This is a genomic window from Bacteroides fragilis (assembly GCF_019583405.1).
Lineage (GTDB): Bacteria > Bacteroidota > Bacteroidia > Bacteroidales > Bacteroidaceae > Bacteroides > Bacteroides fragilis_B.
In genome coordinates this window covers 115344-173014 of record NZ_SZUU01000009.1, presented here as the reverse complement: position 1 = coordinate 173014, position 57671 = coordinate 115344, and the positions used below count along the sequence as shown (strand labels likewise).

General features: G+C 40.5%; 49 protein-coding genes and 1 tRNA gene (2 of these 50 cut by a window edge). 23 read left to right on the top strand and 27 right to left on the bottom strand.

The genetic code is table 11. From position 1 onward, the window contains the following. Both FDF36_RS17550 and FDF36_RS17545 read right to left on the bottom strand, forming a co-directional pair. A protein-coding gene (locus FDF36_RS17550) for an SLBB domain-containing protein (protein WP_220392229.1) crosses the window boundary here: on the bottom strand, positions 1 to 974 show its start. The gene continues 1576 nt to the left of window position 1, outside the view; 974 of the gene's 2550 nt are visible here — the first part of the coding sequence; it begins with the start codon at positions 972 to 974; its stop codon lies beyond the left edge, outside the window. A 114-nt stretch (positions 975 to 1088) separates the two neighbouring features. Beyond that, positions 1089 to 2993 carry a polysaccharide biosynthesis protein gene (locus FDF36_RS17545; protein WP_220392228.1) on the bottom strand — a complete coding sequence of 635 codons (1905 nt, stop codon included), beginning with the start codon at positions 2991 to 2993 and terminating at the stop codon, positions 1089 to 1091. 198 nt (positions 2994 to 3191) lie between these two features. Between FDF36_RS17545 and FDF36_RS17540 the strand changes: the two genes are divergently transcribed. From FDF36_RS17540 to FDF36_RS17530, 3 genes are all read left to right on the top strand, one after another. Then, positions 3192 to 3264, top strand: a tRNA-Thr gene (locus FDF36_RS17540). Between the two features lie 443 nt (positions 3265 to 3707). Then, the gene (locus tag FDF36_RS17535; protein WP_220392227.1) at positions 3708 to 3857 is read left to right on the top strand and encodes a hypothetical protein; all 150 of its coding nucleotides are present in this window, start codon (positions 3708 to 3710) and stop codon (positions 3855 to 3857) included. Between the two features lie 402 nt (positions 3858 to 4259). Beyond that, a complete protein-coding gene (locus tag FDF36_RS17530) occupies positions 4260 to 5822 on the top strand; it encodes a leucine-rich repeat protein (protein ID WP_220392226.1) in 1563 nt (520 codons plus the stop codon). A gap of 304 nt (positions 5823 to 6126) precedes the next feature. On the opposite strand, the gene FDF36_RS17525 is transcribed toward FDF36_RS17530, so the two are convergent. Then, the gene (locus FDF36_RS17525; RefSeq protein ID WP_220392225.1) at positions 6127 to 6282 is read right to left on the bottom strand and encodes a hypothetical protein; all 156 of its coding nucleotides are present in this window, start codon (positions 6280 to 6282) and stop codon (positions 6127 to 6129) included. Positions 6283 to 6427: 145 nt separating this feature from the next. On the opposite strand from FDF36_RS17525, the gene FDF36_RS17520 reads away from it, so the two are divergent. From FDF36_RS17520 to xpt, 6 genes are all read left to right on the top strand, one after another. After that, positions 6428 to 7306 carry a DNA/RNA non-specific endonuclease gene (locus FDF36_RS17520; RefSeq protein WP_220392224.1) on the top strand — a complete coding sequence of 293 codons (879 nt, stop codon included), beginning with the start codon at positions 6428 to 6430 and terminating at the stop codon, positions 7304 to 7306. A gap of 174 nt (positions 7307 to 7480) precedes the next feature. Next, on the top strand, positions 7481 to 8518 hold the full coding sequence (gene mltG / locus FDF36_RS17515; protein ID WP_220392223.1) for an endolytic transglycosylase MltG: 1038 nt from the start codon (positions 7481 to 7483) through the stop codon (positions 8516 to 8518). An 83-nt stretch (positions 8519 to 8601) separates the two neighbouring features. After that, a complete protein-coding gene (locus FDF36_RS17510; protein ID WP_220392222.1) occupies positions 8602 to 10194 on the top strand; it encodes a thiamine pyrophosphate-dependent enzyme in 1593 nt (530 codons plus the stop codon). Between the two features lie 3 nt (positions 10195 to 10197). Next, a complete protein-coding gene (locus FDF36_RS17505; protein ID WP_220392221.1) occupies positions 10198 to 10782 on the top strand; it encodes an indolepyruvate oxidoreductase subunit beta in 585 nt (194 codons plus the stop codon). A 101-nt stretch (positions 10783 to 10883) separates the two neighbouring features. Next, positions 10884 to 12191, top strand: coding sequence for a phenylacetate--CoA ligase (locus FDF36_RS17500; RefSeq protein WP_220392220.1), 1308 nt, complete (start codon positions 10884 to 10886; stop codon positions 12189 to 12191). Between the two features lie 86 nt (positions 12192 to 12277). Next, complete coding sequence (gene xpt, locus FDF36_RS17495) at positions 12278 to 12847, top strand: xanthine phosphoribosyltransferase (RefSeq protein WP_005776479.1); 570 nt, start codon at positions 12278 to 12280, stop codon at positions 12845 to 12847. 64 nt (positions 12848 to 12911) lie between these two features. On the opposite strand, the gene FDF36_RS17490 is transcribed toward xpt, so the two are convergent. The 6 genes from FDF36_RS17490 to FDF36_RS17465 form a co-directional block, all read right to left on the bottom strand. Beyond that, on the bottom strand, positions 12912 to 13700 hold the full coding sequence (locus FDF36_RS17490; protein WP_220392219.1) for an EFR1 family ferrodoxin: 789 nt from the start codon (positions 13698 to 13700) through the stop codon (positions 12912 to 12914). Positions 13701 to 14125: 425 nt separating this feature from the next. Continuing rightward, positions 14126 to 14476 carry a 50S ribosomal protein L20 gene (rplT, locus tag FDF36_RS17485; protein ID WP_005786577.1) on the bottom strand — a complete coding sequence of 117 codons (351 nt, stop codon included), beginning with the start codon at positions 14474 to 14476 and terminating at the stop codon, positions 14126 to 14128. Between the two features lie 100 nt (positions 14477 to 14576). Continuing rightward, positions 14577 to 14774 (bottom strand): 50S ribosomal protein L35, encoded by a 198-nt coding sequence (gene rpmI / locus FDF36_RS17480; protein WP_005786574.1) that lies wholly within the window; start codon positions 14772 to 14774, stop codon positions 14577 to 14579. Positions 14775 to 14839: 65 nt separating this feature from the next. After that, complete coding sequence (gene infC / locus FDF36_RS17475; RefSeq protein ID WP_220392218.1) at positions 14840 to 15436, bottom strand: translation initiation factor IF-3; 597 nt, start codon at positions 15434 to 15436, stop codon at positions 14840 to 14842. Positions 15437 to 15554: 118 nt separating this feature from the next. Then, entirely contained in the window at positions 15555 to 17495 is a 1941-nt protein-coding gene (thrS, locus tag FDF36_RS17470) for a threonine--tRNA ligase (protein ID WP_220392217.1), read from the bottom strand. A gap of 80 nt (positions 17496 to 17575) precedes the next feature. Continuing rightward, positions 17576 to 19624, bottom strand: coding sequence for a tetratricopeptide repeat protein (locus FDF36_RS17465; protein WP_220392216.1), 2049 nt, complete (start codon positions 19622 to 19624; stop codon positions 17576 to 17578). Positions 19625 to 19933: 309 nt separating this feature from the next. On the opposite strand from FDF36_RS17465, the gene FDF36_RS17460 reads away from it, so the two are divergent. Continuing rightward, positions 19934 to 21151: a 6-bladed beta-propeller gene (locus FDF36_RS17460; protein WP_220392215.1), complete on the top strand. Its 1218-nt coding sequence runs from the start codon at positions 19934 to 19936 to the stop codon at positions 21149 to 21151. Positions 21152 to 21284: 133 nt separating this feature from the next. Here FDF36_RS17460 and def read toward each other — a convergent pair whose 3' ends face one another. The 7 genes from def to FDF36_RS17425 form a co-directional block, all read right to left on the bottom strand. Continuing rightward, positions 21285 to 21839, bottom strand: coding sequence for a peptide deformylase (gene def / locus FDF36_RS17455; protein WP_005786565.1), 555 nt, complete (start codon positions 21837 to 21839; stop codon positions 21285 to 21287). A 35-nt stretch (positions 21840 to 21874) separates the two neighbouring features. After that, complete coding sequence (gene ruvX / locus FDF36_RS17450; protein WP_005786562.1) at positions 21875 to 22291, bottom strand: Holliday junction resolvase RuvX; 417 nt, start codon at positions 22289 to 22291, stop codon at positions 21875 to 21877. A 122-nt stretch (positions 22292 to 22413) separates the two neighbouring features. Next, positions 22414 to 23532, bottom strand: coding sequence for an OmpA family protein (locus FDF36_RS17445; RefSeq protein ID WP_005786560.1), 1119 nt, complete (start codon positions 23530 to 23532; stop codon positions 22414 to 22416). A gap of 61 nt (positions 23533 to 23593) precedes the next feature. Further along, positions 23594 to 24343: a YjbH domain-containing protein gene (locus FDF36_RS17440; protein WP_220392214.1), complete on the bottom strand. Its 750-nt coding sequence runs from the start codon at positions 24341 to 24343 to the stop codon at positions 23594 to 23596. 69 nt (positions 24344 to 24412) lie between these two features. Then, positions 24413 to 25489 (bottom strand): DUF3869 domain-containing protein, encoded by a 1077-nt coding sequence (locus tag FDF36_RS17435; RefSeq protein WP_220392213.1) that lies wholly within the window; start codon positions 25487 to 25489, stop codon positions 24413 to 24415. A 10-nt stretch (positions 25490 to 25499) separates the two neighbouring features. Next, positions 25500 to 26747, bottom strand: coding sequence for a hypothetical protein (locus tag FDF36_RS17430; RefSeq protein WP_220392212.1), 1248 nt, complete (start codon positions 26745 to 26747; stop codon positions 25500 to 25502). Between the two features lie 721 nt (positions 26748 to 27468). Further along, positions 27469 to 28611, bottom strand: coding sequence for a site-specific integrase (locus FDF36_RS17425; protein ID WP_220392211.1), 1143 nt, complete (start codon positions 28609 to 28611; stop codon positions 27469 to 27471). Between the two features lie 381 nt (positions 28612 to 28992). Here FDF36_RS17425 and FDF36_RS17420 point away from each other — a divergent pair, with 381 nt between their 5' ends. The 4 genes from FDF36_RS17420 to FDF36_RS17405 are packed head-to-tail and all read left to right on the top strand — an operon-like array spanning position 28993 to position 34151. Continuing rightward, positions 28993 to 29937, top strand: a complete 945-nt coding sequence (locus FDF36_RS17420) for a hypothetical protein (RefSeq protein ID WP_220392210.1) — start codon at positions 28993 to 28995, stop codon at positions 29935 to 29937. A gap of 10 nt (positions 29938 to 29947) precedes the next feature. After that, positions 29948 to 32164: a carboxypeptidase-like regulatory domain-containing protein gene (locus FDF36_RS17415; RefSeq protein ID WP_220392209.1), complete on the top strand. Its 2217-nt coding sequence runs from the start codon at positions 29948 to 29950 to the stop codon at positions 32162 to 32164. A gap of 48 nt (positions 32165 to 32212) precedes the next feature. After that, entirely contained in the window at positions 32213 to 33028 is an 816-nt protein-coding gene (locus tag FDF36_RS17410; RefSeq protein WP_220392208.1) for a YjbH domain-containing protein, read from the top strand. 1 nt (position 33029) lies between these two features. Beyond that, positions 33030 to 34151, top strand: a complete 1122-nt coding sequence (locus FDF36_RS17405) for an OmpA family protein (protein WP_005776459.1) — start codon at positions 33030 to 33032, stop codon at positions 34149 to 34151. A gap of 203 nt (positions 34152 to 34354) precedes the next feature. Here the strand turns inward: FDF36_RS17405 and FDF36_RS17400 are convergent, their stop codons facing one another. From FDF36_RS17400 to cysQ, 7 genes are all read right to left on the bottom strand, one after another. Continuing rightward, entirely contained in the window at positions 34355 to 35317 is a 963-nt protein-coding gene (locus FDF36_RS17400) for a PCMD domain-containing protein (protein WP_220392207.1), read from the bottom strand. Positions 35318 to 35332: 15 nt separating this feature from the next. Continuing rightward, positions 35333 to 36439, bottom strand: coding sequence for a sulfotransferase family protein (locus FDF36_RS17395; protein WP_220392206.1), 1107 nt, complete (start codon positions 36437 to 36439; stop codon positions 35333 to 35335). A 66-nt stretch (positions 36440 to 36505) separates the two neighbouring features. Continuing rightward, positions 36506 to 37936, bottom strand: a complete 1431-nt coding sequence (cysN, locus tag FDF36_RS17390) for a sulfate adenylyltransferase subunit CysN (protein ID WP_220392205.1) — start codon at positions 37934 to 37936, stop codon at positions 36506 to 36508. 11 nt (positions 37937 to 37947) lie between these two features. Next, positions 37948 to 38859 (bottom strand): sulfate adenylyltransferase subunit CysD, encoded by a 912-nt coding sequence (gene cysD, locus FDF36_RS17385; RefSeq protein ID WP_220392204.1) that lies wholly within the window; start codon positions 38857 to 38859, stop codon positions 37948 to 37950. 27 nt (positions 38860 to 38886) lie between these two features. Next, a complete protein-coding gene (cysC, locus tag FDF36_RS17380) occupies positions 38887 to 39495 on the bottom strand; it encodes an adenylyl-sulfate kinase (RefSeq protein ID WP_220392203.1) in 609 nt (202 codons plus the stop codon). A gap of 28 nt (positions 39496 to 39523) precedes the next feature. Next, the gene (locus tag FDF36_RS17375; protein ID WP_220392202.1) at positions 39524 to 41080 is read right to left on the bottom strand and encodes an SLC13 family permease; all 1557 of its coding nucleotides are present in this window, start codon (positions 41078 to 41080) and stop codon (positions 39524 to 39526) included. A 20-nt stretch (positions 41081 to 41100) separates the two neighbouring features. Further along, positions 41101 to 41916, bottom strand: a complete 816-nt coding sequence (cysQ, locus tag FDF36_RS17370; RefSeq protein ID WP_220392201.1) for a 3'(2'),5'-bisphosphate nucleotidase CysQ — start codon at positions 41914 to 41916, stop codon at positions 41101 to 41103. Positions 41917 to 42752: 836 nt separating this feature from the next. Here cysQ and FDF36_RS17365 point away from each other — a divergent pair. Beyond that, complete coding sequence (locus FDF36_RS17365; RefSeq protein ID WP_220392200.1) at positions 42753 to 45428, top strand: glycoside hydrolase family 2 protein; 2676 nt, start codon at positions 42753 to 42755, stop codon at positions 45426 to 45428. Positions 45429 to 45592: 164 nt separating this feature from the next. On the opposite strand, the gene FDF36_RS17360 is transcribed toward FDF36_RS17365, so the two are convergent. The 3 genes from FDF36_RS17360 to FDF36_RS17350 form a co-directional block, all read right to left on the bottom strand. Beyond that, a complete protein-coding gene (locus tag FDF36_RS17360; RefSeq protein WP_220392199.1) occupies positions 45593 to 46405 on the bottom strand; it encodes a class I SAM-dependent methyltransferase in 813 nt (270 codons plus the stop codon). Positions 46406 to 46720: 315 nt separating this feature from the next. Beyond that, positions 46721 to 47218, bottom strand: a complete 498-nt coding sequence (locus tag FDF36_RS17355; RefSeq protein WP_220392198.1) for an SPOR domain-containing protein — start codon at positions 47216 to 47218, stop codon at positions 46721 to 46723. A 113-nt stretch (positions 47219 to 47331) separates the two neighbouring features. Continuing rightward, on the bottom strand, positions 47332 to 48102 hold the full coding sequence (locus FDF36_RS17350) for an SDR family NAD(P)-dependent oxidoreductase (protein ID WP_220392197.1): 771 nt from the start codon (positions 48100 to 48102) through the stop codon (positions 47332 to 47334). Positions 48103 to 48292: 190 nt separating this feature from the next. On the opposite strand from FDF36_RS17350, the gene FDF36_RS17345 reads away from it, so the two are divergent. The 4 genes from FDF36_RS17345 (at position 48293) to FDF36_RS17330 (ending at position 50886) form a co-directional block, all read left to right on the top strand. After that, positions 48293 to 49576: a DEAD/DEAH box helicase gene (locus tag FDF36_RS17345; RefSeq protein WP_220392196.1), complete on the top strand. Its 1284-nt coding sequence runs from the start codon at positions 48293 to 48295 to the stop codon at positions 49574 to 49576. A 440-nt stretch (positions 49577 to 50016) separates the two neighbouring features. After that, complete coding sequence (locus FDF36_RS17340) at positions 50017 to 50226, top strand: YtxH domain-containing protein (protein WP_005776445.1); 210 nt, start codon at positions 50017 to 50019, stop codon at positions 50224 to 50226. Positions 50227 to 50252: 26 nt separating this feature from the next. Further along, positions 50253 to 50618, top strand: coding sequence for a phage holin family protein (locus tag FDF36_RS17335; RefSeq protein WP_005786515.1), 366 nt, complete (start codon positions 50253 to 50255; stop codon positions 50616 to 50618). Between the two features lie 4 nt (positions 50619 to 50622). Continuing rightward, positions 50623 to 50886, top strand: coding sequence for a hypothetical protein (locus FDF36_RS17330; protein WP_220392195.1), 264 nt, complete (start codon positions 50623 to 50625; stop codon positions 50884 to 50886). Positions 50887 to 50950: 64 nt separating this feature from the next. Here FDF36_RS17330 and FDF36_RS17325 read toward each other — a convergent pair whose 3' ends face one another. Beyond that, complete coding sequence (locus FDF36_RS17325) at positions 50951 to 51922, bottom strand: type I phosphomannose isomerase catalytic subunit (RefSeq protein ID WP_005819303.1); 972 nt, start codon at positions 51920 to 51922, stop codon at positions 50951 to 50953. 263 nt (positions 51923 to 52185) lie between these two features. On the opposite strand from FDF36_RS17325, the gene FDF36_RS17320 reads away from it, so the two are divergent. From FDF36_RS17320 to FDF36_RS17305, 4 genes are all read left to right on the top strand, one after another. Continuing rightward, the gene (locus tag FDF36_RS17320) at positions 52186 to 53283 is read left to right on the top strand and encodes an aldose epimerase family protein (protein ID WP_220392194.1); all 1098 of its coding nucleotides are present in this window, start codon (positions 52186 to 52188) and stop codon (positions 53281 to 53283) included. Between the two features lie 50 nt (positions 53284 to 53333). Beyond that, positions 53334 to 54659, top strand: coding sequence for an MFS transporter (locus tag FDF36_RS17315; RefSeq protein WP_005819301.1), 1326 nt, complete (start codon positions 53334 to 53336; stop codon positions 54657 to 54659). Positions 54660 to 54695: 36 nt separating this feature from the next. Then, a complete protein-coding gene (gene galK, locus FDF36_RS17310) occupies positions 54696 to 55850 on the top strand; it encodes a galactokinase (RefSeq protein ID WP_220392193.1) in 1155 nt (384 codons plus the stop codon). A gap of 154 nt (positions 55851 to 56004) precedes the next feature. Next, positions 56005 to 57671: the 5' portion of a transketolase family protein gene (locus FDF36_RS17305; protein ID WP_220392192.1), read on the top strand. 343 nt of this gene lie beyond the right edge of the window; 1667 of the gene's 2010 nt are visible here — the first part of the coding sequence; the start codon lies at positions 56005 to 56007; its stop codon lies beyond the right edge, outside the window.

Genomic DNA, 57671 nt, shown 5'->3' with positions numbered 1-57671 from the left:
AGATCTGCTATTTTTTTGCCGTTACGCACAACTTTAATACTACGTAAACTACCTATCTTATTAACACCACCGGCACGATAGAGAGCATGGAATACAGAAGAGAATGCCGAGAGCGCATAAGTACCCGGAACAGCAACTTCTCCCATAATACTAATTTGAATAGTACGGATATTGCCTAACGTCAGATCAACTGAAGTATTAGGATTCGGACCGGATATACCTGCGTAGATTTTCGCAAATTCACGACGTACCGCATTATTAGCCTCACGAACAGTCATTCCACTTAGGTAAATAGGACCAAGATTATCGACTAAAATACTACCCTCCGGAGAAATGGTTTGTCTGATTGTAGTCTGAGAAGCTCCCCACACATCTATAATCACCTCGTCTCCAGGTCCCAAACGATAGCTTACAGGAGTTGCTATATTTAGATTGGGTTCAAATGTAAGGTTCTCGTTCGTAAAAATATTATGTCCGAAAATTTGTTGAGTCGGATCCTCTTCCGGCTTCACGGTGTACTCGTCAGACCAGTCTTCGTCATTCATCATGTCTTCATCTGTCATTTCCTGGTTCTCATCCCCCATTCCACGCTTGTTTTTCTGATTGTTCGACTGACGAAGCCCTTTTATATTCTTCTGATTCTTTTGATTTTTCTGATCTTTCAGATTTTTTTGAGAGCGATTTGAGTAACCACTTTCATCATTTTGCTGAGTACGCGTACGCGACTTTGTTGAGTTCTGGTTGCTCTGTGTACCGGTACTGCCACTTCCATTTTCATATTTTTCCTGAATGCGTTCGACTTGTTCTTTCGTAACGCCCCTTCTCATCAACTCTGTTGTAATCTGCTTCTGAGTTTTACCCATCTTTTGAGCATCTTTTACATACTGCACGACCTGATCATCGGACATTTGCTGAGCTACAGCCACTCCGGACAAGGTGAAAATCAAGAAGAATAGTGTAATAAATCTACGCATAAGATATTCTGATTAATCTTTAGTGTTCCTCTAATAAATTATAAATCGGCCACAAAGGTAATATATTATTTTCATAATATACATTTATTTCATTCCTAAGTTTTCGAAAATAGATTAAAAAGAGGCTTTATCTAATATCTCAAACTCCGAATTCTTGCTTACAAATTCAGGAACTATCTTTTTCATAGAAGCGACAATTCCCATGGTGTCAGAAGTATAGCTCAAATCTATTAACTTTTGAATTTCTTGCTTAACCTCTTCATAATCATATTCACGAACTTTGGCTATCATTATTTTTTCATGATAAGTAGGACAAGTAGACTCTTTCACATTCAATAACTCTTCATATAGCTTCTCACCATGCCGCAATCCGGTAAACTCAATTTTTATATTTTTCTGCCCACTCAAATAAATCATTCTTTTAGCTAAATCAACAATCTTCACAGGATTGCCCATATCAAAAATATAGATTTCACCTCCATTTCCCATACTTCCAGCTTCCAATACCAATTGACAAGCTTCCGGAATAGTCATAAAATAACGTATAACCTGAGGATGTGTTACAGTAACAGGTCCTCCTTTCTCTATCTGTTGTTTAAATCTAGGTATCACAGATCCGTTCGAGCCAAGCACATTTCCAAAACGGGTTGTGATAAATTTCACTAATGCCCCATCATTGGCATATTTAGATAATTGATGTGCAAGGGACTGAACATAAATCTCAGCAAGTCTTTTACTACATCCCATAACGTTAGTCGGATTGACAGCCTTATCCGTAGAGACCATCACAAACTTTTCTACACCATATTTTACAGCTAAGTCAGCCATAATGCGAGTACCCAACACATTCACCTGTATGGCTTCAGATACATTATCTTCCATCATGGGCACATGTTTATAGGCAGCAGCATGGAAAACATACTGCGGACGATACTCTTTAAAGATTGATTCCATTCGCGTTTGGTTAGTCACATCGGCAACCAGCATTTTAGCATCAATATCCCGCCAATTATCCAACAGTTCCAATTGTACATTATGCAAAGGTGATTCTGCCTGATCAACCAAAATTAATTTATATGGATTCAATCCGGCTATCTGCCTCACCATTTCACGCCCAATTGAACCGGCAGCTCCCGTAATCATTATTCTCTTTCCTTCTATATGGGAAGATATTTTTCGAATATCTACATGGATAGGGTCTCTCTGTAACAAATCTTCTATCTGAATATCCTTTATTTGCATACCTTCCTTTCCTATATCATTGAATGGAGGAACAGTAAGGATACGAATATCCTCGGCTATCAATCGGTCAATCATACCGGAGGTTTCAAGTCGGTGCACTTTCTCAGAAGAAACAATAATAGCTTCAATTCTCTCTTCTTCTAAAATATCAAACAGAGATTCATTATTCGCATATACCCTACACCCCATCGTTTGTTTCCCTATAAAGCCTGTATCGTCTGAAATAAATCCTTTTAATCTAAAATGATTGCTTCTACTAACTCGTAATGATTTAGCGATATTAATACCAGATCCCTTCGAACCATATACAAACACCCGAATACTATGTCTACGATCGAAGGTCATCAACTCATGGATCATTTTCACCAAAATACGCAAACAGACCATTAAGGAAAAATTAACGATATAAGCTGTAAGAATAACACTAATCGGCAATACTTCTCGTGCACTCCACCCCATCCAAAGCAAATTGCCTACACAGGTAACCGAATATCCCAAAGTTAAGGAAATAAAAATACGAGAAATATCAATAAAGGAAGAATATCGAATGACCCCTACATAAGTACGATTCAGATGAAAGAAGCACACATTGAATATTACACAAAATAGTGTTGTCCACACCCACAACGAAAACTCAAAGACTAATGCTGACAGACCTATTTGCAAAAGGCTTGCCAGAAACATTGAAAAGATCACTAAAAGAACATCGACAGCAAGTATCAGCCATTTTGAAGCAACTCGCGATGAAAGATACTTATAATAAAATCGTATATTCATAGTAATATAAAAGTAGATTTATCAGTAAATATGCAAATATGAGTTTAAATATTTGAATCTACAACTATTTTCTAATTTAATCCCTAACCTTTTTATTTTATAAACATTTCAGAGAAATTATCACGAAAAAAGTATAGATTCATTTTGTTTTTAAAAATAAAGCTGTAATTTTGCACGCCGTAAACGGTAAAGTGTCACGCCGCTATAGCTCAGTCGGTAGAGCAACGCATTCGTAACGCGTAGGTCGCCAGTTCAAGTCTGGCTAGCGGCTCTTTCATAAAAGATATAAAAGAGTCATCATATAGGGCAGTTTACAAACTGCTATAAAAAAGTGAAACCGAACCACATCTAAATCATTGGAAGTGTCCGATGGGGTGTCACAAAAGTATAGCTTATGGTAATATTATCCTTTACTATTCTAAAGGCAAAACCAACAACAGGAAATAATTTCCTGTCTTGTTGTGTATCTCAACAAAAAAGCAAGAAGCATATATCAAAACGGAATATCAACTGAACAATGTCTCAGAATGGTATAACGGAAAAGTCGTTGCCCGTACGGACGCTGCAATGATGAATAAAAGACCAACCTTTAAATTGAACACACAAAAGGTTATTCTACATTGAGAATAACAACTATTACACAGCGTCTTAATAAAAGACAGCACTTATCCAACAAAAAAACGTCCACCCTATGTATTCATTTTTAATAACTTTATGTGCAATCGTATAGAGGAACTTCCAGTAGAAGAATGGAAAAGTTATGCCCAAATGAACAAAGATACATTAAAAGTATTCGAAACAGCCGAAAGCGATTTACCAATGATTATAATGAATCTTATCGCTATAGAGCATTTCGACAAATAGATGAAGGCAAACAACTATAGCGATACAGGGTATCGGATCCGTCTATGGCCTATTTAAGTGGAAATAAATGAAGTTATCAAAAACGGAGTACTTTGATGCGAGACGCAGCCATTTGCTTATACAAAACTTCCGACATCTGGCAGAAAGGAAATAGATATAAGTGTAGAAAGAGTTAGAAAAATAATCAATAACGACGTATTACACTGTAAAAGCCTATCGTCAGCAAAAAGTTCTCCAAAGATTTCCCAAAAGCGCCAATCGAAAAACTCACTGACAGCTAACAAATTAGTAATATTACTATTATATAGAAACATTTTGTGCCGAATAACATCAAGAACATTTCCCCTTTATTCTTGTTCCTTAGTTTAAGGATAATTATGTCCACATTAAAAATAGAAAAAGATGAAGCAAAAGCAGTTTTACCTTATTTATGTTTTCCTTATGTCAATAACTTTCTTGGGTGCATGTTCTAAAGACTCTCCAAACGAATTAATTCCCAATACAATAGTAAAAATCGAGATTGATAAACTACCTGGAAAAAGAATATATTTCGTAGGAGAAGAGTTGGATGTATCCGATATGACATTGAAAGTATTTTATTCAAACGAAACATCTGAAGTAGTTCCTGTAAAAAAAGACGAAGTCACTGGATTCGACAGTACGGTTCCCGAAAACGATCAGATTTTAGAGGTGCACAAAAGTAATTTTACCGTTACTTTTAAAATACAGATACTGGTTAATGATATTCAGGCGATTTCAATTAAAACTTTACCTTCAAAAACGGTATATACATTGGGAGAGCCTCTCTCCCTCAGTAATATGGTACTCGAAATAAACTATGCCGATGGTACGATAAAAGAGAATTCGGGTGCATCTGCTGATTGGGTACAAGGTTTCAATTCTTCCGTACCGGCACAACTTCAAATAGTGACACTTGAACTAGATGGTAAACAAGTATCTTTTGATGTGCAAATATTACCTGTAAAAGTAGACGGAGATAAAGTTGTAAGTGTCATTGATTCCGACTTTACATCAATAACCTTCCCGGATGGTATTCGCACAATAGGATCAAAGGCTTTTGATAATAAGAATATCAAAGCGAGTGAGCTTCTGTTCCCTGCCTCTTTGAGTGCGATTGAGCAGGCAGCATTTGCTTATTGCAGAAATCTGAAAATCGTCGATTTAAGTCACACATCGATTAAGGAATTGCCGGAAGAGGCCTTTTTATTTTCCGGAATAAAAGAAATAGCACTGCCTGCTTCTTTGGAAATTGTTGGAAAGGAAGCATTTTACGGGTGTACTGATCTGAATGTTATCGACATAAGTCATACTTCCGTTAAAGAACTACAGAACGGAGCTTTCGGGAAATCCGGTATATCTTCTATATCTTTGCCTTCCACTTTTAAGATTGTAGGTGCATCGGCTTTCATAGAGACAAAGAACTTGAAAGAATTGACTCTGCCCGAAGGAAGTGAAGTGATTGACCTGGAAGCTTTTTCCGGCAGCTCCATTCAGAAAGTAACCCTTCCGAATACTATTTACCACATTGACCGCTCTTTCTACAGCTGTCCCGAACTTACTACCATCGAAACTTACGGAACCCGGACAACACCTTCGCCTGTTGACAGGACGGCGGCAATAGTGAGCGAATGTTTTAACCATTCTCCTAAACTCACTGTTCTTAAAATTCCCGCAAGCATAGCTAAAATAGGAATAAGTGCTCTGAACAAGTGTCAAGTAAAAACTCTTATTTTACCCGTAAGTGTCAAGGCATTAGACTTCAATGCTTTCGGAAATACTACTTCGCTGGACGAGATTTCACTAATGTCGCCTACGATGGTTACTGCCGACTATTACCCCGTACCGCAAGGAATTCAAAAGATAAAAGTCCCCCAAAACCTTATCGAAACATACAAGCAGGACAAAGCCTGGAAGCCGTTCGCTGAAAAAATCGTTGCCCTTTAAAACCTATTTAAATTTTGCTCAAGACTGTTTTGAGATTTGTTTTCGAGGATATCTTCCCGTTTTTTTGTAAAAAGCACAGCGGATTATGTGACGAATAAAACGAGGGAATAAACCGAAAAGAAACTCAAAACAGACCGATAAAACCTATATAAAAATTTATTCAAAAAAAGTTCAAACAGAGTCTTAATATCCGATAATGTATAAACCGCCTGCGTAAGAGTTTTACAAAGGCGGTATCACTTGCAGACAGATGGCTATATTCTATTAGTTCCTCGTTTTATGCTATGCTTCCATATAATCAAATTCATTCATATATCTTCCCACTCTTTTCATGAGCTTGAATATTCTTATTTAAAATAACTGTCACTGCAATATAACAAAGTATACCATCGAATGTGTTAACCATGATTATGAGGGTTAATTCACTATTTACTTTTTTGTAATCAATGGTCGCTTTCATAATTCTATCTATTTAATTTGTTACTTCTTGATCGATTGATTAACTTTGATGCGACAAAGATTGTCCCAAATAGTTATTCTAAGAGTGTCAACAATAACTCGCTCAATATATTATTCGAAACGCCCGGCTTTAAATTTTCAATATCATGAAAAATAAGCGAAAAAGACCATCTAAAAAACAACACCACAATTCGTTTAAGAGCCTTTGGATAATAGCTCTATTTGCGATTTTACCATTAATCTACGGAATCTATCTCTGTACACCGGAAATTCAAACTGTATTCTTTCAGGCAACCAAAGTATCAAGACCAAACGTTGCACGTCCCAATTACTCTCACGATGAAAATCTAAAGATTCCGGTTTCCCAATTCCCATTAACAGAGCAGCTAATTCATCACAAAGGCTATACTGTGTCTTATAATAAAGATAAAAAAATCCCCAATTGGGTAGCTTACGAACTCACCAAGCAAAAGACACAAGGGAATATAAAAAGAAAAGAAAGATTTATCGCCGATCCTGTCGTGAAAGGAGGTATGGCAAACAATTCTGATTATTCCCGTTCCGGATTTGACAAAGGTCATATGGCACCTGCTGCCGACATGAAATGGAGTAATGAAGCCATGCAAGAATCCTTTTATTTCAGCAATGTATGTCCGCAACATCCCGAACTTAACCGTCAGAAATGGAAAACGCTGGAGGACAAGGTCCGCGAGTGGGCCGTAGCCGATAGTGCAATCCTTATTATTTGCGGTCCGGTCACCAATAAAAGATCTCCGGTAATCGGGAAAAGCCGGGTGACCGTTCCATCAAAGTTCTTTAAGGTCATTCTCTCTCTTCATGGTTCCACTCCCAAAGCTATCGGATTTATTTTTAAGAATGAACGTGCAATAGCACCTTTACGAGATTATGCTGTCTCTATTGACAGCATTGAACAACTCACCGGACTGGATTTCTTTTCTTCACTCCCCGATTCTTTAGAAGATGAGATAGAAAGCCAGATAGATAACGCCTTATGGAACATCTAAACCAAAACACATAAATTGAAAGATAAGAATTGAAAAAGCAAATGATCTCAAAAAGCAAATGATCTCAAAAAGCAAATAATAACTAAACAGATAGAAAACATTTATTATCCAAGAACAATCATCATTGAAATCTTCTTAACTTTGGCACGATTTTATAACCATTAGATATTCTATATGAATAAGAAAAGAAAGAAAATATTTCTCAGCATACTGGCTACTTTTTTCTTCATTTGTATCGCCGGTGCAGGAACAGTCTATTACTACCTATTCTACCCCCAGTTTCATCCAAGTAAGACAACTTATATCTATATAGACCGCGATGATACTACAGACTCCATTTTCAATAAAATAAGAAAGCAAGGAAACCTTCGTAACTTTAATGGCTTCAAATGGATGTCCCATTTCCGTGAATATAGTAAAAACATCCATACCGGACGTTACGCCATCAAACCCGAAGATAACACTTATCAATTATACAGTAGATTATCAAGAGGCTATCAAACTCCTGTCAACCTGACAATTGGAAGTGTACGAACACTTGACAGATTAGTCCGCAACGTAGGGAAACAGTTAATGATAGATTCCACTGAAATTGCCATGGCACTACACGACTCTATTTTTCTGGAAAAAATGGGATACACAGAAGCCACCATTCCCTGCTTATTTATCCCCGAAACATATCAGGTATATTGGGACATCAGTGCAGAAGACTTTTTAGCCCGAATGAAGAAAGAGCATGATAAATTTTGGAATAAAGACCGGCTCTCAAAAGCTCAAGCAATAGGAATGACTCCTGAAGAAGTTTCCACACTGGCCTCCATCGTAGAGGAAGAAACCAACAACAATGCAGAAAAGCCTATGGTTGCGGGATTGTACATCAACCGATTACATGCCGGCATGCCCCTGCAAGCTGACCCGACTATCAAATTCGCACTACAAGATTTCGGCTTACGCAGAATCACCAATCAACACTTAGACATACAGTCTCCCTATAACACTTACCTGAATACGGGACTGCCTCCAGGCCCTATCCGAATACCATCACCCAAGGGATTGGATAGTGTTTTGAATTATGTAAAGCATAACTATATTTATATGTGCGCAAAAGAAGATTTCTCCGGTACGCATAATTTTGCTTCCAACTATGCAGACCACATGGTCAATGCAAGAAAATACTGGAAAGCACTGAATGAAAGAAAGATTTTTAAGTAATCCCGTAATAAAATGATCTTAAAAACGTATCTTTGCCCGATATTATAACAAAATACGTGATTAACACCAAAAGAAAATAAGATATGAGCAAACAACTCTTACTTGGCGATGAAGCCATTGCACAAGCAGCACTGGATGCCGGACTTTCAGGCGTTTACGCTTATCCCGGTACTCCATCCACTGAAATTACCGAATACATCCAGATGGCTCCTATTACAAGAGAACGTAACATACACAACCGCTGGTGTGCCAACGAAAAAACGGCCATGGAAGCTGCCTTGGGTATGTCTTTTGTCGGCAAGCGTGCATTAGTCTGCATGAAACATGTGGGAATGAACGTAGCTGCTGACTGTTTTATCAATTCAGCCATCACAGGCGTAAAAGGGGGACTGATTGTAGTTGCGGCAGACGACCCCAGTATGCACTCTTCACAAAACGAACAAGATAGCCGTTTTTATGGCGACTTCTCATTAATACCCATGTACGAACCAAGCAACCAACAAGAAGCTTATGACATGGTATACAATGGTTTCGAATTTTCCGAAAAAACCGGTGAACCGATACTAATGCGCATGGTAACACGTTTGGCTCACTCTCGTTCAGGTGTAGAAAACAAAGCACAAAAATCACAAAACGAAATCTCATTCAGTGAAGATCCACGCCAGTTTATCCTGCTACCGGGCAACGCACGCAAGCGTTATAAAGCATTACTTACACGTCAGGATGAATTTATCAAAGCATCCGAAGAATCACCTTATAATAAATACGTAGATGGCCCCAATAAAAAAATGGGCATCGTAGCCTGTGGAATCGGCTATAATTACTTGATGGAAAATTATCCTGACGGTTGCGAATATCCCGTTTTGAAAATTGGGCAGTATCCACTTCCCAAAAAGCAATTAATGCAATTAATCAATGATTGTGACGAAATCCTCGTATTAGAGGATGGACAACCATTTGTTGAGAAGCAACTGAAGGGATATCTGGGCATCGGATTAAAAGTAAAAGGTCGTCTCGACGGTACATTATCACAAGACGGAGAATTAAATCCGGACACCGTGGCACACGCTGTCGGCAAAGAGAATCGTTCAGAATTCAGTGTTCCGAATCTTGTAGAGATGCGCCCTCCGGCTTTGTGCGAAGGCTGCGGGCATAGAGATATGTATATAACATTAACTCAAGTATTGAAAGAAGAATATCCTACTCACAAAGTATTCAGCGACATTGGTTGTTATACGCTGGGAGCAAACGCACCATTTAACGCAATCAATTCTTGTGTAGACATGGGGGCATCTATCACTATGGCTAAAGGTGCATCCGATGGCGGGCTCCATCCGGCTGTCGCTGTAATCGGAGACTCTACTTTTACTCACTCCGGAATGACCGGACTTTTGGACTGTGTCAACGAGAATGCCAATGTCACCATTGTCATATCCGATAATGAAACGACAGCAATGACCGGTGGACAAGATTCTGCCGGCACAGGCCGACTTGAAGCTATTTGCGCCGGATTAGGCGTAGATCCGGCTCACATCCGTATAGTTGTTCCTTTAAAGAAAAACTATGAAGAGATGAAACAGATCATCCGTGAGGAAATAGATTATAGAGGAGTATCCGTTATCATTCCACGCAGAGAGTGTATACAAACATTAGCACGTAAAAAAAGAAGTAAGTAAGCCATGAAAAAAGATATCATATTATCAGGTGTGGGTGGACAAGGTATCCTGTCCATCGCTACAGTAATCGGAAAGGCCGCCCTCAAAGACGGTCTGTACATGAAACAGGCAGAAGTACACGGCATGAGCCAGCGTGGCGGAGATGTACAGTCGAATCTCCGAATCAGTGACCAGCCCATTGCATCAGATCTGATTCCCTCAGGTAAATGTGATTTGATCATCTCCCTTGAACCCATGGAAGGGCTTAGATACCTCCCCTACCTCAGCCATGAAGGTTGGTTGGTAACAAACGAAACTCCATTTGTTAATATCCCCAATTATCCCGCTGAAGCAGATGTTATGGCAGAAATCAATAAACTGCCGCATAAGGTTGTTCTGAATGTAGATAAAGTAGCCAAAGAAATAGGCTCTACACGAGTTGCCAATATTGTTTTATTAGGTGCCACTATCCCATTCTTAGGCATCGATTACGAAAAGATACAGGATAGTATTCGTGAAATATTCCAGAAAAAAGGTGATGCAATAGTCGAACTCAATTTAAAAGCCCTGGCTGCCGGAAAAGCGATAGCAGAAAAAACAATGAAATGATCAGGAACAATTGAATATAGAAAAGGTGATAATGTGATCGGGACAACCATTTCATTATCACCTTGATACATTATCACCCCTACTTAAATAATTTATAAGCCATGAATACAAAATATTGGGAAGAAGAGATAGAAACCATGAGTCATAAAAAACTGCAGGAACTACAACTCGAGCGACTCAAGAAAACAATTAATATAGCAGCCAATGCCCCTTATTACAAGAAAGTATTTCAAGAGCATGGCATCACTTCAGAAAGTATCCAGTCACTGGACGACATCCGTAAACTGCCTTTTACCACAAAGGCAGATATGCGGGCCAATTACCCTTTCGGACTTGTTGCCGGAAATATGAAAGAAGACGGAGTACGTATTCACTCTTCAAGCGGAACAACAGGAACGCCAACGGTAATTGTTCATTCACAGCATGACTTAGATTCATGGGCCAATCTGGTTGCACGGTGCTTGTATTGTGTAGGCATACGTAATACAGATGTTTTTCAAAACAGTTCCGGTTACGGTATGTTCACAGGAGGACTCGGATTCCAATATGGAGCTGAACGACTGGGAGCTCTAACCGTACCTGCCGCTGCCGGTAACAGTAAACGCCAGATCAAGTTTATTACCGACTTTAAAACAACTGCCCTTCACGCCATTCCCAGTTATGCCATCCGCTTAGCTGAGGTCTTTCAGGAAGAAGGGATCGATCCATGCAGTACTACTCTCAGAACTCTCGTAATCGGTGCAGAACCACACACAGACGAACAGCGAAAAAAAATAGAACGCATGTTAGGTGTTAAAGCATACAATAGTTTTGGAATGACCGAAATGAATGGCCCAGGGGTAGCATTTGAATGTACCGAGCAGAATGGCATGCATTTTTGGGAAGATTGCTATTATGTAGAAATCATTAATCCAGAGACAGGTGAACCTGTGCCTGAAGGAGAAATCGGTGAACTTGTACTCACTACTCTTGATCGTGAAATGATGCCACTGATACGCTATCGCACACGTGACCTTACCCGCATTCTACCTGGAAACTGTCCTTGTGGGCGCACCCATATCCGGATAGACCGTATAAAAGGCCGTAGCGACGACATGTTCATTATCAAGGGAGTAAATATATTCCCCATGCAAGTAGAAAAGATATTGGTACAATTCCCCGAATTAGGAAGCAATTATCTTATTACACTCGAAACAGTGAACAATCAAGATGAGATGATTGTAGAAGTAGAGTTGAGTGATCTTTCTACCGACAATTACATCGAACTAGAAAAGATACGTAAAGATATTACCCGCCAGCTAAAAGACGAAATACTTGTCACGCCTAAACTCAAACTGGTAAAGAAAGGCTCTTTACCACAAAGTGAAGGCAAAGCTGTCAGAGTAAAAGACCTGAGAAACAATAAATAATCATCCAATGAACCCAATATGCCGATGTACCATCCGAATACATCGGCGCATTGGTATATTGGGCACATTAACTTATTATTATAATCATGCAATTACTTAAAAAAAGAATCCTGCAAGATGGAAAATGCTATGAAGGGGGAATTCTCAAAGTAGATAGTTTTATCAACCACCAGATGGACCCGGTACTAATGAAGTCAATTGGCGTAGAGTTTGTGCGCCTTTTTGCCGGAACAAACGTCAATAAGATCATGACCATTGAAGCCAGCGGAATTGCTCCGGCCATCATGACAGGCTATTTAATGGACTTACCGGTCGTTTTTGCCAAGAAGAAGTCACCAAGAACCATACAGAATGCTCTGAGTACTACAGTACATTCATTCACCAAAGACCGTGATTATGAAGTAGTCATCAGTTCCGACTTTCTTACTCCGAAAGACAATATATTATTTGTTGATGACTTTTTGGCCTATGGAAACGCTGCTTTAGGTGTTATCGACCTCATCAAACAGTCTGGTGCCAATCTGGTAGGAATGGGATTTATTATTGAAAAAGCATTTCAAAACGGACGTAAAACACTTGAAGAAAGAGGGGTAAGAGTAGAGTCTCTTGCCATTATTGAAGATTTATCCAATTGCCAGATTACAATAAAAGATTAACTCTGTAAAAAAGCCTTTGTATTATCCCGGACAGGTTATACAAAGGCTTTTCTTTATACTATTACTACTTAGCTGGTCCGTGTGAAATACTCACGTTAGGGTTTAAATACTGCCCTTTACCTCTGGTTCTTTTCCCATATTGTACTGCATGCTTCGGACAAACGTGGTAACAAGCCAAACAAGATGTACAGTCCATCCCCCACACCGGTCTCCACCCTATTACAACTACATTCCCAACCGGACATATTCTTTCACAACGCTTGCAACCGATACAATCATCAGTGACATAAAATGGTTTTGCAGAAGTCATAAAGCGATTAAAAAGCGGATTAAGCACCTTCGTTTTCAACCACGGAAAACTCCCCTCATTGCAATGAAAACCAGTCTCCCGCTCATTTATTGAGTAATTAACTTCTTCTACCCTACCGACAGCTTTTTCTAATTTCTCTTTCTCCAACTCTTTCTTATCCACATCAAATCCGGGAAGCAACACATAATTATTAGGCATTGTCACCGAAAATCCGGCATTACACTCTATTCCCTTAAGAGATAATGCCCGACGAAACACTTCCTCCGTCAATCCTGTATCATCTCCACAGGAACATACGAAATAGACATATTGAGAGTGATAATTAGTCAAAGTAGCCCAATCCAGAAACTGTAACACGGCCAACGGAGGCCCCCATGAATAAACAGGAAAAACAAAACCTACTTTTTCATTATCCGCCAACACAAACTCTTTTATTCCATCCCTAATGGCATTCGGCATAAAAACAAGTGTTTCGTTTTGTACCTTTGCAATCTGTTCCGCAATCCATTTAGAATTTCCAGTTCCTGAAAAATAGAATATCATAACTATATGTGTATTTAAAAGAAAACAGCATAAAAAAAAGAACGGTAGTCTTTAAATGATTACCGCCCTTTCCTTTATTAAAAAGCCGCACCGATGATGTGATGAAACTCCGAATGACATGATTTGAGCGCCCGTCCTCTTTGTAATCCACCGACTATAAAGTTATCCCGAAGGATGTGGCCCGCCATTGAGAAACGAAGCTTGTCTCGGTTTTCAGTTTAATTGATGAGTTTCCCGATCCAATCAATGCGGCTAATATTTTACTACAACAAATGTAGTTACTTTTGGTGAGATAAACAAGGAAAAATAGGATTTTGTTTCTCTCGTAGACTATTTTTTCCCAATAAAGCCAGCTTTAAAAATGAAAAATGCCGGTTACATTAAATTGTAACCGACATTTTTTTTAATCTTAAAACTGTTGAAACTTAAGCAACTTTAGCCTTAGCAACCACAGCCTTGAAAGCCTCCGGATGGTTAACAGCTAAGTCAGCCAAAACCTTACGGTTAATTTCAATACCGGCTTTGTGCAGACCACCCATCAGTTTAGAATATGACATTCCTTCCAGACGTGCAGCAGCGTTGATACGCTGTATCCAAAGAGCACGGAAGTTTCTCTTCTTGTTTCTACGGTCACGGAACGCATAAGTCAAACCCTTTTCCCAAGTGTTTTTAGCTACGGTCCATACATTCTTTCTTGCACCAAAGTAACCTCTGGTCAATTTCAAAATTTTCTTTCTTCTTGCTTTTGAAGCAACATGATTTACTGATCTTGGCATAGTTTTCTCTTTTTTGAATGTTAGCGCCGTTACTTCACGTAACGAACTTAAAGCTAAAGCATTCGGTTAATAACTTTAATAATACTTTGTACGCTTTTGATTACTTCATAGCTAAGAGTTCCTTAACCTGGCTTACATTTGTTGTATCAACAGTTGTAGAGTAGCACAGGTTTCTTTTTCTTTTCTTAGACTTTTTAGTCAAAATGTGACTGTGAAAAGCGTGCTTTCTTTTGATTTTACCTGTTCCGGTAAGGGCAAACCTTTTTTTAGAACCGGAGTTAGTCTTCATCTTTGGCATCTTAATTGTTTTTAAATTATTAAATGATATGGCAACGCACTATACCTGCGCGTTACGCATTTTTCTTACTCTTCATTATCTCCAGCCGGTTTTTCAGCTTTTACTGTAGCCGGAGTAGCAGGTTTTTTCGTTGCACTTTCTTTCTTTTTCGGAGAAAGTTGAATTGTCATACGTTTACCTTCCAGCACCGGCAACTGATCTACTTTTGCATAATCTTCCAGATCATTGGCAAAGCGTAACAAAAGCACCTCACCCTGTTCTTTAAAAAGAATGGAACGACCTTTAAAGAAAACATAAGCTTTCACCTTGTCACCATCTTCCAAAAATCCTTTGGCATGTTTCAACTTAAAGTTATAGTCATGGTCATCTGTTTGCGGACCAAAACGTATCTCTTTTACGTTTACTTTTACCTGCTTAGCCTTTTGTTCTTTTTGACGCTTCTTTAACTGATACAGAAACTTAGAGTAGTCAATAATACGACAAACAGGTGGTTGGGCATTGGGAGAAATCTCCACGAGATCCAGTTCTTTTTCTTCAGCCAATTTTAGAGCCTGAAAAATGGGATATACTTTAGGTTCTACATCATCACCTACAATGCGGACTTCTTTCGCACGGATCTGCTCATTGATCCGGTATTGCGATTTCATGCTGTCATTCTTCATTAAATAACGTTTACTTCCAGTTTGTTTTTTATTGTCTACCAAATTTAATTATGTATTAAAGTAAAAGCTGTCTTTAGAGCATTACTAAAATGCTGTGCTTTTACAATTGGGCGCAAAGTTACCATTTATTTATCATATTCTGAACTTCTTCGTTCAAAATTTCACCAAATTCTTCAAATTTCATGCTTCCCTTGTCGCCTTCGCCTTGTCGACGAACAGAAACTTCCCCATTTTCGGCTTCTTTCTCACCGACAATCAGCATATACGGAATGCGTTTCATCTCATTGTCACGTATTTTACGCCCGATTTTTTCATTGCGATCATCTACAATAGCACGAATTTCTTTCATCTTCAGATAAGTTTTCACTTTCTCTGCATATTCATTGAACTTCTCACTAATCGGAAGAATAACTACTTGTTCCGGAGTCAGCCATAGCGGGAATTTACCGGCAGTATGCTCAATCAATACAGCGACAAAGCGTTCCATAGATCCAAACGGAGCACGGTGAATCATTACCGGACGATGCTTCTGATTATCCGATCCCATATATTCCAGTTCGAAGCGTTCCGGCAGGTTATAGTCCACTTGAATAGTTCCCAACTGCCAACGGCGACCAATGGCATCTTTCACCATAAAGTCCAATTTAGGACCATAGAAAGCTGCTTCACCATATTCAATCTTCGCTTTCAGCCCCTTTTCTTCGCAGGCCTCAATGATAGCTTGTTCAGCCTTTTCCCAGTTATCATCACTACCAATGTATTTTTCACGGTTCACTTTATCGCGCAAAGAAATCTGTGCTTCGAAGTTAGTGAAATCCATAGAACGGAACACAATTGAAATAATGTCCATCACACGAAGGAACTCTCCCTTCACCTGATCCGGACGACAGAAAATATGTGCATCATCCTGCGTAAAACTACGTACTCGAGTTAATCCATGAAGTTCACCGCTCTGTTCATAACGGCAAACAGTACCAAATTCAGCAATACGCAAAGGCAAATCTTTATACGAACGCGGGAAATTCTTATAAATTTCACAATGATGAGGACAGTTCATCGGTTTCAGGAAGTACTCTTCACCCTCTTCCGGTGTATGAATGGGCTGGAATGCATCTTTACCATATTTTGCATAGTGCCCCGAAGTTACATACAATAACTTGTTGCCAATAGGCGGAGTAATCACTTCCTGATAATCGTAACGGGTCTGTATACGGCGCAAGAAGTCCTGTAAGCGCAAACGCAAAGCAGTACCTTTCGGCAACCACATAGGCAATCCCTTACCCACCGTATCAGAGAACATGAACAACTGCATCTCCTTACCAATTTTGCGATGGTCGCGTTTTTTAGCTTCTTCCATTAAAGCCAGATACTCATCCAGCATCTTCTTTTTCGGGAAAGTGATACCATATATACGTGTCAGCATCTTACGATCTTCATGGCCACGCCAGTAAGCGCCTGCCACAGAAGTCAGCTTTATCGCCTTAATAGGAGCAGTTGTCATCAAGTGAGGACCACGGCAAAGATCCGTAAAATCACCTTGTGTATATGTAGTTATATGTCCGTCTTCCAATTCGGAAATCAGCTCACATTTATATGTTTCTCCACGGTCGCCAAACATCTTTAAAGCATCGCCTTTTGCAATATCCCGACGCACGACAGCCTCTTTCTTTGCAGCCAACTCAGCCATCTTCGCTTCAATAGCAGGCAGATCAGCCTCTTTGATGACAGCCTCTCCCGGATCAACATCATAGTAGAAACCGTTTTCAATTGCCGGACCTATACCGAACTGAATGCCCGGATACAGTTCTTGCAAGGCTTCAGCCAGCAAGTGTGCACTTGTATGCCAGAAAGCATGTTTACCTTGCTCATCTTCCCACTTATAAAGTACTACCGAAGCATCTTCATTGATGGGACGTCCTAAATCATAAATCTCACCGTTCACTCCACACGCCAGTACATCTTGCGCCAGACGCGAACTGATACTTTCTGCAATTTGCAGTCCGTTTACCCCTTCGTTATACTCACGAACAGAGCCATCAGGAAATGTTATTTTTATCATAATGTTATGTTATATTTTTCGTTATTGCACGCAAAAATAAGGATTTCTTTTTGAGTTTACTATTTTTTATCTAAAAAATGTTATTCCGGCACTTCTGTAAATCGTTTCAGAATATTATAGGCCGAAACAATGCCCAACTCACCTGCTTTACTTAAGTCAGCTATTCCATTCTTATTGTTACCCAAGAAAATATGTGTCAATCCACGATTAAAATAAGCCTCTGCAAACTCTTTATTCAGTTCGATAGCTTTGTCATAGTCCGCAATTGCCGCACGATAATCTTTCAACATGGCCAATACATTGGCACGGTTATAATACGCATAAACAAAATCAGGGGCTAAAGAGATCACATGATCCAAGTCACTTTTCACGATATCATAGTCCAAGGCACTGATTTCTGACTTTGGTGGAGCGGATATGCCCGACAGCGTAGCAGGCGTTGCCGAAGCGGCATTAGCTTCTTCCGCCTTTTGATATTCCAGTTGTTTACAACGCACCAAAGAACGCATAAAATAAGCAGGGAAGAAATTATCATCCAGCAAAATGGCCTGAGTCAAGTCCTCAATGGAACTGGCAAAGTCCTGTACCAAATAGAAATCAAGCGCACGTGAGAATCGTATCCGCGCATCCTGAGGATTCTCAACAATAGCCGACGTATGTGTATCGATCAGCGCAAAATGGAACTTAACCTGTTCTTCGGTAAGTGGTGACTCCATATTAGTGATATACAGACGTTTTGGTAAGATACCGGCACGATTCAAATCATCAATGTATTTATAATAATGCACAGTCCGTTTCACATCACTCATCTTTTCGTAATAGGTAAGAGCGTACATCGGTTCCATCTTGATATTAACATTACGATCTTGTACTCTACCCCGAATATCACTCTTATATTTCTGCTCTACCTCAGAATTATCTGCGATGACGATTTTCCGATAATTATTCATATCCTTATCGGACTTCTTACGAGTTTTGCTCTCCTCTTTCTTATTGCCTTTTTTATTATCAGCCACCGTTTTATCGCTATTATTTACTCCATTTTGCTTGTCAAATTGCGCTTTCATTACTTTAAACTCGTCCATTTCAGCACCTTTACGGTCGCCGATCTTTCTCCTTGCCTCTGCACGCTGATAATATCCGGCCAAAAAGTTCGGATACATATCAATCACGGTGGTATAATCCTTAATAGCTCCCCGGTAATCCCCCGTTTGTGCACGAAGTAATCCCCGGTTAAACGTAGCCATCATGTTATCCGGCTCTATTTGCAACACAAAATCAAAATCTTCAATAGCCCGGTTGTCGTCTCCTACCTGTGCCCGAAGCAAGCCACGATTATAATGTCCGATAAAGTTATTCGGATCAATATCAAGCGCCAGATCATAATCACTCATGGCTCCCCGCAGGTTATTCTGATGGAAACGGGCTAAAGCACGATTAATATAATTCCCCGCATTTCTGGCATTCAAATGCGTTGCATGATTTAAGTCCGATTCAGCCTCGGCATACTTCCCTTGCTGCAACCTGACGATGGCCCGGGAAGCCCAGGCATCAGGATCATATTTATCCATCTCAATGGCTGTATTAAAGTCATTCAGGGCACGTAACGTATCCTGCTGCTTCAAAGCCACCTCTCCTCTCATCAGATAGGCTCTTGTATATTTGGGAGCAACTGCCAGTAATTTACCCAAATCATCTTCAGCAGCCTTATAGTCTTCTTTCTGTATATGGCATAAAGTCAGATTATGCCAAAGCGTAATATTTTCAGGGTCAAAATGAAGTGCTTTCTTATAATCTTCAATAGCCCCATCGTACTTGTTCTGTTTAATCCTTGCGAGCCCACGAATCTGATAAGCACCCACTACAAAAGGATTCCTGTCAATGGCCGCATCACAGTCATCTTCAGCTCCCTGATAATCATCCAGGTTGATCTTGGCAAGCCCTCTGAAAAAATAGGGTTCATACAGGTAGGGTTTTGCATTGATCACTTGATTAAAATACTGAATGGAAAGGACATAGTCCTCAAAGTATAACGCGTTTCGGGCAATCATCATTACCCTGTCTGTGTTTATCTGAGCATATATAAATGTAGGAAACAACAATAATGCTGCTAATATCTTTTTAATCATCGGCTTCTGAATACTTTTTAAGTAGAGCAAAAGTAATGCTTTTCATCTATTAAACAGGGATAACGGACAACTTTTTATATTTTTTGATTATTTTATAGGACCCCTCCATGCAGATATTCAGTAGTCTATACACCTTCTTAACACCTATTAACCTCACATTCATTATTAATTTACGATTATTTCGTAGATTTGTAATATGCCTATAAATCAATATATGAAACGGATTACCCGAAAATTAAAAATACAGAAAGAAAGACACCTGTACAATATTGCAAACAGGGACTCTTTTATACACAAAATAGTATCAACATGAAACAAAAATCACTTCTTTTACTACTACCTTTCCTACTGCTTTCTTGCGGCGGAAAGAAGAACAGTGACCAGTCGTCCGAGGCAACGGTCCAAATTACAGAGCCAGAATTCCCTCAAATCGTACCTTTCGAAACAGGTATCGAAACAGAACGGGAAATACTACTGAGTGAAATAGCCGATTCAATACGGTATATCCCGCTGGAGACAAACAATAAATGCCTGATAAGAGGGTTAAAGGGAACCAATATCATCCAGACAAAGGAGTATTTCTTCCTACCATGGCTCGATAAATTATTTCAGTACACAAAAGATGGTAAATTCATACGGACACTGGGCCGCAAAGGCGGTGGACCGGGTGAATTTAACTGGATCATGCAGATTGACGTGGATGAAGAAAAAGGATTGGTCTACATGCTAACAACTACAGGAAAAATCAATATCTACTCTATGGAAACAGGTAAATTCATCCGTGCAATGAAAGTTCCTAATATAGAAGTTAGTGAGTTTGCGATGTTACGTGTTCAGGATACAATTGCCGCAACATTCATGCGCAATAATAACGGAAGACGAAAAGAACGTATTTACCTTTCCAACCTGAAAGGTGATACGTTGCAAATCTTCAATCGTTGGGACCTATTTGAGCTAAACAGCCAATATCGCTGGATGATCAGTAGTGATATAGATCGTTATATGTTCCATTACGAAAACCATACCTGTTATAAAGAATATTATAACGACACTCTATTCACTGTCACTCCAGAAGCTTTAGAACCCCGATATATATTCCAGATGGGCAAATACTCATTACCGATGGAATGCAGGTTTGAATATCTGGATGGAAACGGAAAGCGTTTTCAGGAAATGGCCGCTCCCTACATACAGTACAATACCATAGAGACTGACTCCTACATATTCATGCCTTATTCTAATTGGGCAGGAGAGAAAGCGCGAGAAAGACAAATGGCTATTTACGACAAAAAAGCCAAAAACTGTTTCAAAGTAGCCACGGGCCATATAAAAAATGACTTAACTCCTGGTTTACCATTACGCCCGATAACGGCACTTGACAGCCATACATTGTTATATGTATGGGAAGCTCCTGAACTCTTAGAAAAAGCGGAAGAAACGCCTTCCATCCTTCAAATCGAACAGTTGAAAGGCTTAAAGGAAGACGATAATCCGGTAATGATGCTGGTATATTTAAAGCAACCATAACCGAGTTCTTTTAAGAAAAACATCAAATAGCCGTTACAGGATATTTGAGATACAGCCCTAAAAAAGTAATGGGTAAAATTGATTTATATGATCAACTTTACCCATTGCTTTTTATTCCAAAATCTCAGGTATATCACTTCACCTGCTTCATCTTATAGGAGCTACGTGCCTTCCCTTTCAGCATCGTGTTCAATTTTCCTTTTATCATTTGCTTACGCAAAGGAGAGATATGGTCTATGAACATTTTTCCATCCAAATGATCAAACTCATGTTGCATAACCCGCGCCAGAAATCCTTCCACCACTTCATTATGCTCTACAAAATTCTCATCCATATATCTTACGTGTATCTTGCTACCTCTTTTTACAGACTCGTGGATACCCGGCAAACTAAGACAACCTTCCTCCATAGATACTTCCTCACCCTCTACCACATCAATATGGGCATTTATATAAGCCTTGCGAAAATCTTTATATTCGGGATAATCCTCAGAAAGCACATCCAGATTAATAACAACGACACGAATAGGCAAGCCAATCTGAGGAGCGGCAAGTCCTACCCCGTCAGCATGATCCATCGTTTCAAACATATTTTCAATCAGTTCCTTCAGATTCGGATAGTCCACAGTTATATCTTCCGCTACCTGTCTGAGAACCGGTTGACCATATACATAAATAGGTAAAATCATATCTTAAAATTATTCTTTTTAATTATTCTCTCTTTTTACAAACGCTTAGTTTCCAAATAAGATTGCAAAATAATAGTTGCACTAATTTCATCAACCAATGCCTTGTTTTGCCTGTCTTTTTTCTTCAGCCCGGCTTCAAGCATCGTACGATGTGCGAGGACAGAAGTGAAACGTTCATCTACATATTCCACAGGCATATCGGGCAAACGTTTTTTTAACGAACGCACAAAAGGTTCTATATTCTTCATATTCTCAGAGACCTCATTATTCATCTGCTTGGGCAGACCTATAATAATACGTTCCACTGATTCCTGTTTGACATAATTAGTAATGAAATCCAGAAGCTCGTGTGTAGGCACGGTTGTCAAACCGTTAGCGATGATCTGCATCGTATCACTCACAGCTATCCCTGTACGTTTCCGTCCGTAATCTATTGCTACTATTCTACTCATATTTGGATTGCAAAAATACGATTAAAATTTGGATTATCGCCTATTTAAGCAACAAAAAGGGTATCCGAACAACGGGATACCCTTTCTAAAATTTATCGGACTATCGTCCTTATAAAGTTGTATTATTCCAGAATCACAACGCGGTTCAGGAAGTTCTTGCCAAACATATTGGCAGTACCACCGAAGCCGACGAGTTCAAGCTGATCCTTGCTTACACCTTCTTTGATAAGTGCATCGTAAACAGCCTGTGCACGAGCTTCAGACAGTTTCTGGTTCCACTTAGCGCTACCGGTAGCCTTATCTGCATAACCTGCCACCTTGTATTTCTTATCCGGATTAGCCTTCAAGATCTTGGCAGCTAACTGGATGTTAACCATACCATAGTCATCGATCTTAGATTTACCAATCTGGAAGAAGATAGCGCGAGGTCCGGCTACTTCGATTTCCTTCACCACTTCTTTGGTTACAGGTTTCACGTTAGCCAGTGCGTTCTTAGCATCAGCCAGGTCAGACTGAGCTTTAGCCAACTCACTTCTGTAACGGTTCAACTCTTCATTGATAGCGTTCTGATCTACCTGAGAGCCACAAGAAACAAATCTCTTGCCACCGAAAGTGTAAGTCACACCGGCAGTCAGAGAAACAGCACCGTCGGTATGAGCAGAGCTGATATTACCAAACGGAGACGGAGAAACTTCCCCTCTTGCTTCAATGTTGATGTCCAAGTATTTGTTGATATTGAACTGTCCGGCCAAACCAACAGAACCGTTAATCAATGCATTTACTTTATCCTGATCGCCATAAGCTTTGGCAAATGTCAAACCGGGACCTGCAAAAACAGAAACGGTGAACAAACGATCCGGATTGTAACCGCCAATAGCATTGGACAAGTTAAACATACCGTCTGCACGCATAGTGAAGTAATGTTTATTCTTGCTCTTAATATAAGTATCGGCAGGCTGTCCATAGTTAGAATACAAGGTAGTCCATGCACCGGCCACCTGACCACGGATACCCCAAACCGGATTGAACAGTTTACCAACTGACACATTGATCAGCGGAGTTATGGCTTTACCAAAGCCATAATCAAAGTTGTCCGGGTTTACACAACCCTGAGCGCCAACACCTACACTCACAAAGATATTGTCCTTGAAGCTTTCGCTGTAGAACGTCTCTTTAGTCTGAGCAGTAGCTGCAGTAGCACCGGCCAACAATAAAGATAATATTACTAATTTACTTTTCATTGTTTTTTGTTTTTAAATATTTTCAACTCTTTTAGTTTCTTATTTGCTCCGACCCACCCGCTTACTTCAAATAGATTTTATAAGTAAGTCCGCCGGTAAAATACTTCATTCTTTGCAATTCTACCTGCGCATGCAAATGGTTGAAAAGCAAATAGGTAGCACCAAACGCGAAGTCCTTTGCATCATATTCTGCGATTACTGTCAAATCAGGAGCAAAAGATGGAGCATAAGTGAGCCCTCCGGCTAATCCATTCAAGCGGTAATCCACTCTTCGGTTGTACAGATATGACAGATGTACACCTATCTTCTCCTTTCCAACCGGGATATGCTTGGTGGCTGCGACATAAAAACGGCAAAAATAGCCATTACCATCGGCAGAACCTACTTGCCCATCGCCTGACTCGGTATAAGGATCAGAAGTTCCCACTACAACAGCCGGCATGTACTTCCACAATTGTCCTTCTTTCAAAACTCGCAAACGGGCAGAAAAATACCTGTCCTGATTCGTAAACTTCTTCTTTCCGACCTTCCAATCAATCCCTATCGTCTGCGACTGAAACAACGTACATGTATAAGCTATTTCCAGCCAAGGAAAGATAGTTACGTTCAAAAAGTAATTATACGTATGGTAATCCCATGTAGGAGGAGTTATCTCCTTATTTAAAAAATTTCCACCGATCATTACCGTCTTATCCCGTTGCATCTCTGCTGACGGGGCATGAAGCAGACCGGTAGTTCCGTACGTCAACTGAGCCGAAAGTGCCAAATGACAGCAAAGGAACAAGCCCATAAGAAGTATCTTTTTCATCATTACCTGCAAATTCTATACTTTCGGTTCAACTCGTACTTTTTAATTCTCAACAATTACTTTTACCTCTGATTAGTCGTTAGATCCACCACCGGCATTCGGGTTGAAGCCGTGAGAATCATGAGAATCATGAGAATCGTGGCTGTAATAGTTAGGATAGATCATTACGCCCTTCTGATAAGAAACGATACCTTCATAATATTTGCCAGAGATCAGGAATGTCAGTTTCTTAGAAACCAATTGTCCTTTAATAGTATAACCCAAGATGCTATAACCATTCAATACACTAATCCGAGTATAACCGATCTTCTGAACAAACCCTGCATTCATGTTCAGAGCCTTAGCAGCGTTTGATAAGAATGCTTTCTGAATATCAGCAGAAACAGCACCATCAGCTCTTGTTACAGGAGCAGCAACTTCTTTTACATCACCTGTTAATTCACAACCTTCATTATAGAAATAAGGAACCATAGCCGGAGCATCCTGAATAGGATTCGTAAATTTCACCGGAGTAATAGCAAGAATAGAACCATCAGCAAGAACTTCAGGAGTAGTTTCACCAACTTTCATTTCGCCTGCCATTTCAAGAGTCTCATCCAATGCTTTTTTCTCTTCGGGTGTAGCTGTAGTACCAGCAAGCATATCGGTTACAGTTGATTCAGAAGGTTTAGCTACCTCTACCGCCTTATCCGCAACCTTAGTTGCTTCTCCTTCATTGATATCAGTCTCAGGATCTGTCGGAGGAACTACCGGAGGAATAACTGCGGCTTCAACTGAAACCAATGCAACATTAACAGTAGCAACACTTGTCTGACCATCACTTACCTGATTCAGATAAACTTGTCTTGTAACGGAATAGTATCCGTCTGCTGAAACGACTAAAGCATAACCTTCTGCCTTGTAATCAACTTGCTTGTTAAAAGAGCTAGTAACAGATTCGCCACCCAATGTAACCTTAGCAGTAGTCAAAACCTGACCTGTAGTTGCGTCAGTAATAGTACCGGCAATATAATACTTTGCAGGGGCTGGTTTTGTTGCTTCATCAACTTCTGCTTTCTCGTAGCAGCTTGTAAACAGTGTACCGCAAACTGCCAAAACGGCTAACGCTAACTTAGCGCCATTACCGAAAAATTTACTTTTCATTTTCATCTCAATAAAATTAAAAATTTAATAATTCTGATTTTACAAAATATGGATTAAAACTATTATCATTCATTACATTATCACTTGCCTGCGAGTTATACCCCTTACCATATATGCGCTCATTGCCTGCATTATATTGGAATCCGAAATTATTAGGCATTACTCTTGGGATATACCCCTTTCTCTTATATTTGTATGGAGGCAAAGCTATCTGAAACAAAAAACCTCCATTCAGTCCTTTATTACCTGCATGTTGCACTTTCATTCCATAAAAGCCAATAGAGGCGTAGCGAAAATGGCGAACCATATCAAAACGGACTCCATATTCTTCCTCCAAATATCGCTCTCCTTTTAAACTAAACTGTGTATTGTATTTCGGCCAATAGAAATTTGCTCCGATAGAACCGGTCAGAGTCCATTTGGTACCATGATAAAAGGCCCAATCTTCAAAATACCCTCTTCCGGTATACCCAATACGCGCATCCACCGAGAAGCGCTCGTCTTTAAAGAAGTGTTTTGCTTTTAAATCACCTCCCCAGCGAAACTTGTTAAAAAAACCGACTGAGGCAGTCAGAAATGTACGTTGAGGCAAACGTACTGTCTGTGACAAAGTTACAAATCCGGGACGGATCTGCTTATACCTTTGACCATAATCATTATAGATAGGGAAAATCACTTGTCCGGTCAGTTTCATTCCCTTCCACAAAGAAACCTCTATGGCAGGAGAGACATTAACCACAATTTCATAGACCTTAGACAAAATATAGTTTCTGAATAATAATTCCGGATATACCACTATATCTACCTTAAACAAAGAACTGTTTTGCTTCTTAATACGTCTTGCCTGCCTCCATCCTTCTCCTAAGTCATAACTCACATTCCAGTCAGCCCGACTGGCTTCAGCAATACTATCTCCCTTTATTGGTTGATAATAGAGAGATATCTGAGGTATATTATTGTCCAAAACTATTAACCTACATGGCTTATTTTCTGGTAAACCCATTTCTTGAATCAAATCAACAGCTTTACCTATTCCGACTCCTTCAAGACGATAGGCTGAATTCTGTATCACAAAAACCCGCTCTTCATTGTCTTCTGTCCACCCTACGTTCTCAAATCCCATTTTCACCAGTGCATCAACAGTAGCCTCTCCTGTTTGACATACACCTTTCAAGGGAAGTAAACAGAATGATATGAGTAAAATTCTGAGCAAAGTAGCGTCAATTGTTATGTTTTTCCTCATGTAAGGGCTTTTGTGATTCATTTGTTTGTTTTAAAACTTATGCACCCTAAAAAATATAGATGCAAAATATGGTGCAAAAATAGACACAATTTTAATAACACCAAAGAGTTTTACATGTTTTTTCGCAGATTTGTATCAGTTTTTTTTCATTCAGAATCTTACATACTTAAAAATAGACCCAAAAAACTATTTATAATCTTAAATAATATCCATCGCATATTTTAGAATCACTGATATAACAAGTTATATGGACGAAGAAATGATAAAATAAAATAGAAATATATATTAATGCCAAATTTCGAATAGAATACCGCTATATTACAAATTTACTAAATCCGAGTAAAATCAAGTAGTAGCTAATCTAACCAAATGTACAATTATTAATAACTAAGGCAGAAATGCATAAGAAAGATCACAATATATAATAATGTATTCATATATTAATATAAACCTAACTATATAAAGTGATTGAATTAACAATGTTAACTACAAAACAGCCAATTAGATTCTAAGATTCACAAAGTTAACTTTATGTATTTACGAAGTTAATATCTTGCGTTTACAAAGTTAACTTTAACACTGTGTTAAAGTTAACTTTGTAAACGCAAGATATTAGTATTTAATGTCACTGTTTGTCAATAGCTTATGTTTTATTAGTTGTTTATTGTTATTCCACGACATTCGGGCATAAGATTGAGATTCACTTTTTCGCAACTACATACCCAAACCATTTATCATCCTTTTAGGTAATATCCGGAATCAGATCAATAGCTTTCTCTTTGCTTTCATCCACTATCTTGGCATATATCTGAGTTGTTTGAATGTTGGTATGTCCCAAGAGTTTGGACACAGTATAAAGATCAGCACCAAGGGTAATCATCATTGTGGCATGAGTATGGCGTGCCGAATGAAATGTGATATGCTTTTGAATGCCGGCCCTAGCAGCCCATCTCGGCAATATTTCATTAGTCCTTCCTAAACTGATCAGTTCTTTGAATACTTTCTCTGTATCCAGAGCCTTTCCACGATCCGGGAGTTGTTTTAAAGCTTCATTACTCAAAGGAAGCGAAAGGATTTCTTGAGTTTTTTGTTGTATCATGTGTAGTTCTATTTTCCCCATCTTATTTTTTTTCAGGTTCCCCCATGTAAGTGCCACTATATCACTATGTCTCAACCCACAAAAACAACTAAACAGAAAAGCTTTCTTCAAGATCTTATTATGAAAATCCGTTTGCGATAATGTTTTAACTTCATTGATAGTCAAAAAAGCTCTTTCGGTCCTTTTACGTTTCGGTTTTTCTTCTTTTTTTATCTTATCCATCGGATTAGAAGTTATAATTTCGTCAATTACAGCGCTATTAAGGCAATAATGAAAAACTTTATAATAATATACTTGAGTATTGGCACTTATATACTTTATACTTTTACAATGTTCCTGAGTTGCAGTTTTTAAATACTCAGTAAAACCAAGTATATACTTTTTATCTATCTGCCTAAGCTTTATACCTAATTTATCATAACGCTGGAGATGATATATCAAAGTATACATAGATACTTTCCTTGAAGTCTTTTCTATATCCCTGTCTGCCAAACACTTTATATAATCTATCAGCGTTATATCTCTTTTCTCCTTTTGATGGTTAAAGCCATATATTCCATTCTGCAATTCCACAATTCTTTGGGCTTTCACCGCATTGGCAAGCTTCATGGTGCTCTGATTCAAATCTTTATCTTCCCGTGTATACTCGGGTATTATATATAATTTTAAAAACTCGTATCGTCTCTTTCCATCTATATAAATATCTAAATATATAGATTCACAACCATTCGACAGGCATTTGGTCCTAATTCTAACTGGTTCTTTAATCCTTACTTCTTTTTTCATATTATTTGCTTGCATGTAATTAGTTATAAATATAGACATTATTTCGTTATAAGTAACAAACAGGTAACAAAAGTCTCAGAAAAAAGATTTCTAAAGAAAAATGATTAGACAATATCCGCCTATGCAGCCCAATTAAAGTTCTGTTTTTTAATACATTACAAATTTCACAAAGATTCTTTATGAGTCTTAATTAAAGTAGCAGTTCGGTAACATATATACTTCAAGAAAATAAGGATCAATTAGAATCATAATAAACTATGCAAAACAAATTATTGCATATATCATTACATATCAATAATTTACAATCAAACAACAAGCAAAACCATATGGTACAAACCCATATATCGATTACCAGAAAATAAGCCATGTCGAATTATCGTTTTGAATAACAACGTTCCTCAGATTTCTCTTTATTATCAGCCATCTAAAAAAGACAGTATCATAGATATTAGCAAACAAGACTGGAAAATCAGCTACAACCTTGGGAATAGCTGGAACAAAGTAAAAAGGAATAAAAGAAAGAATAGCTCTTTGTATAAAGTAGATATCACAATATATCCGGAATTATCACTAAAAAATCTGGTAATAACGCAAATCTATCAGGTACTTTTCAATTTATCACCTGCGATAGAAGTCTCGTTATGGAAAGGGATGAAGTTCACCGCTCAAATGGTAATCCCAGTATACAATGACGGATATACCAGTAGATACAATAAAGTGCATCCGGGTTTCCTCGGACTATCACAGACGGTCCGTTTACCTTATAATTTATGGGCAACACTGAACGTAGGTAATTTTAATAATAGCCGATATGGCATTGATTTTAATCTGATTCATCATTTCAACGACGAGCGTTTCAGTGTAGAAGGACGTATCGGATATACCGGAACCGGATATTGGGAAGGTTTCACCATGCACTACGGTACAAAGATGCGTACAATATGGTCATTGGGAGGAAGTTTTTATTGGCCTCGCTATAATGTAGAACTAAATGCAAGAGTAGAGCAATATCTACTGCAAGAAAAGGCGGTCAGGATAGAAGCAATCCGACATTTTCGTTATGCCTCTATCGGCTTTTATGCCATGAAAGCCAAGAATGTGAAAGCCAATGGAGGCTTCCGCTTCCAGATAGCCTTGCCTCCTTACCGATATAAACGTAAAGGATATATTCCCCGGATGACCCCCTCCAACAATATGGGAATGTCCTATAATGCGGGAAATGAACAATATTACTATAAAACCTATCGGCCGACACCCGATGATAACATAATGAAGAACAATAGTTTTAATCCATATTTTGTAAAATCTGAGTTATTAAATTTTTAATTTTATTGAGATGAACATGAAAAGTAAACTTTTCGGTAGTAGCGCTAAGTTAGCGTTAACCCTGTTAGCAATGTGCGGTATGTTCGCAAGTTGCTACGAAAAAGATGAGATTGATGTACCTAAAGTGACCGAGCCTACAGCAACAACGTATCAAGTTGCAGGTATTGTTACAGATGCTGAAAGCAATGCTGTAATGGAAGGCGTCACAGTAACCAATGTCACAAACTCAAAGTCAATGACCACCGCCGCAGATGGTAAGTATGCTTTGGAAGCTAAAGTAGGAGAAACCAACGTAGTAACTTTTGCAAAAAGCGGCTACATGACAGTGACAAGCTCTGTATTTGTTACAAAGCAAGAGAATGGTTCTATCGTAGCTTACACAATCGACGCTAAGATGGAAAAAGGTAGTGAAACTAAACCGACAAAGGATGTAGAGTACCAGATCGAAGGTTCTGTATTCGATGCTGAAAGCGGTGATGCCGTTACTATCCAGACAGCAACGATCCCGGGTGTACTTACAGCTACTATTGATGGTAACAAGTTCACAATGTCAAACGTAAGCTTAGGCCAGCACACTGTATACATTACAGCTGACGGATACAAACCAACTTCTGCAAGTGTTGTTATCAGCGAAGTAGCAGGTCCAGAAGGTGAAGGCGTTTACACTGTAACAACTCCGGTAACTATTGCTATGCAGAAGAAAGAAGTAGAGGTTGCTCCGAAATACTATCTGTCTGGAAACGTTTACAACCAGGATGGTGGTATGGTAACTAAAGCCGAAGTGACACTGAGCATGACAGGTTATGAAACTGTAACTACTGCTTCTAATGGTTTCTACAGATTCGAAATTCCGGCAGACAAAGTGAAAGGCTTGACTAAAGCAAGTGTAACGATCCGTCACAACAGTTATAAGCTTTATGTTTATACTGCATTCATTGCACCGGTAGACAATGGCCAGGTTTCTAATACAACTGTTAATGTTACGCTGATTCTAAAACCGGATACTGAAAAACCGGCTGATGACGATAATGTATTCATCGGTGGAAATGTAGATATTGAACTTCCGACAGAAAATGCTGTTGAAGCTGTCCCTGAGAAAGAAGAAGGTCAGAAAGTACCATCCAAAACCGCTGTAGAAGAATCAATCAATAAGGTATTGGAAGCTGCCGGTTCTGAAATCAAAATCACTCCGGCTCAGGCAGAACAAGTGGTTAACACTATGGAGAAATACATCGCTAACGGAACTTTGACTGAAGTTGACAAGATTGCTGTTCTCCCGATTGAAAAAGAAACTACCTTCAAACTGGAATCTAAAGTGATTGATACGAACAAGGATACAGAAGAAACTGTTATCGACGAAATCGTTCTTCCTGCTAACACGGTAGTGATCTTCACCAGTGGTGTAGCAAGCACTCTGAACATCAGCCGTACTGACGAAGGTAAAGAAGGAGCTGCTATCCGCGAATACGAAGGTACTCCGACAGGAACAATCTTCGTGACTCCGATGGAAGTGAAATTTACACCTACTGTTGTCGTAGCACAGGGAGAAACTCCTGAAGTTGCACTGGCTACTCTTTACTTCAACGAAAAAACGAATGTTTGGGAAGCTGAAGAAAACTACGCCACCTTCCAGAATGGCGCATTCGTTGGTAACGTTCACCACTTCTCTAAGTTCAAATTCGGTTTTGAAGAAGCTACCAGCAAAGCTACAGCAGAAGCTGCATTGGATATAATGTCATTCGATAAAGCATGCTATACTGAAGGCGAAACTGCCAAAGTTCAGATTGAAATCAACTGGAAAGGTGGCATCAAGTGCGTAGGCGGTGCTTCTGTAGAAGAAATCGTTAAGAAAGCCCACTCTACTCTGACATCAACTACTATCAAGATGATTGCCAGCGCTCTGGAAGAAGCTATCAAAGACGACAACGCAAATGTTGTTCCGGGTGCAGAATTCACTGCTAAGAAATTCACTGAAACCATCGAAGTTCCTGCATATACTCAGTTGCTTGGATTTAAGGTAACAAGAAACGAAATCCAGACTACTTATTCACTACCGTTCGCTATCTATAACAAAGCAACTAAGGCTATCGAAAAGAAAACAGCTGAAGTAACAATCAGCAAGGTGTCTTCAGTAGTTGTGAATACTGTAGAAGCTATTGGACATGGTCACGGTCATGGTCACGGTAACGATTTGAATGCCGGTGGCGGTATTATCATTTCTGAATAACCGGAAAAATAAATGTAGTAATTGAAATTTGAATCGAAAGCATAGAGAATGTATACAATAAATTTAAAACGGATCTATATCGTGTCGCTATTTATAGCTATACCCTTTATGCTTTCGGCTCAATTGAGTTATGGTACAACAGGATTGCTGCATGCACCTTCGGCAGAAATGCAAAAAGACAAAACGGTAATGCTGGGTGCCAACTTTTTAAACAAGGAGATAACTCCTCCGACATGGTACTACCATACGTATAATTACTATCTGAATGTAACCATTCTGCCCTGGATGGAAGTGGCATATACTTGCACCTTGTTCAAGGCGGAGGCTCTTGGATTGAAACCTTATGGTTACTCAGGTTTTACGAATCAAGACCGGTATTTTTCTCTTAGGCTACGTGCACTGAAAGAAGGACAATTCTGGAAATACATGCCCGCTGTAGTGCTGGGAACTTCTGATCCTTTTACCTCTTCCGGTGACGGTGTCGTCGCTCCGACCGAAGGTAACGGATATTTCAGCCGTTTCTACATTGCAGTAACCAAACATATCCAACTGGGAACAGAGAATGTGGGAGTACACCTCTCCTATCTCTATAACAAAAGGATAGAATATAAACTGAATGGAATAGCGGCAGGTATCACTTATAATCCGTCTTTCCATCCGCAACTGAGACTGATTGCCGAATATGATTCGAAGGATTTTGCGTTAGGTGCTACCTATTTGCTTTTCAACCATCTGTACGCACAAGTAGAGTTACAAAGAATGAAATACTTCACGGGAGGATTAACATTCCAATTCCGCTTATCCGGCAAAGATGGAATAAAAAAGCAAAAACGAAACAAAGAGTTAAAACAAAAAATGAAATAACATGAAAAGTAGAATAGCAATATTGTCTTTACTGTTGACAGGCGCAGCCATCTCCGCCTCAGCCCAGACTAAAGAGCATTATTATAGCGAGAAAGCTAAAGATAATATCTTTATCAGTGTGGGTGTGGGAGCACAGGGATGTGTAAACCCTGACAACTTTGATTATGGCTTCGGACATGCCATAACTCCGCTGATCCATGCATCAGTCGGTAAACTGTTCAACCCTATCTGGGGTATCCGCGGTCAGGTAGCCGGATGCTGGAGCACATTATACTCCGAATACGGCATGCCGGAAGGAGAATATAACAAAATGAAGAATAAAAAGTACTTCACCTTGCGTGCCGACGGATTGTTCAATTTGTCAAATGCCATCGGAGGCTACAACCCCGACCGTTTGTTCACCGTATCAGTGTTTGCCGGTCCGGGACTTACGTTTGCCAAGGCTTATGGTAACCAGGATAAACTGGATGCACTGATTAATGGTTCTGTTGGTCTGATGGGACAATTCAACATCAACAAATATCTGGACATTAATGTAGAGGCAAGAGGAGAAGTTTCCCCTTCCGTATTCGGACGCTATAGCTCTGCCCATACGGATGGCGCTGTTTCTCTGACAGCAGGTGTTACTTACACATTCGGAGGTAAGAGATTCGTATCTTGTGGTGCCCAGGTAGACCAAAGTGCTATTAACGAAGAGTTGAATCGTTACAGAAGTGAATTGTCAAAAGCTCAGTCTGACTTGGCTGATGCTAAGAACGCACTGGCTAACGTGAAACCTGTAACAAAAGAAGTTGTGAAAGAAGTTGAAGTAGCCGGTCCTCGTGCTGTTTTCTTCCAGATTGGCAAATCTAAAATCGATGACTACGGCATGGTTAACATCCAATTGGCAGCTAAGATCCTGAAGGCTAATCCGGATAAGAAATACAAAGTGGCAGGCTATGCAGATGAAGCTACCGGTAGTGCCAAGTGGAACCAGAAACTATCTGAAGCACGTGCCCAAGCTGTATATGACGCTCTTATCAAAGAAGGCGTAAGCAAAGATCAACTGGAACTCATCGGTTTCGGCGGAACTGCCAACATGTTTGGCAAGAACTTCCTGAACCGTGTTGTAATTTTAGAATAATAGGGTTTCGATTTCCTAATAGAGCGGGAAACAAATTGCTCTATACTTTGAAAAGGTACGTCGCTGAGACGTACCTTTTTTCTTGCCTTGTCAAGTCATGACTCCCCGCTCCGGAATATTTTCTTCCAATGTAAACTAACAAAAAAAGATGTGTCCATTATTCATGAACACATCTTCGCTTATCCTTTTCGTCTGACAGAGTCCTAATATACTAACTTCACATTGTCAATATAGAGCGAGTTTCCGGGCGATCCGATATATGCACCACCATGACTGGACGTAAACTGAAGTACCATATGTGTCGGTACATCGTCAGCTTCTCCCCATGCCACTTCATGGATTGGAACACTCTCCCCCTTACTGTTCACCGTAAAATACTCAGAAGCCTGAAGACGCATCATATGAGCCTTATACGCCGGATTATTGGTGATATCACCATACATAATATTATAGGTAGCACCATTTTTCCAATCAGTCGAATGATAATAATAGTTCACCATTGTCCCGATACGTTTGGCATATACATTCCCTTTGGCATCTTCCCAACGTTTCTGCAACAACAAAATAACAGCAGGGAAATCCTTGCCCGGTACGTCTGTTATCTTACTGAATCCCGTCGCCCGTATGCGGTTTTCACGATCGGACATTTTCACTTTATAGTCAAACTGGATAGCTGACGGACGTTCGGTAAACGGCACTCCCATCTGTAACATTTTATTGGGATTCTTAGTGCTTTTAATCGGTTCATGTACTGTCCCGAGAAACATAGATCCTGCCGCCAGAACTGTAATATCTACAATTCCGAGCACTTTCACACTCTCCATACGGGTATCCAGACGTGCACAAAAACCATCTCCTCTTGCTTCAGGAAACACCGAAGTATTGGTCTTCGTAATCCCTGACACACGTGCCATAACGTTAGAAGTAGCCCATGGAGACCCTCCTTTATTCGTATAAGGTTTCGCACCTACGATGGTTTCGGTAGGTCCAATGGCATATACTTTCTTGGTATTTCCGCCAATAATACCCGATTCTTTTATCTCACGTGTCACCCACTGATCCATATTCCCAAAAGGAAATATCTCCACCTTCTGCTGCGCCACAGCAGAAGCAGAACACAAAGTTACCAGACCTGCCACCCATAAGCGATATGTCTTCTGAATCATTTTTCCTCCTTTCTTTTATAAACTATAATCCCATTGCTTCAGTGCAAAATCCCAATGATCCTGCACCAGCTGAACAGTACGGTCATCATACTTATATTTGTTTTTCTTATATCCTTTTTTACCTCCCACATACTTTTCTATTGCACCACGTGCTTCGGAGAATCCGGGAATATCCAAAGCATGGTAAATATTCTCAGTCATTCCCATAGCGTCTGCCTCAAAATCCTCAAATTTCACTTCCATCAGGTTTCCCTTGGGAATGAACTGCTTATCAGCTTCATATTTATGGTACAATTTAGCATAAATGGAAAGAATATTGTCCTCCAACTCGGCTGGAGTAATATCCTGTAATTTCAATGGCTGAATCGTATTGGTAAAGAAACTCCGTGTAGATTCAAAGACTGTATACGGATTGCGCATCAGATAAACAAACTTCGCATTGGGGAACATTTTTACCAGCTCCTTCACCCGTCCTGTATGAGGGGGATTCTTACTGAGAAACTGGGTACCTTGCGTATTCCATAAAGAAATCTTGATCAACTTGGTAAATGTCTCCTCAAAAACCTTCAGTTCAGCTTCGCTGATATCATCAAAAAGCAAATATTTATCAGCATATTCTTGCTGGTATTTGGGTAGGAACCAGAAATTATAGTAGGTATAAGGCATCATATTGGCAAGTGCGAACTCTTCTTCCTGCGGTAAATCGACGGCCAGTTCCATATTATCCGTCGGACGCTTATCCGGCATGAGCCAACTCATATTTTTCTTGAAGAACGGCTGGCCCCACATCATTAAATGTGGAAATACGGTTTGATAAGTCGTGTTATAGCCGAAATGTGTATCACATGAAAAAACATTGTGTACAAAAGTAGTTCCACTACGCCAGTGACCAAGAATAAAAACCGGATCATGCTCTAATGGTTTATCTGCCAGTATCTTCTCATAACGTTTATCCTGAAGAGGAGCCAATGTAGACAGTAAACGGCAAACAGCCTTTGTCAGACGATATTTACCTTTATAGGGCGCGTCGACCTCCCTTCCTCCCGTAATAGCATTAAATGTTTGCCAGTCTGCACCTACCAGAGTATTTATCGGAAGTTTATTAAATTCAAGTAATCCCATAATAATGTGTTAGTTGTTAATGTGTCAACAGACCGTAACCAGCCTGTCGGCACATCGAATCATTATTTACTTTTCTATTCTGACTTCGAACCCTTGTTCACTCAGCGATTTCACAGCCTTTTCAATCGCTTCATAATGCTCAGTCGTTATGCCCAGTTTTGGCAGGTTCAGAACCGGAAGATCGTCAGAAGCATTCATGTCTTTCCTTTCAACCCGATCAATAATCATCCCCACAGCACTGGTATTATTGGTAATCGGATCAATCAGGATGAACGAGCCACACGATTTATTCTTCTGATACGGATCAAAGAACAACTCTTTGGCAGTAGTAAACACCACACGTGCTATTTCGTTCAAAGAAAGGAAAGGAACAGATGAATGTTCCATCGTATTGACATCCACTTTATACTTAATGCTATCAATACGGGTACGGCTAACGTTCGTTGTCTGTTTGATAAAGAACGATTTATTGACATCCATCGGTTCTTCATCCATCCACACCAACATCGCTTCAAAATTACGGTCTACAATAGGCAGGTTGTCCGGATGAACCAACATTTCTCCTCTCGATACATCTATTTCATCTTCAAGTGTCAGTGTAACCGACTGTGGAGGAAAAGCATACTCCTGTTCACCATCAAAAGTAACGATACTCTTCACATGAGATACCTTACCAGAAGGCAAAGCCATTACTTTGTCTCCCTTGCGTATGATGCCAGATGCCACCTTACCACAGAATCCCCTGAAGTCAAGGTTCGGACGAAGTACATACTGTATCGGAAAGCGGAAATCACTAAAGTTATTATCGCTGTCGATATGGACTGTTTCCAGAAAATCGAGCAATGAAAGTCCTTCATACCACGGAGTTCTTTCCGACTTATCCACCACATTGTCCCCATCGAGTGCGGACAGTGGGATACAAGTCACGTCGGGAATCCCCAAGGGAGCTACAAATTTCTTATACTCTGCTACAATCTCATTAAAGCGCTCTTCCGAAAAATCTACCAGGTCCATCTTGTTGACAGCCAACACTACATGCTTGATTCCCAACAGAGATACCAGAAATGTATGACGTCTTGTCTGAGTGATCACTCCCATGCGGGCATCTACCAGAATAATAGCCAGATTGGCCGTAGAACCACCAGTTATCATATTACGGGTATACTGTTCGTGCCCCGGAGTATCAGCAATGATAAATTTACGGTTATTGGTAGAAAAGTAGCGATAAGCTACATCAATCGTAATGCCCTGTTCACGCTCTGCTTTCAAACCATCCAGCAACAGAGCGTAATCAATGTGCTCTCCTGCATTACCCAACCGTTTACTATCGCGTTCCAGCGCATCGAGCTGATCTTCATACAATTTCTTGCTATCGAACAGCAAACGCCCGATCAATGTAGACTTTCCGTCGTCTACCGAACCTGCCGTCAACAGACGCAGCAAATCTTTCTGTTCGTCTTTATCCAGAAATGCTTTTATATCTAATTTATCTGCCATAGTTGTAATATTTAAAAATATCCTTCGCGTTTCTTCTGTTCCATGCTACCTTCCTGGTCGAAGTCGATAACGCGGGTCGTACGTTCGCTCTTGGTAGTAGTCATCATCTCTTCCACAATCTTCTCAATGGTGTCGGCTTCGCTCTCGACAGCACCTGTCAACGGCCAGCACCCCAACGTACGGAAACGTACCATTTTCATCTCGATCTGATCACGATATTTCTCTGGTAGACGCTCATCATCAGCCATAATCAGATTTCCGTCCATCTGCACCACAGGACGCTCCTTGGCATAATACAATGGTACAATCGGAATATTCTCCAAGCGAATGTATTGCCAGATATCCAGCTCAGTCCAGTTACTCAACGGGAACACGCGTATACTTTCACCCTTATGTACACGGGCATTGTAGATATCCCACAATTCGGGACGCTGGTTTTTGGGATCCCATTGATGAAACTTATCACGAAAAGAGAATATGCGCTCTTTGGCACGTGATTTTTCTTCATCACGACGGGCACCGCCAAATGCGGCATCAAATTTATATTTATCGAATGCACGCAACAAAGCTTGTGTTTTCATCAGGTCGGTATGTACCTTACTTCCATGTGTAAACGGTCCTACTCCCGCATGAAAAGCTTCCATATTACTTTCCACAATCAGATTCCAACCATACTTTTTAGCATATTCATCACGGAACTGAATCATTTCCTTAAATTTCCATTTAGAATCGATGTGCATTAAAGGAAACGGCACCTTGCCCGGATAGAAAGCTTTTTCGGCAAGGCGTACCATAACCGAAGAATCCTTCCCGATGCTATACAGCATGACCGGATTCTCAAACTCCGCCGCCACTTCGCGGATGATATGGATGGACTCGGCTTCGAGTTCTTTCAAGTGGCTTAACTTATATTCTTCTTTCATTGTTATGATTATTTCTTCATCTATATTTTATTCATGTCTGCTTACCCGAGGCAACACAATTTCCAGCAATCGATTGACAGATTCCTCAAGTGACAGTACGGAAGTGTCAAGTGACAAAGCCGGATGTTCGGGAGCTTCGAAAGGGGCAGATATCCCGGTAAAGTTTTTTATTTCTCCCCGACGCGCTTTGGCATACAATCCCTTTACGTCCCGCTTTTCACATTCGGCGAGCGGAGTGCTGACAAATATTTCCAGAAAGTCATCCGGTCCGACAATGCAGGCAGCCATCTCACGGATATCGTTGTTGGGGCTGATGAAAGCAGCAATTGTAATAATGCCTGTATCAATAAAAAGTTTCGAAACCTCGGCGATACGGCGTATGTTTTCTACCCGGTCAGTTTCGGAAAAACCCAGATTATTGTTGATACCTGTACGGATGTTATCTCCATCCAGGATACGGCACAACAATCCACGTTTATGCAATTCGCGTTCCAAAGCAATTGCAATCGTACTTTTGCCCGATCCGCTCAGACCGGTAAACCAAATCATCACGCCATGCTGCCTCAGGAGTCCTTCTTTATCCTGCCGGGTCAGCATCCGGTCGAATATTGGATATATGTTATTATTTTCTTCCATTATAATATGTTAGATGTTGTTTCAGTCATTAAAACGGCCAGATTAAAGGAATCAGGAAAATAGAAATCAGGAATGTTATAAGATTTAAAGGTAATCCGATACGGACAAAATCCATAAACTTATAGTTACCGATACCTTGTACGATCAGGTTAGTCTGATAACCAATCGGTGTAGAGAAACTGGCCGATGCAGCCATACAAATGACCACAAAAAACGGCATCGGATCGACTCCCAACTGGGTTGAAAGCGACAAAGCCAACGGAAAAGCCAATGCAGCAGCCGCATTGTTTGTAATCAGTTCCGTAAACAGATTGGTAATAATAAATAAAACTGCCAGCAATACATGGGGACCGTAATCATCGCTCATGCCAATTATAAACTCTGCCACCTTATCAGCCACTCCCGAGTTCACCATTGCTTTACTGATGGCAAAAGCACAAGCGATCGTAATCAAAATATCCCACGAAATATATTTAGTGTACTTACGTGCCGGGAAGATTTTAGTCCAGGCCATGATAATAGTAGTAACGGAAACAAAGAAAAACATATCCAGTTTCATGTCCGGAAACATTTCCTTCACTATTGGAAGTTCTCCGACAGTAGCACCTGCTATCATCAGAATCAACAGAATCAATGCAAACCAGCGTTTCCCTTTTCCCGGTACAGGTTCGTTATCATTGCCGTTGGCCAATAGCACAAACACGGAAGATTCTCCCCAAGTAGGAATAAATGTATCATCTGCCATTACTACCAATGTATCACCTTCACGCAAAACAACCTCTTCCAGGTTATTGACGAACCGCTGTCCGTTGCGTTTCTTAATTTCTTTGACCTCAGCACCATAATGACGCTTGAAATTAAACTCACCCAACGTTTTATTAATACCCGGAAAACGGGCTCCAAGCACCGCTTCTACTCGGTGGAGTTTATCCCCTTCTTCTATCTCTTCATCAGGTACGGCCGTATCGGGACGTGCATCAGGAAGCAACTTTTTAGAAAAAGCAAACAGATAAATGATGCCGGCAATTGCAATAAAGATCCCCACTTTACCCAATTCGAACATCGTAAATCCTTCATGTCCGGATTCCAGTATCATTCCGTGCACAACCAAGTTGGTAGACGTACCGATCAAAGTACAAATACCTCCCAATATAGTCACATACGAAAGAGGAATTAAGAATTTGGTAGCAGGTAAGTGGACCGTACGAGCCCATCGTTTAATGATTGGAGCAAAAATAACGACAACCGGGGTATTATTCAAAAAAGCCGAAATAAAGGCAACGGAAGGTAATAAACGCAATTGTGCCCTGAATACCGTCGTTCGCTTCTGAGGAAGCAACTTTTTAATGACCTGCCCCAATGCTCCCGACTGACGAATACCCTCGCTTACCAAAAAAAGCAGGGCTACGGTTATCATCCCCTTATTACTGAATCCCTCGAGCATCTCCTTCGGAGTCAGAATCCCCACACAGAGAAACAGCACCACTACTGAAAAAAGTATCATGCCGGGACGCATCTTGTCCAGAATCAAAGCAATAACCATCCCCAATAAGGATAATAACACAAACGCAATTTCAAATGTCATAAACGCAAACAATTAGTGGTTTATCTTCTCTTCTCAACAATAAACCAGGGATTCAGCAAATCTTCTTTATTATACTGCAAGGGAACATCTTTATCCGCCTGATAAACCTCCATTCCCGCAGCACGTGCTATGGCATGCCCGGCAGCGGTATCCCACTCCATAGTAGGAGCAAAACGAGGATAAACATCCGCTTTACCTTCGGCAACCAAACATATTTTAATAGAACTGCCACTGGATATCAACTCCACATCGCCGTGCTTCTGCTTCAATACTTCAATGTATGCGTCTGTCTCCGGAGTGAGATGTGAACGGGAAGCGACAACCACAAATCGATTTTGCCGACCGGCCTGTGGTAACCGTTCGGAAGCAGCAATCAATTTATCAAGTGTAGCATTATCCTCTAAAGCCGTAATATCGGATAATTTATAAGCACCGGTCTCTTCACCCGCAAAATAGAGTTCTTTTTTCACCGGCAGATAAATAACTCCGATAATAGGAACTCCTGCTTTCACCAAAGCTATGTTCACCGTAAATTCACCGTTTCGCTTGATAAACTCTTTCGTACCATCCAAAGGATCGACAATCCACAACATTTCCCACTTACGACGGGTATCGTAATCCAGGTGTCTCCCCTCTTCGCTCAAAACAGGAAAAGGTGTTTCATTCAAAATAGTGGAAATTATTATATGTGCTTTCCGGTCAGCAATGGTCAAAGGAGAATTATCAGCTTTCCGCTCTATTTCGAAGTCCGAAGCCGGATCAGTATAAATAGACAATATCTCCTCACCAGCTTTCAGGGCTGCATCAACAGCGATAAATAAGTATTTATGTTCCATTTTATTACGCAATTAAAACCTTGTTTCCGACAAGGCGTAGAATCCCCAAGTAAATAGAGATACAAAAGTAAAAACTTTATCTCTTTAAAAAGTTTTTAAATAGCTAATTATAACTTCTTTTAGTAGAAACCGGCAAAACTCTAAAAAACCTTTCATTTCAAAAATATATTCAGGTATATCTTTAAATTTTCATATGGCACAGACAACGCAAACAAAGAAGAGGTGTACCGAAACTCACCACAGAGGACACTGAGCGACACAAAGAAAAGACCAAGCCATTGATTATCAATATTGATAATCTATAAAAATTGATATAATCTGTGGTAAAAAGACTTTTGACACACACAAACAGTTCCTCTGAGGAAGGGCACAAATTAACATTGTTAATTCCTCTTTTGTATCATTGGCTTTCCACTCCTAAACAACAAGACTTTTGCATTTAAAAGATTTGTTGTTTATCCACAAAAGACTTGACTTAACACTATGTTAAACCGAACCCTTTACAAGCTTAAAACAAACAGCTTTAAAACATTGGTTATAAACAAAATAACATAGCACAAGCCTCTTCATATAAAACATCTTCTTACTATAGTCCCGGAGAAGATAATTACTATTTAAACAAATAGAAACTCTTCCATCTAAATATACAAAAATAATCAACACTAATTATACAGTCTAAAAAGATGATTTACATAAAGAGTTCGTAAGCTTCTTGTGAGTATTATACTTTTTTAATAACTTCACGCCGTATCATGCGAAGATTATCAAAACCAGCCTATTTTAAGATTGAAAATCAAAAAGGAAACACCAATAATTGATTATAAAAAACTACCACAATGAAGAGAAGTATTATTTTGCTATTTATTAGCCTGTTCCTATCCTCGTTATGCATGAAAGCACATCAGCCAGAATTCTCCACCGCAGGATTTTTCCGATTGGCAGATTCAGGTCGGAATGTCTATTCCATGAATCCTGCATGGCGTTTTTACAAAGGAAATTGCACAGGTGCCGAAGCCGTTAATTTCGATGACCGATCATGGACGGTAGTTTCCTTGCCCCATGGTATCGAATACCTGCCCACTGAAGCCAGCGGCTGTATTAATTATCAAGGTGAAGTCTGGTATCGCAAACACTTCACACCGGATGAAACTTTGAAAGGCAAAAAATTATTCCTGCACTTTGAAGCCATCATGGGTAAAAGTAAAATATATGTCAACGGCAAACTACTCTCCGAACACTTTGGAGGTTATCTGCCGGCAGTTGTCGATGTGACGGATGCCCTGGAATTGGGCCAGGACAACCTGATTGCCGTATGGTCCGACAATAGTAATGACCCTAATTATCCTCCCGGAAAGCAACAGGAAGTGCTGGACTTCACTTATTTCGGAGGAATATACCGGGACTGTTGGCTGGTAGCACATAATCAGGTATTCATTACCGATCCGAATTATGAAAACGAAGAAGCAGGCGGAGGATTATTTGTCGCTTATGACAATGTATCGGACCTCTCGGCCGAAGTATTGCTCAAAATACAGATTCGCAACTCCGGGAAAAAAGCCTTTAAAGGAGTCGTCGAATACGAGCTTCAACAACCGGACGGACAACAAATAGCTTTTCTGAATTCCGTCATTCGTGTCAAATCCGGTAAGGCAGTCAGTTCATCTGATAAGTTGACAGTAAAAAATCCAATGTTATGGAGCCCAGAGACACCTACGTTATATAATCTGATTGTGCGTATTCGTGACGGACAAGGTAACGTAATAGACGGATACCGACGTCGAATTGGAATTCGAAGTATCGAATTCAAGGGAGAAGCCGGGTTCTGGCTGAACGGAAAGCCTTATGAAGCACCGCTGATAGGAGCTAACCGCCACCAGGACTTTGCAATAGTGGGTAATGCAGTCCCAAACAGCATTCACTGGCGGGATGCCAAAAAACTGAGAGATGCCGGAATGAAAGTAATTCGTAATGCACATTGCCCACAAGACCCGGCTTTCATGGATGCTTGTGATGAACTTGGGCTGTTTGTAATTGTCAACACACCGGGCTGGCAATTCTGGAACGATGCTCCCGTCTTTGCGCAACGGGTATACAGCGACATACGGAATATGGTTCGACGAGACCGTAACCATCCCTGCGTATGGATGTGGGAACCAATCCTGAACGAAACCTGGTATCCGGCCGACTTTGCCCAAAATGCGCATGACATAGTAAAAGCAGAATATCCGTATCGATATTGCTACAGCGGATGTGATAGTGAAGCCAAAGGAAAAGAACATTTCCAAATACTTTTCACCCACCCGCTGAATGGAGGTGGAGGAGCTTACTCAACCAACAATATCAAGAAACAGATCACTTACTTCACACGTGAATGGGGCGATAATGTGGATGACTGGAATTCTCACAACTCTCCCAGCCGGGTGGCCCGCAACTGGGGTGAACAAGCCATGCTTATACAAGCGCAACATTATGCTTGCCCACCTTACAAATACACCAGTTATGATGCTTTATACCGTACCCCCCGGCAACATATAGGAGGCTGTTTATGGCATTCGTTCGACCATCAACGCGGTTATCACCCCGATCCGTTCTACGGAGGTATAATGGATGTATTCCGGCAGCCCAAGTATTCTTACTATATGTTTATGTCCCAACGTTCTCCCCGGAAAGATGAGCGTCTTTTCAAAACAGGTCCGATAGTTTACATCGCCCATGAAATGACCCCGTTCTCTGGCAAAGACGTCACGGTTTATTCTAATTGTGACGAAGTGAGACTCACCTATCTCAAAGACGGAAAAACACAAACCTATGTCCGCAATCCGAAAAAAGAAGGAATGCCTTATCCCGTCATTACATTCGAAAATGCATATGACTTCATGAAAGATAAAGCACTTTCACGTCAAGGCAAACAAGCAGACGTTTATTTATTGGCAGAAGGATTGATTGATGGCAAAATAGTTGCTACACATAAAGTATTTCCGGCACGACGTCCCGAAAAACTACTTCTTTGGGTAGATAATGAAGGAGTAGATCTGAAAGCTGACGGTTCTGACTTCGTCACAGTCATAGCTGCCGTTGCCGACAAAAATGGAAACATCAAACGCTTAAACAACTACACCATCAAATTTCAGATAGAAGGTGAAGGACGCATCTTAGGCGGAGCGGACAATTTAGCTAACCCGGCACCGGTCCGCTGGGGAACAGCCCCGATATTAGTCCAGTCAACTTTAAAACCCGGAAAAATAAAAATAACGGCCAGTGTTTTGTTTGAAGGTTCGCAGATGCCAAGCAGTGCCATATTAGAATTGGAGAGTAAACCGGGAGACTTCCCACAGATATACAACCGGGAAGAATCAGCACTTATTCCAAACTTTACAGGACAAAAGGCAGTAAACGCCCCAATCCCAAAATCAGAAGCAGCATTGGAAAAAGAAAGACTGCAGAAAGCTGAAAATGCTGCCAAACTAAAAGAAGTGGAACAACAGCAAGAAGAGTTCGGCGAGAAAAAGTAATCATATCCTTAATTTACTAAAGGAGCTGTTCCTGCTTTTTGGAACAGCTCCTTTTTTCATCATCTGCACCAACAGATATACTTGATGCTCTATACAAAATAGAGAGGGCGGTATTTATGAAGGTCCATCTGCCCTACTTAAACATATCGTTTACATAAAACGAATCATAGTCCTATCTTTTTTGCAATAAAAAATGTATAGCCGTAAAATTCTTTATACTTATGGTATAGCTCTTCTTCAATGGATTGAAGCATACTGAATTCCTCAGCAATTTTATTTCCGGCATATTTATTTAGAAAAATCTTCTGAGCTGCAATTTTGGGAGCAAAATAATGCTCTGTCCAACAATTTTCAGGCAGAATAAATGTAGCAACAGGAAGATAGCCTGCTTTGTGAATTTTGGTTACTTGATTCGGAATCGTATCTATTTCAGGATACGCATCCACCCAAAAGTCATTGATTTCCGCCGGACGTTCGTCTGTAAACCATGAACATTCAGAAACTGCAATATATCCTCCTTTCTTCAAATACTTACGCCACTCATTCAGCCCCCGTTCAAAGCCGATATTATAAATAGCCCCTTCCGACCAAATCAGATCTAACTCTTCATTTCGGAAAGGAAGATCATCCATTGAACCGACAATACCTGTCACCCTGTTTTGCAAGCCCGACTGCCTCGCATTACGATTGAAGATATCAATAAAACCGGAAAGAAAATCAAGCCCTGTAACCTGCCCTGTCACATGACCGGCCAATACCATGGTCTGACCGCCGGTTCCACAGCCGATATCGGCTATAAGGGATTTTTCAGTGAGATTATCTATAAAACTCAATGCCTTTAATGTTACCTCAGGACTTCCGGGGCCCTGTCGTTCCATATTGGAAAAAAAATCGCAGATTAAATTAAGTTCGAAATCGTGAATTGTTTTATTTTCGTTACTCATTATCTTAATGTATTTCGCATACACGAAAAGCATAGTAATACTTTCAGTATTGTATGCAGATAAAACTTGAATTATAATAATAAAGAATTGCTCCCGAAAAGAGTTATTCGAGAGAAGACGAAAGGACAATCTGTTGCAAAAAACAGATTGTTTACAAAACCAAATCCGATCTAAGAGTATTTGTCATGCCGCAAAGATACATAATATTTTGATCGATAGAAATTTTGTTGCTAATAAAAAGTGTATTTACCAAAAGGTCAAAACAAAAAAGAAGGCATCCTTCACAGGATACCTTCTTTACCGGGAGAAAACATCCGTCACTCCCGAAATTACCAAAAAGATTTCTTATTAATAGATTCTATATAACAACCAGGCACCCTGGAAGTCTTTTCTATTAGGATATTTAGCCTTGAAAGCATCACGTGCCTGCGCAGCAGAAGCTCTATCGGCGAATGTATTTACAATCACACGATACATGGCTGTCTCAGCATTGAAAGCAATGGTTGCGTTATAACCTTCTTTGTCCAAGAAATCTTTTAGCCCCTCTGCATTTGCTTTCAAACCGAAGCTACCGCATACTACGCTATAGTCTTTCAATCCATCGGCACCTGAAACGACTGTTACCTTTTCCTGACGAACGCCTGCAGCATTATCAACAGCTTTTTTAGTCTCTACCGGAGCAGCAACTACCGGAGTAACTTCGACAGGAGCTTCTACCTGAGGCTCAGCCAATTCCTGTTGTTTAGCTTTCTCGTATGCCTTTTTATAAGCGCTTTCGCTGGATTTACATGAAGCAAATGCCAAGGCAACGCATACGCCCATCCCTAATACTACTAATTTTTTCATAATCTATACACATTTAGTTAATAATCTTGTATCCACTCTTTTGAAGGGGACAAAATAATAGAATTTTTATCACCCCACAAAACAATCTTCCTAAAAAACATTTTTTAGATTTCTCAACAGTCTTTTTTCTTATAAGAAATCGTACCGGTTGCCTGATAAGTGGGCATCACCAATACTTCCGCTATCTGTATATGCTCGGGAGCAGAAGCAGCATAGTAAACAGTTTCAGCTATGTCATCTCCAGTCAACGGACGAATACCTTTATAAAAAGCATCGGCAGCATCCCTATCTCCACGATAACGAACAACCGTAAAATTAGTTTCTACCATTCCCGGTTTTATGTTTGTCACACGAAGCGGAGTATCTACCAAATCAATACGCAAACCGTCCGAAAGTGCTTTGACGGCAGCCTTAGTGGCGCAATACACGCTTCCACCCGGATAAGCCGCATCACCAGCTATCGAACCGATATTGATGATATGACCGTGTCCACGTTCCACCATTCCGGGAACCACCATACGCGTCATAGCCAACAAAGCTTTTATATTAGTATCAATCACGATATCCCATTCATCCAGATTTCCCTCAAATTCTTTATCCACACCAATCACAAGCCCGGCATTATTCACCAGTACATCAATACATTTCCACTCCTGCGGTAAAGAAGCTAACGCCACGGTTGCTGCATTCCGATCGCGTACGTCAAACGGCAATAAGTAAATACGTACTCTATATTTAGCCTCCAGTTCAATTTTTAACTCTTCGAGTTTTGCCACGTTCCGGGCATTCAGAATCAAATCCGAACCCTGCGAAGCAAACTTACGCGCACATCCTTCACCAATGCCGCTGCTTGCTCCCGTTATAAAAACGATTTTACCTTTCATTTCTTCTTATACAAATTTAGATTACTTATATAATGAAAGACAAAAGTACGCTTAAACCTCCGATGATATGCCCTTCACCTTAGTTAAATAAGATTAAAGCATTACAGAAAAAAGGATTTACGTCTCACGATTGCCCTATCTTTGTGCTATATAACATAACAGAGCCGAGAGGCTCATTCAATTATTGTACATGACATTTGAAAATTTGAATTTAATAGAGCCTATTTTAAAGGCTTTAAGACAAGAGGGTTACACCTCTCCCACCCCAATACAAGAGCAGTCAATCCCCATTTTACTTCAAGGAAAAGATTTATTAGGTTGTGCCCAAACAGGTACTGGTAAAACAGCAGCTTTTTCTATCCCCATTTTGCAAAAATTGTATAAAACAGATCATCGCAAAGGGATCAAAGCACTAGTGCTGACACCTACTCGGGAACTTGCGATACAAATTGGTGAAAGCTTTGAAGCATATGGCCGGTACACAGGTTTGAAACATGCCGTTATTTTCGGCGGAGTAGGACAGAAGCCACAAACCGACGCTTTACGGGGCGGTATACAGATATTAATTGCAACCCCGGGGAGATTATTGGATTTGATATCACAAGGATTCGTTTCCTTGAATTCGCTTGACTTTTTTGTATTGGACGAAGCAGACCGAATGCTCGACATGGGATTTATCCATGACATCAAACGTATCCTAAAACTGCTTCCAGCCAAAAGACAGACTCTGTTTTTCTCGGCTACCATGCCACCGGAAATAGAGACGCTGGCAAACTCAATGTTGACAAAGCCGGAAAAAGTGGAGGTAACCCCGGCTTCTTCGACCGTAGACATCATCTCTCAACAAGTTTATTTTGTCGAGAAAAAAGAGAAAAAAGATCTGCTGATTCACTTGCTGAAAGACTCCTCAATTGAGTCGGTACTCATTTTTACACGCACTAAATACGGAGCTGATAAATTGGCACGTATATTGACCAAAGCAGGCATTGGCGCAGAAGCTATTCACGGCAACAAAACCCAGAATGCTCGCCAACGAGCCTTGACCAACTTCAAGAATCACACCCTCCGTGCTCTGATAGCAACCGACATCGCTGCACGAGGCATCGACGTAGATCAACTATCGCATGTAATCAATTACGAGCTACCCAATGTACCGGAAACTTATGTACATCGCATCGGACGAACAGGACGTGCCGGACATGAAGGTGTAGCCATCTCTTTCTGCGAATCAGAAGAGCTTCCCTATCTGAAAGACATTCAAAAACTGATAGGAAAAAACATTCCTGTGGTAAAAGAACACCCATTCGTCACTACCGAAGGCATCAAAGCTCAGGAAGAAAAACAAGAAGAGATTAAGGTTAAAGCGAAAGCTAACAAAGTATACCGTGGAAGTCGGGCGAACGGTGACTTCTGGAGACGAAAAAAACAAAAGCCCAATCAGCCTTCTTCTAATAAGCAAGAAAGAAGGAAATAATCCGTTGCAGGCAGGGTAGATGTGATTTCATTTCAGATCATTGAAGATATATAAGTCAAGTTAATGATAAAAATAGTCAGAAAGCATCATATATACAGAAACATGGTATAAGAAAAAATCTCGAAAACTTATAGATCCATATAAAGGTATGAAGCAACTGTTCCCATTCCGGAACAGTTGCTTTATTGATTAAATATATCACCGATATGAATATTCCCAGATAGAGTTGAGTAAAGAGAGAACAATTGACCTAATAAAATGAATATTTAACAAAGTATGTACCAAAACAGTTTCATGCAAACATAAAGAGGAGAAATTTTCGCGTTTTAGAAGCCTCAGATTTAAACAGAGTATTATTTTCTAAAAAAATCAAGGCAAACAGAACAAGTTTTCAATAAAAATGTTAGCTTTGTAATATGATCATTTAAAAACAAAAGATTATGAAAGGACTTAATGTATTAGCAGCTTTTCTGGGCGGTGCAGCCGTTGGTGCAGCCCTGGGTATTTTATTCGCTCCTGAAAAAGGAGAAGATACTCGTCACAAAATCGCAGAGATTCTTCGCAAGAAAGGTATTAAGCTGAATCGTAACGAAATGGAAAACCTCGTTGATGAAATTGCAGCTGAAATCAAGGGCGAGGTAATTGACTAAATGAACAAGACCAAAACAGAGCTATCATGTTTACAGACGATAAAAGCATTGAAAATATCCAGCAACTGTTTGCTGAGTTCAAGAAGTTTCTTGTACTCCAGAAAGAATATACCAAACTGGAATTAACGGAAAAGTTAACTATACTCTTATCCACGTTAATAATGATTTTAGTGCTCACTATCTTAGGTATGGTAGCCCTGTTTTATCTGCTTTTTGCGTTGGCTTATATTCTTGAACCGTTAGTAGGCGGTTTGATGGTAAGCTTCGGCATCATAGCAGGCATCAATGTTTTATTGATTGCCATCATTTATTTTTTCCGCAGGCAACTTATCATTTCTCCGATGGTAAATTTCCTTGCAAATCTATTTCTCAACGACTCCAATAAAAAATGAAGCAATGAACAACAGCACACCTACTCCGAAGAAAATTACGCTGGAAGACATTGCTCAGCGTAAACAAGAAGTGTTGCAGGAAATCTGTGACCAGAAACAAGCCATGGCGGATACCACCCGCCGAATTTTTGCCCCCCTTGCACCTGCCGCCTCCGGCGGTAATGCGTTAATGCGCTCTTTCAATACCGGTATGGCCATTTTTGACGGTGTCATGCTGGGTATGAAAATGATCCATAAAGTTCGCGGACTCTTCCGAAAAAGATATTAAAAAACACCCGGACATACATCATTGCATATCCGGGCATCTAATATAAATACGTTGAAGAATGTCCTTACACGTACGTTTCCAGTAACTTCACGTTCCCTTCTTGAGGCACAATGGTCAACTCTTGAGTAGTAGCAGGAAGCAAAACAGTTTCTCCTGCACCCAGTCGCACTTCGTTGCCTTCATTATCTGTCATCAGGCAAGAGCCTTCTATACAAATAAAAATTACGAATGAATCCAGTTCCGAATAATCACAGCTGATCTGTTCACTCATATCATAAACCGAAGTTGTGAAATAAGGACATGCCACCAACTCAACCGGTTCATCTTTCAAAGGTTCGTATTTGGTACGATAATCATCAAGCACTTCGTAGTTGATCGCATCGAGCGCCTGGCTGGTATGCAATTCACGTGTTTTTCCATTAGCGTCCTTACGATTAAAATCATAAATACGATAAGTGATATCCGACGTCTGCTGAATTTCAGCAATAAATGCACCGGCACCAATACTGTGAATACGCCCTGCAGGCAGGAAGAAAACATCTCCCGGATGAATTTCATATTCCTGAAGAACATCTGTAATTGTATTATTGTGCACGCGTTCTTTATATTCTTTCGGTGTAATCTGTTCAGAAAATCCCGAACGCAACTTAGCTCCTTTGTCAGCGCCCACTACATACCACATTTCTGTTTTACCTTTTGAGTTGTGGCGTTTTTTAGCCAGTTCATCGGTAGGATGCACCTGTATAGACAAGTCTTGCTTCGCATCAATGAACTTTATCAGCAAAGGAAACTCATTGCCAAAACGGGCATAGTTTGCTTCGCCTACCAGTTCCTCACGGTATTTTCTCACCATGTCGGTCAGTGTAAGGCCTTTATCGGGGCCGTTAGCTACGACAGATTCGTTGTTCTCAACGCCGGATATTTCCCAGCTTTCCCCAACTCCCTTCAAATCATCATTCAAATGCTTGAACGGGATAATTTTGTCGCCCCCCCAAAGCGTCTGCTTCAGAATGGGTTCGAATTTTAACGGATACATTTTTGTTTTTCTTGTTATAAACTTAGATTAAAAACTCATGATTTTAACAATCAAGGGACAAACATACGAAAAATATCAAATAATACACAGAATCCGAGCTTTTAATTAAAACTAACATGAAAATTTTATCTTCGCATTACAACTTAGGATGCATTCTCTGAAAACGCTAAACTTTCCTAAATCGCCGAACAGATTTACAAAGAATAATTTGGGAGAACGAAAGAATTTCCCTTTATTTGCAAGAAATTTTAATAATACCAGACATGATTAACACATTCCCAACTGAAGGAAATCTGTCAGGGCTCAGCCGGAAAGATTTTCAAAAGGATATAAACGATAAAAAAACCGATTTGTTTATCCTCAAAAACAAGAAAGGAATGGAAGTTGCCGTAACAAACTACGGATGCGCCATTCTATCTATCATGGTTCCGGATAAAGACGGAAAATATGCTAATGTAGTACTCAGCTATGGTACACTGGATGCACTGATGCACGGACCGGAACCTTTCTTAAGCACCACTATCGGACGTTATGGTAATCGCATCGCCAAGGGCAAATTTACCCTGTATGGTGAAGAACATAATCTCACGATCAACAACGGCCCCAATTCACTTCATGGAGGCCCCACCGGATTTCACGCCAGAGTATGGGATGCCGAACAACTTGAAGAGGGAGTGATCCAATTTAACTATACTTCGGCTGACGGAGAAGAGGGTTTCCCCGGTAATCTGGAAGTTGAAATGACTTATCGCCTTGAAGAAGAAGAGAATGCGATTGTCATTGAATACCGTGCCACTACAGACAAAGCAACAGTCGTAAACCTGACCAATCATGGTTTCTTCAATCTGGCAGGTACTGCCAACCCTACCCCGACAGTAGAAAACAACATCGTCACAATCAACGCAGATTTTTATACTCCGATAGATGAAGTATCCATCCCGACAGGAGAAATAGCCAAAGTAGAAGGTACTCCAATGGATTTCCGTACCCCGCACACCGTCGGTGAACGAATTAATGATAAATTCCAGCAATTGATACATGGTGCAGGTTATGACCATTGCTATGTACTAAACAAGATAGAAGCGGGTTCTCTGGACCTGGCAGCTACCTGCAAAGAGCCTAACAGCGGACGTACTATGGAAGTATACACCACAGAAGCAGGCGTACAACTATACACAGGTAACTGGCTGGGAGGTTTCGAAGGGACAAACGGAGCAACCTTCCCAGCACGAAGCGCAATCTGTTTCGAAGCGCAATGCTTCCCCGATACACCGAACAAAGCACACTTCCCGTCGGCTACTTTACTGCCGGGCGATGAATACCAGCAGGTAACCATCTATAAATTCGGAGTTGAAAAATAAATAAGGAAATAACTAACCTCATTTTTATAACTAACAACTTTTTAAAAACCATGACACAACAAAAAAAGAATTATGTGTTGCCTATTGCAATGATGTTTGCGCTTTTTGCAATGATTTCATTCGTAACAGGACTTACTAACCCGCTCGGACTTATTGTAAAAGAGCAATTCCAGGCTGCCAACTGGATGACGCAGCTGGGTAATGCGGCCAACTTCATAGCTTATGCCTTTATGGGACTCCCGGCAGGTATGATGCTCAAAAGAATCGGTTACAAAAAGACAGCCCTCACTGCCGTAGCAGTAGGATTTATCGGAGTCGGCATTCAAGTGCTTTCGGGACAGATGAACTATCAGCCCGGAGAATTGACTGTATTTTGGGTTTATCTGACTGGTGCCTTTGTTTCAGGTTTCTCAATGTGTATGTTGAATGCAGTGGTGAACCCGCTGTTAAACACACTTGCAGGCGGTGGTAAAAAAGGTAATCAATTGATCCAGTTCGGTGGTTCTTTGAATTCTATTTCTGCTACGATCGTTCCGGTATTAGGTGGCTACCTGATCGGTACTATCAGTCAGGATACACGCATCAGTGACGCTAACCCGGCATTGTTCATTGCTATGGGTATCTTTGCTGTCGTATTCATTGTATTGGCTATCATGGACATCCCTGAACCTCACAAAGAAAGTGCAAGCGATCATAAAGTAAAAGACACTCACAGCCCGCTTTCATTCCGTCACTTCGTTTTGGGAACAGTTGCTATCTTTGTATATGTAGGTGTGGAAGTAGGTATTCCTAACTTTATCAACCTGTTCCTGACCACTTCACCGGATGCAGCCGGTGCCAAAGGTTTCGGTATGGATACGGCTATGGCAGGTTCAATCGTAGGTACTTACTGGTTCCTGATGATGATCGGTCGTCTGTGCGGTGGTGCTTTGGGAGCTAAATTCTCAAGTAAAACTCAGTTGACAGTAGTTTCTTCACTGGCTTTGATTTTCTTGCTGATCGGTATGTTTGCCCCTAGTGCAACAACAGTAGCCATGCCTGTATTTAAAGGAGGAGCCAGCATTGGTTTCGGTATGGAAACAGTACCTGTAGGAATCATGTTCTTCGCACTTTGCGGACTCTGTACATCTATCATGTGGGGTGGTATCTTCAATCTTGCAGTAGAAGGACTGGGTAAATACACAGCAATGGCCTCCGGCATCTTCATGGTAATGGTTTGCGGTGGTGGTATCCTGCCGTTGATTCAGGGTGCAGTAGCCGACGTGACCAGCAGCTACATTGCAAGTTATTGGGTAATCTTCGCTGCCGTAGCATACATGCTGTACTATGCACTTGTAGGTTGCAAGAATGTAAATAAGGATATTCCTGTTGAATAAAACTTAAATAATAACTTTTTAATACCAAAAACGATCATGGATATAGAACACGTAAGAAGTCGCTTCATCAAACATTTTGATGGAACTACAGGATTTGTATATGCCTCTCCGGGCCGTATCAACTTAATTGGTGAACACACCGACTACAATGGAGGATTTGTATTCCCGGGAGCTATCGACAAAGGTATGATTGCTGAAATCAAACCCAATGGTACAGACAAAGTAAATGCTTATTCTATCGACCTGAAAGATTATGTTACTTTCGGATTGAATGAAGAAGATGCTCCGCGCGCCAGCTGGGCAAGATATATATTCGGTGTGTGCCGCGAAATGATCAAACGTGGCGTTGATGTGAAAGGATTCAATACCGCTTTCTCGGGAGATGTGCCTCTGGGTGCAGGTATGTCCTCTTCAGCTGCTTTGGAAAGTACTTATGCTTTCGCACTGAATGATCTGTTCGGTGAAAATAAAATAGACAAATTCGAATTAGCTAAAATCGGTCAGGCTACAGAACACAACTATTGCGGTGTAAACTGTGGTATCATGGACCAGTTTGCATCTGTATTCGGAAAAGAAGGCAGCCTGATCCGTCTGGATTGCCGTTCTCTGGAATACCAGTATTTCCCGTTCAAACCGGAAGGTTATCGTCTGGTATTGCTTGATTCGGTTGTTAAACATGAATTGGCTTCATCGGCATACAACAAACGTCGTCAGAGCTGTGAAGCTGCCGTAGCTGCTATCCAGAAAAAACACCCACATGTAGAGTTTCTGCGTGACTGTACAATGGATATGCTCGTAGAAGCGAAAGCTGATATCAGCGCAGAAGATTATATGCGTGCCGAATATGTAATCGAAGAAATCCAACGTGTACTCGATGTATGCGATGCCCTGGAAAGAGGAGATTACGAAACTGTAGGCCAGAAAATGTACGAAACTCATCATGGCATGAGCAAACTTTACGAGGTAAGTTGCGAGGAACTCGACTTTCTGAATGACTGTGCTAAAGAATGCGGCGTAACCGGCTCACGTGTAATGGGTGGTGGTTTCGGTGGTTGCACCATCAATCTGGTAAAAGACGAATTGTATGACAACTTCATCGAAAAAGCCAAAGAATCATTCAAAGCTAAATTCGGCAGAAGCCCGAAAGTATATGATGTAGTTATCAGTGACGGTTCAAGAAGACTGGTATAAAGATTCAAAAACTAATATTCAGAAGGCAAGGCACATCCTAAACAGATGTGCCTTTCTTTTTGTTATGTAAAAAAGCTATCTTTTTATGGTAGATAAGTCCCACTAAAAGGTTATCTTTGCGAAAAATCTGAAAAAACTAAATTAATCAATAGATATGAACGATAGTAAACTTATGAATCGTGCGGCTGATAATATCCGCATATTAGCTGCGTCGATGGTGGAAAAAGCCAATTCGGGACACCCCGGGGGCGCCATGGGCGGTGCTGATTTTGTGAACGTACTCTTCTCTGAGTTTTTGGTATACGATCCGCAAAACCCACGCTGGGAAGGTCGCGACCGCTTTTTCCTCGACCCGGGACACATGTCACCGATGCTTTATTCCGTATTGGCTTTCACAGGGAAATATACACTGGATGAATTAAAGCAATTCCGTCAGTGGGGCAGCCCTACTCCTGGACATCCCGAAGTAAATGTGGATCGTGGTGTTGAAAATACTTCCGGTCCGCTGGGACAGGGACATACATACGCAGTAGGCGCAGCCATTGCGGCAAAATTCCTGAAAGCTCGCTTCGGTGCAGTTATGAACCAGACTATCTATGCTTACATATCTGACGGAGGTATCCAGGAAGAAATTTCCCAAGGTGCAGGCCGTATAGCCGGTACACTTGGACTGGATAACCTTATCATGTTCTACGATTCAAACGATGTACAGCTTTCTACCAACACAGAAGATGTGACAACCGAAAACGTAGCCATGAAATACGAAGCATGGGACTGGAAAGTAATCACAATCAACGGCAATGATCCGGACGAAATACGTAAAGCTTTGATTGAGGCCAAAGCTGAGAAGAACCGTCCGACCCTGATCATCGGTAAAACCACCATGGGTAAAGGAGCACGGCGGGCAGATGGAACAAGCTATGAAGCCGATTGTGCAACACACGGTGCACCGTTAGGCGGTGATGCATATGTAAATACAATCAAGAATCTGGGTGGAAATCCGGAGGCTCCATTCACTATATTCCCTGAAGTGGCCGAATTGTACGCAAAACGTGCAGAAGAGCTGAAAAAAATTGTTGCTGAGAAATATGTTGCCAAAGCTGAATGGGCAAAAGCAAATCCCGAACTGGCTGCAAAATTGACAGAATTCTTCTCAGGAAAAGCCCCGAAAGTAAATTGGGATGCCATAGAACAGAAAGCAGGCGGCGCAACCCGTGCCGGATCTGCAACCGTATTAGGAGCATTGGCCACTCAGGTAGAAAATATGATCGTGTCTTCGGCTGACTTGTCTAATTCAGACAAAACAGACGGATTCTTGAAAAAGACGCACGCATTCAAAAAAGGAGATTTCAGCGGTGCTTTCCTTCAAGCAGGAGTTTCAGAGTTGAGTATGGCTTGCATCTGCATCGGTATGTCTCTGCACGGAGGTATTATTGCTGCATGCGGCACATTCTTTGTATTCTCAGACTATATGAAACCAGCCCTGCGTATGGCTGCCCTGATGGAGCAACCGGTGAAGTTTATCTGGACTCACGATGCATTCCGTGTCGGAGAAGACGGGCCTACCCACGAACCTGTAGAACAAGAAGCACAAGTACGCCTGCTTGAAAAACTGAAAAACCACAAAGGACACAATTCTATGTTGGTACTTCGCCCGGCGGATGTAGAAGAGACAACCATTGCATGGAAGCTTGCAATGGAAAACATGTCGACTCCTACAGCACTGATCCTTTCACGCCAGAACATCGTTAACCTGCCCGCAGGAACCGATTATTCACAAGCCGAAAAAGGTGCTTATATCATTGCCGATGCCGATGAAAA

Excerpts from the sequence above, each read along its gene's own strand:
- FDF36_RS17545 (WP_220392228.1), bottom strand. The coding sequence starts at position 2,993 with ATGAATATACGATTTTATTATAAGTATCTTTCATCGCGAGTTGCTTCA.
- FDF36_RS17535 (WP_220392227.1), top strand. The coding sequence starts at position 3,708 with ATGTGCAATCGTATAGAGGAACTTCCAGTAGAAGAATGGAAAAGTTAT.
- FDF36_RS17530 (WP_220392226.1), top strand. The coding sequence starts at position 4,260 with ATGAAGCAAAAGCAGTTTTACCTTATTTATGTTTTCCTTATGTCAATA.
- FDF36_RS17525 (WP_220392225.1), bottom strand. The coding sequence starts at position 6,282 with ATGAAAGCGACCATTGATTACAAAAAAGTAAATAGTGAATTAACCCTC.
- FDF36_RS17520 (WP_220392224.1), top strand. The coding sequence starts at position 6,428 with ATGAAAAATAAGCGAAAAAGACCATCTAAAAAACAACACCACAATTCG.
- mltG (WP_220392223.1), top strand. The coding sequence starts at position 7,481 with ATGAATAAGAAAAGAAAGAAAATATTTCTCAGCATACTGGCTACTTTT.
- FDF36_RS17510 (WP_220392222.1), top strand. The coding sequence starts at position 8,602 with ATGAGCAAACAACTCTTACTTGGCGATGAAGCCATTGCACAAGCAGCA.
- FDF36_RS17505 (WP_220392221.1), top strand. The coding sequence starts at position 10,198 with ATGAAAAAAGATATCATATTATCAGGTGTGGGTGGACAAGGTATCCTG.
- FDF36_RS17500 (WP_220392220.1), top strand. The coding sequence starts at position 10,884 with ATGAATACAAAATATTGGGAAGAAGAGATAGAAACCATGAGTCATAAA.
- xpt (WP_005776479.1), top strand. The coding sequence starts at position 12,278 with ATGCAATTACTTAAAAAAAGAATCCTGCAAGATGGAAAATGCTATGAA.
- FDF36_RS17490 (WP_220392219.1), bottom strand. The coding sequence starts at position 13,700 with ATGATATTCTATTTTTCAGGAACTGGAAATTCTAAATGGATTGCGGAA.
- rplT (WP_005786577.1), bottom strand. The coding sequence starts at position 14,476 with ATGCCAAGATCAGTAAATCATGTTGCTTCAAAAGCAAGAAGAAAGAAA.
- rpmI (WP_005786574.1), bottom strand. The coding sequence starts at position 14,774 with ATGCCAAAGATGAAGACTAACTCCGGTTCTAAAAAAAGGTTTGCCCTT.
- infC (WP_220392218.1), bottom strand. The coding sequence starts at position 15,436 with ATGAAGAATGACAGCATGAAATCGCAATACCGGATCAATGAGCAGATC.
- thrS (WP_220392217.1), bottom strand. The coding sequence starts at position 17,495 with ATGATAAAAATAACATTTCCTGATGGCTCTGTTCGTGAGTATAACGAA.
- FDF36_RS17465 (WP_220392216.1), bottom strand. The coding sequence starts at position 19,624 with ATGATTAAAAAGATATTAGCAGCATTATTGTTGTTTCCTACATTTATA.
- FDF36_RS17460 (WP_220392215.1), top strand. The coding sequence starts at position 19,934 with ATGAAACAAAAATCACTTCTTTTACTACTACCTTTCCTACTGCTTTCT.
- def (WP_005786565.1), bottom strand. The coding sequence starts at position 21,839 with ATGATTTTACCTATTTATGTATATGGTCAACCGGTTCTCAGACAGGTA.
- ruvX (WP_005786562.1), bottom strand. The coding sequence starts at position 22,291 with ATGAGTAGAATAGTAGCAATAGATTACGGACGGAAACGTACAGGGATA.
- FDF36_RS17445 (WP_005786560.1), bottom strand. The coding sequence starts at position 23,532 with ATGAAAAGTAAATTAGTAATATTATCTTTATTGTTGGCCGGTGCTACT.
- FDF36_RS17440 (WP_220392214.1), bottom strand. The coding sequence starts at position 24,343 with ATGATGAAAAAGATACTTCTTATGGGCTTGTTCCTTTGCTGTCATTTG.
- FDF36_RS17435 (WP_220392213.1), bottom strand. The coding sequence starts at position 25,489 with ATGAAAATGAAAAGTAAATTTTTCGGTAATGGCGCTAAGTTAGCGTTA.
- FDF36_RS17430 (WP_220392212.1), bottom strand. The coding sequence starts at position 26,747 with ATGAATCACAAAAGCCCTTACATGAGGAAAAACATAACAATTGACGCT.
- FDF36_RS17425 (WP_220392211.1), bottom strand. The coding sequence starts at position 28,611 with ATGAAAAAAGAAGTAAGGATTAAAGAACCAGTTAGAATTAGGACCAAA.
- FDF36_RS17415 (WP_220392209.1), top strand. The coding sequence starts at position 29,948 with ATGAACATGAAAAGTAAACTTTTCGGTAGTAGCGCTAAGTTAGCGTTA.
- FDF36_RS17410 (WP_220392208.1), top strand. The coding sequence starts at position 32,213 with ATGTATACAATAAATTTAAAACGGATCTATATCGTGTCGCTATTTATA.
- FDF36_RS17405 (WP_005776459.1), top strand. The coding sequence starts at position 33,030 with ATGAAAAGTAGAATAGCAATATTGTCTTTACTGTTGACAGGCGCAGCC.
- FDF36_RS17400 (WP_220392207.1), bottom strand. The coding sequence starts at position 35,317 with ATGATTCAGAAGACATATCGCTTATGGGTGGCAGGTCTGGTAACTTTG.
- FDF36_RS17395 (WP_220392206.1), bottom strand. The coding sequence starts at position 36,439 with ATGGGATTACTTGAATTTAATAAACTTCCGATAAATACTCTGGTAGGT.
- cysN (WP_220392205.1), bottom strand. The coding sequence starts at position 37,936 with ATGGCAGATAAATTAGATATAAAAGCATTTCTGGATAAAGACGAACAG.
- cysD (WP_220392204.1), bottom strand. The coding sequence starts at position 38,859 with ATGAAAGAAGAATATAAGTTAAGCCACTTGAAAGAACTCGAAGCCGAG.
- cysC (WP_220392203.1), bottom strand. The coding sequence starts at position 39,495 with ATGGAAGAAAATAATAACATATATCCAATATTCGACCGGATGCTGACC.
- FDF36_RS17375 (WP_220392202.1), bottom strand. The coding sequence starts at position 41,080 with ATGACATTTGAAATTGCGTTTGTGTTATTATCCTTATTGGGGATGGTT.
- cysQ (WP_220392201.1), bottom strand. The coding sequence starts at position 41,916 with ATGGAACATAAATACTTATTTATCGCTGTTGATGCAGCCCTGAAAGCT.
- FDF36_RS17365 (WP_220392200.1), top strand. The coding sequence starts at position 42,753 with ATGAAGAGAAGTATTATTTTGCTATTTATTAGCCTGTTCCTATCCTCG.
- FDF36_RS17360 (WP_220392199.1), bottom strand. The coding sequence starts at position 46,405 with ATGCTTTTCGTGTATGCGAAATACATTAAGATAATGAGTAACGAAAAT.
- FDF36_RS17355 (WP_220392198.1), bottom strand. The coding sequence starts at position 47,218 with ATGAAAAAATTAGTAGTATTAGGGATGGGCGTATGCGTTGCCTTGGCA.
- FDF36_RS17350 (WP_220392197.1), bottom strand. The coding sequence starts at position 48,102 with ATGAAAGGTAAAATCGTTTTTATAACGGGAGCAAGCAGCGGCATTGGT.
- FDF36_RS17345 (WP_220392196.1), top strand. The coding sequence starts at position 48,293 with ATGACATTTGAAAATTTGAATTTAATAGAGCCTATTTTAAAGGCTTTA.
- FDF36_RS17340 (WP_005776445.1), top strand. The coding sequence starts at position 50,017 with ATGAAAGGACTTAATGTATTAGCAGCTTTTCTGGGCGGTGCAGCCGTT.
- FDF36_RS17335 (WP_005786515.1), top strand. The coding sequence starts at position 50,253 with ATGTTTACAGACGATAAAAGCATTGAAAATATCCAGCAACTGTTTGCT.
- FDF36_RS17330 (WP_220392195.1), top strand. The coding sequence starts at position 50,623 with ATGAACAACAGCACACCTACTCCGAAGAAAATTACGCTGGAAGACATT.
- FDF36_RS17325 (WP_005819303.1), bottom strand. The coding sequence starts at position 51,922 with ATGTATCCGTTAAAATTCGAACCCATTCTGAAGCAGACGCTTTGGGGG.
- FDF36_RS17320 (WP_220392194.1), top strand. The coding sequence starts at position 52,186 with ATGATTAACACATTCCCAACTGAAGGAAATCTGTCAGGGCTCAGCCGG.
- FDF36_RS17315 (WP_005819301.1), top strand. The coding sequence starts at position 53,334 with ATGACACAACAAAAAAAGAATTATGTGTTGCCTATTGCAATGATGTTT.
- galK (WP_220392193.1), top strand. The coding sequence starts at position 54,696 with ATGGATATAGAACACGTAAGAAGTCGCTTCATCAAACATTTTGATGGA.